The sequence below is a fragment of the Stappia sp. TSB10GB4 genome (genome assembly GCF_900185745.1).
Taxonomy (GTDB): Bacteria; Pseudomonadota; Alphaproteobacteria; order Rhizobiales; family Stappiaceae; genus Stappia.
On sequence record NZ_FYAV01000064.1, the window covers coordinates 1 to 57,264 of the forward strand.

The window sequence follows — 57,264 nt, forward strand, 5'->3', positions numbered from 1 at the left end:
GCAGATCCGTTCCATCCTCTTCATGGCTGCCCTCAGCGCCGCACGCTGCAAAGGGCCGCTGCGACCCGTCTTCCACAGGCTGATCGCAAACGGAAAGAAGCCAATCGTCGCCCTCACAGCCCTCATGCGAAAGATCGTCGTCATCCTCAACGCCAGAACGAGAGACCACCTCAACGATATGAGTTGATGACGGCAGAGGGGATGCGAGGTCATGCCTCCTCCCCGGAGGTCATCCCGGCCGCAGGCGAAGCCGGAGAGCCGGGAGCCATTGGCACCCTTTGCGGGTGATTTTTTGATCCCACCTCTCCCCGCGTCTTCCCGGACGAGGCCGAAGGCCGAAGATCCGGGATCGGAGAGGCACGGCGCTTGTGGTGTCTTTCGGGAGCGCTGCCGAGAGGCTCTCCGATCCCGCATCTGGCTCACGCGGCGTGCGGGATGACGAAGGGAGAGGTGGGAGCGTTAAAAAAGGGGCGCCCGGCGGACGCCCCTTTCTTGTCTTCGGGCCGGTGCCCGCCCTCACATGATCGAGGGCAGGAAGGTGACGATCGCGGGGAACGCCACCAGGCCGCCGATGGTCAGGATGTCGGCGACGAAGAACGGTGCGCAGCCGCGGAAGACTTCCTGCACCGGAATGTCGTCGCGCACGCCCGCCACCACGAAGCAGTTCAGCCCGATCGGCGGGGTGATGAGACAGAGTTCCGCCATCTTCACCACCAGGATGCCGAACCAGATCGCGCACATTTCCCCCGACAGGCCGAAGGCGCTGTCGGCGGCCGACACCCCCTCGCCACCATTGAGCGCCATCACCGCCGGATAGACCACCGGCAGCGTCAGGATCAGCATGCCGATGGCGTCCATGAACATGCCGAGCACCGCATAGGCGCACAGGATGACGATGAGGATCAGCCAGGGCGAGAAATGCAGCGAGACGATGAACTCCTCGAACGCCTGCGGCAGGCCGGCGAAGCCGAGGAAACGGACATAGACCAGCACGCCCCAGATCAGCGTGAAGATCATCACCGTCAGCTTGGCGGTCTCGTGCAGGGCCTGCCAGAGCTGCTTGCCGCGCATGCCGTTGACGAAGGCGGAAACCAGCACCACGAAGGCGCCGAGCGCGCCGGCTTCCGTCGGCGTGGCGAAGCCGAAATAGAGCGAGCAGAAGATGATCGCCACCACCGCGACGATCGGCAGCGTGCCCGGCACGGAGGCAAGGCGCTGGCCCCAGGTGAAGCCGCGCACCGGCGGGGCATCGCCCTTCCACATCGCCATGCCGATGATGATGGCGATATAGACCACCGCCGAGAAGATGCCCGGCAGGAAGCCGGCCAGCAGCAGCTTGGCGACCGACTGTTCCACCAGGATGGCATAGATCACCAGGATCGCGGAGGGCGGGATCAGCGAGGCGAGCGTGCCGCCGGCCGCAACCACCGCCGCCGACAGGCGCTTGGAATAGCCGACCTGCAGCATTTCAGGGATGGCGACGCGGGCAAAGACCGCGGCGGTGGCCACCGAGGCGCCGGAGACGGCGGCAAAGCCGGCGGTGGCGAAGACCGTGCCGACCGCCATGCCGCCGGGCAGCCAGCCGAGCCAGCGCTTGGCCGCCTCGAACAACTGCCGGGTGAAGCCGGCATAGAAGGCAAGGAAGCCGATCAGGATGAAGGTCGGCAGCACCGAGAGCGAGTAGGTCACCGACTTGGAATGCGGGATGGTGCCGGCCATCTTGAGCGCCGCCACGAAGCCGCGCTCGAAGCCCATGCGCATGCTGAAGATGGCGATGAGGCCAAGGGTGCCGACCAGAGCGGCGGCGAAGGCGACACGCATGCCGAGGACCACGAGGACCAGCAGCAGGCCGGTCATGATCAGTCCGATTTCAAACGGGGTCATCGGTGGGTTTCCTCCCGCTCACCGGACGTTTCGGCGGCGTCGCCGAGCGCTTCCTCGATTTCATGCCTGGCGACGGTTTCGACATCGGCCAGCACCGGGACGCCGACGGGCTCGGCGGCGGGATCGCGCACCAGCCGCCAGTAGCCGTAGAGCTGCAGCGTCAGCCGCGCCAGCAGCAGCGACAGGGCAACGGGAACGACGAGCTTCGACGGCCAGGTCGGCAGGCGGATGTCGATGGTGCTGTCGCCGATCGTCCAGGCCCGCTCGAAATGGAACCAGGAGCCGTAGATCAGCGCGGCCACCACGATCCAGATGCCGAGAATGCCGATCACCTCGGCGATCCACATGGCCCGGCCGCTCAGCTTGCCGAGGAACAGTTCCATACGGATATGGCCGCCGACGCGCTGGCAATAGGCGATGCCCATGAAGGCGAACACCGCCATTGCCTGCTCGGTGATGTCGATGAAACCGGGCACGGGCCAGTTGAAGGCGCTGCGGCCGATGACCTGGGCGACGGCAAGCAGCATCAGGGCGAGGATGCTTGCCGCCGCAACGAGGTTGAAGGCGTTTTCGACCGCGCCCAGCCATCCGTCGAAACGGATGTAGCTGCCCGGCGGGTCCTTCTGGGCGGTGGACGATGTCATGGAAAGCTCCAGGCAAGCTCCGTCCGGCCGGCCTCGCGGGCGGGAAGGCACTCCCTCCCGGCGCGGACACGCGAACGGTTCCTGCGGTCAATGGGGAAAGCGGGCCCGCATCGCGAGGCGGGCGCGCGGTGGAACGGTCGCCGGCGGGCCGCCGGCCTCCCCGCAGGAAGGCCGGCGGACGTCCTGGCGACCGGTCTCAGTCGAGCTTGGACAGGGCGAGGTCCAGCAGTTCCTGCCCCGGAAGGCCCTGGCCGTTCATCTTCTGCACCCAGTCCTCCCAGATCGGCCGGCCGGCCTTGTCCTTGAAGGCCTGCAGTTCATCGCCGGGGAACTCGACCTGCTGGATGTTCATCTTCTCCAGCAGCGGGTACCACTCCTGATAGACCTTGTCGTATTCGGCGAGGTAATGCTCCATCGCCGCATCGACCGAACTGTCCAGCGCCTCGCGGAAATTCTCCGGCAGGGCATCATAGGCGGCGCGGCTGACGACGACCGGGCAACTGACCGTGCCCGGATTGAGGTTGTTGGTCCACCAGTTGGCGGCGTCGATCGTGCGGAAGGACAGGTGCGCATGCGGGGCGAAGGAGGCCGCCGCGACGGTGCCGGAATCGATGGCCTGGAAGGTCTCGGAGGCGGTCACCGTCGTCGGCACCGCGCCGATGGCGGTCATCGCCTGGCCGATGCCGCCCAGCGCGCGCACGCGCATGCCCTGGAAGTCCGTCACCTTGGTCGGCGCCGTGCCCTTGCCGATGAAATTGTACTGCGGCATCGGCGAGGACATCAGCAGCTTGGCGTCCCAGCGCATCAGGTCCTTCTCGACGGCCGGATGGGCGTAGATGGCGTTTTCCAGCTCGATCTGGGTCGGCAGGTCCGGCACGCCGAGGAAGGGCAGCTCGATGACCGTCAGGGTCGGGTTCTTGTCCTCGTGATAGCCGGCGCAGATCTGCGCCATCTCGAAGGCGCCGATGGAGATACCGTCGAGATTCTCGCGCGACTTCGACAGGGCCTCGCCATAGGCGATGTTGAAGGTGAATTCGCCGTTGGTCTTCTCGGTGACCAGCTCGGCGAGCTTCTCGATATGCTCGGTGAAGGCGCGGCGCTTGCCCCAGACGGAGACGTTCCATTCGAGTGCCATCGTCTCGGTGGCGAAGCCGAGGCCGAGGATCGTCGTCGTGCCGAGCACGGCGAGCTTGCGGGAAAGGGTCATGTCAGTCCTCCCAAGATCCGGCCGGTTGCCGGCCGGATGCCAGTTTCGGCCGGGCGCCGATCTTGCGCCGCGGCCAGTTCGCTATCCTCGCCCATCCTCCCTGACGGGCGATTGGACAAGGCTTGGCAAGCCACGTGCCAGATCGGCGATAGAGGCGGAAACCGGACAGGAACCGGGCGAGAAACAGGCGGGAAGCGTTGCACCGCGCTGCAACACGGGCCGGCCGACCGGCAAAACCTTGCCAAAAGGTTACCAATGATCGGCAAGATCTTGCCGATACCGGCGGTCAGCCCTCCGCGCTCCCCTCGCCCGCGGTGCGGCTGAGGCCGAGCCGGGCCATCTTCTCGTTGAGGGTGCGGCGGGGCAGGTCGAGCTCCTCCAGCACCGGCGCGATGCGCCCGCCATGCCGGCGCAGCGCATCGACGAGGATGCGGCGCTCATAGTCTTCCATCAACTCGCGCAGGCGGCCGCGCGGCGCCTCCTGTTCCCCTGCGCCGGCGCCGATGCCGGACCCGGTGACGAGGTCGCGCAAGGGCGGCGCGCCCATCGGCGCGTTGAGCACGAAACGCTCGGCGGCGTTGCGCAGTTCGCGGACATTGCCCGGCCAGTCGTGGACTTCGAGAAAGGCGGCATCGTCCGCCGTCAGGGCGACGCCGTCGATGCCGTAATCGACCATGAAGCGATTGACGAAACTGTCGAACAGCAGGCGGATGTCGCCGCCGCGCTCGCGCAGCGGCGGAATGCGGATCTCCACCGCGTTGAGCCGGTAGACGAGGTCCTGCCGCATCAGATTGTCCGCCACCGCCTGGCGCGGATCGACATTGGCGGCGCTGATGATGCGGATGTCGACGGGAACGGCGGCGCGGCCGCCGATACGGTCGACCTCGCGCTCCTGCAGCACGCGCAGGAGCTTGGGCTGCAAGGCCAGCGGCATCGACGGCACTTCGTCGAGGAACAGCACGCCGCGGTCGGCCTGCTCGATCCGCCCGGCGCGGGTGCGGTCGGCACCGGTGAAGGCGCCGGCCTCATGGCCGAACAGCTCCGCCTCGACCATGGTCTCGGGGAGCGCCGCGCAGTTGAGCGCGACGAAGGGGGCCTCGGCCCGCGGCGACAGCTCGTGCAGGGCGCGCGCCACCACCTCCTTGCCGGTACCGGTCTCGCCGACGATCATCACCGAGGCGTCGGTGCGGGCGAAATGGGCGATCTGCTCGCGCAGGCGGACCATGGCGGCGGCATCGCCGATGAGCCGGGCCGAAAGGCCGCTCATGTCGCTGAGCCGGCGGCTGAGCGCCCGGTTCTCCAGCACCAGCCGGCGGTGATCGGCGGCGCGGCGCACCATCGCCGCCAGCATGTCCGGGTCGAAGGGCTTTTCGATGAAATCGGCCGCGCCCTCGCGCATCGCCTCCACCGCCATCGGCACGTCGCCATGGCCGGTCATCAGGATCACCGGCAGGTCGGGATCGATCCGCCGGGCCTGCCGCAACAGGTCGAGACCGCTGGCGCCCGGCAGCAATACGTCGGAGATGACACAGCCGGGAAAGTCGGCGCCAAGCCGCGAGAGGGCGGCTTCCGCATCCACCGCCTCGACCGGCTCGAAGCCGGCAAGCCGCATCCATTGCCGCAGGCCGGCGCGCATCGACGGATCGTCGTCGACGACGAGGACCGGCGTGCGCGCGCCCTCGCCCGGCCGGGCATCGCTGTCGATGGTCATGCTGTCCTGCTCCCGCGTTGCGCTCACCCGGCCCTCCCCGCGCATTGCCTCATTGCGCATCAACCGCGTCGAGCCGGCGCGCGTCCTCCTCGCTGCCCTCATCCCCGCCCTGCGCCGCAAGCGGCAGGGACAGCACGAAGCAGGCCCCGCCCGCACGGCGCGCGCGCGTTGCAAGGGACCCGCCGAGGTCTTCCACGATCCGCGCCGAGATCGCAAGCCCGAGGCCGAGGCCGGTCGCCGCCGGCTTGGTGGTGAAGAAGGGCTCGAAGATCCGCTCGCGCAAGGTGTCGGGAATGCCCTCGCCATTGTCGAGGATCTCGATGACGGCGCGCCCCTCTTCGATCCGGGCGCGGGCCTCGACGACGGGCGCCGCCACCCCCTGGCAGGCGTCGATGGCGTTGCGCAGCAGGTTGACGAGGACCTGCTCGACGCGCAGCGGCGCGGTGTTGGCGGTCATCGGCCGCGACGGCAGGTGCAGTTGCAGGGCGACGCCGGTTTCCTCGACGCGCGGGCGCACCAGCTTGGCGCTGGTCTTCAGGCAGTCGCGCAGGTCCACCGTCTCGATGCGCGATTCGCCGGGGCGGGCGAAGCGCTTCAGCTCCTGGGTCAGCGTCGCCATGCGGTGGCGCAGGGCGTCGATCTCGTCGAGATTCTCGGTGACGGCGGCGGTCTCGCCGCGCTGCTGGTAGAGCCTTGCGCCGGAGACGAACATGCCGAGCGCGGCGAGCGGCTGGTTGAGCTCATGGGCCACGGCGGCCGACATTTCGCCGACGGCGGCAAGGCGGCTGGCGCGGGCAAGGTCGGCCTGGGTGTCGCGCAGCTCCCGCTCGACCCGGCGCCGTTCGTCGATCTCCTCGACGAGGCGGCGGTTGAGATCGCGCAGGGTCGCCGCGTCCTGGCGCAGGCCCGCGGTGACGCGGCCGAGCCTGCGGCTGCGCAGCACCAGCAGCCAGATCGCATAGAGGAGTACGAGGGCGCCGGCGCCGGCCCAGACCACGCCGCGCGGCGCGCGCACCTCGCTCATCGGCGTGAAATAATGGATGGTCCAGTCGAGGATGCCGACCTTCAGCCGGGCCTGGCGCCAGGCGGTGCCGCCGATGACCAGGCGCGTCTGGGCCAGCGGCCCCTGTTGCAGGCTGGCGAGACGGGCGTTGCCATATTGCCGGTCGGAGCGGATCGCCGCCACCACCATGTCCTGCAGCGGGGCGAGCGAGGAATAGCGCCAGTCGTCACGGGTGCCGAGGAAGACGACGCCGTGCACGTCGGTGACGATGACCGTCTCGCCGCCATGGCGCCAATTGGTCTCCAGCCGCTCCATGTCGACCTTGACCACCACGACGCCGCGCGCCGGCGCCCCGGCCGGCGTCGAACGGGCGAAGAAGAAGCCCGGCTCACCGGTGGTCGCGCCGACGGCGAAGAATCGCCCCTCCTCCCCGTCCCGCGCCTCCTGGAAATAGGGGCGGAAGGAATAGTTGCGGCCGACGAAGGAGCCGGCCGTGTCGAAATTGCTGGCGGCGACCGTGAGCCCGTCCTCGTTCATCACATAGAGCGCGGCGGCGCCGGTCGTCGCCGCGAGTTCCTTGAGGAAGCGGTTGGCCGAGGGCGCCTGTCCCGGATCGGACAGAACGCCGACCGCGCGCGGATCGCGGGCGACGATATAGGGCAGATGGCGGTACTTCTCGAGCTCGCGCAGGATGGTTTCGCGGTAAAGGGTCAGCCGCTCGCGCGCCACCGCATCGCTGCGCAGGCCCGACTGCACCTCCGCCCAGTCGGCGGCGAAGACGGCCAGTAGCAGCACGAGCAGCGGCGGCAAGAACAACAGCGACCGCCGCAGGCGCGGCGGCAAGAACAACAGCGACCGCCGCAGGCGCGGCGGCAGGCGCCGCGACAGGACGGCGCCGGCGCAGCCGCGCCAGGAGCGCGCCCGATCCCCAGTCGGCTCATCCCCGGTCGGCTCATCCCCGGCCCCCTGATCGCTGGCCCCCTGAGCCCTGGCCGTGGACAGCGCCGTCGCCGGGCCGTATGTCTTTGCACCTGTCATGGCCGGGTCTTGCGGTCCTGATCCACCCCGTCGGGGACATCATTGTTCTGGGAGGAACGCCGATGCAGTTTTCGTTGAGCGAGGAAGAGTATCTCATCCAGGACACGGCGCGAAAGCTCGCCGAGGACAAGATCGCGCCGCTGGCCGAGGAACTGGACCAGGGCGGCGGGCGTCAGGCTTTCCTCGCCAATCTGAAACTGCTCGCCGAAAACGGCTTCATGGGCCTCAACATCTCGCCCGACCACGGCGGCACCGGCGCCGGCAGCGTCGCCTTCGCCATCGCGGTGGAGGAGATCGGCAGGGCCTGCGCCTCCACCGGCGTCACCGTTTCCGTCTCCAACATGGTGGCGGAAGTGATCCAGGCGGTGGGCAACGACGAGCAGCGCGCCCGCTATCTGCCGCGGCTGACGGACGGCACCTATGCGGCCGGCGGCTTCTGCCTGACCGAAAGCGGCGCGGGCTCCGACCCGGCGGCGATGCGCACGCGCGCCGAGCGCGACGGCGACGATTATGTGCTGAACGGCTCCAAGCTCTACATCACCTCGGCCGAATATGCCGGCGTCTTCGTGGTGTGGGCCGTGACCGACAAGGACGCGCCGAAGGGCAAGGGCATCTCCTGCTTCCTGGTGGAGGCCGGCACGCCGGGCCTCGTCATCGGCAAGGCCGAGAAGAAGATGGGCCAGACCGGCTCGGCGACCAACGAGGTGCATTTCGAGAACTGCCGGGTGCCGGCAAGCGCGATGCTCGGCCGCGAGAACGACGGCTTCCGCATCGCGGTCGGCGAGCTCGCCGGCGGGCGCATCGGCATCGCCGCGCTGTCGCTGGGCATCGCCCGGGCGGCGATGGAGCGGGGCAAGGCCTATGTGAAGGAGCGCCGGCAGTTCGGCCAGGCGATCTCCGACATGCAGGGCGTGCAATGGATGATCGCCGACCGGGAGACCGAGCTGGAGGCGGCGCGGCTGCTGATCCTGCAGGCAGCGGCGCTGAAGGACGCGGGCAAGCCCTTCGCCCGCGAGGCCTCGATGGCCAAGCTCTTCGCCTCCGAGGCGGCGCAGCGCGCCACCTATACGGCGCTGCAACTGCATGGCGGGGCCGGCTATATCCGCGACTATCCGCTGGAGCGGCTGGTGCGCGATGCCCGCATCACCACGATCTACGAGGGCACCTCGGAGATCCAGCGGCTGATCATCGCCCGCGAGGCGCTGCGCGGCCAGTAAGGCCGGCGGTCGGGGCGAAGACCGTCAGCGGTCCGGGGCCGGACAGCGCCTCGACAAGGCCGGCGGCCTCGACGGCGGCGATCAGCGTGTTGAACGTGCCGGCCTGCTGGGCCGTCTCGACAATGTTCGCCGCATTCGCGGCCCCGGCCCCGGCCAGAACCGTGGCAAGGGCAGCTCCCATCAAGTACTTGCGCATGTTTGCCTCCATCCAGATTGTCATTTCTCGGGATATCACCGCGCCTGCGGCACGATGCATTCCAGACCTTCTTACGCAGCCGAGGCCGGCCGGATGAAATACTCCGCGGCCAAAATCTTCATCGATTTAAATCTGATCCGGCCTGTGCGACGATGCGTACCCGCGCATTCGCTGCGGGCCGCCCACGTGTCCGGCCGGCACCAACCGACTGATCCCGATCAAAGATTGATCCCGGTCAAGGACCGGGGCCCCCGGACACCCTAGTTTCGGCACATCTTCCGTCGCAGCCTCGGCGGCTGCCGCGGCATGGTCTCAAATGGAGGGACGCGATCCATGGCTATCAAGGACATTCTCACGCTGGTCGACCTGGCCGGCAAACAGCACGCCGCGGGCGTGGCGCTCGACCTTTCGACCCGCACCGGCGCGCATGCCACGGGCCTGACGATCGCCTTCGAGCCGGTGGTTCCCGGCTTCATCGCCGGGCCGATGCCGGCCGACTATATCGAGATCGCCCGCAACCAGGCGCTGAAGGCGGCGCAGGAAGCCGGCGACACTTTCCGCGAAATGGCCCGCAAGGCCGGCGTTGCCGCCGAAGTGCGGACCGCTGAGGTGATCACCGGCGGCTCCGCCGAGAGCGTGCTCACCCATTGCCGCCTTACCGATCTGGTGGTGATCGGCCAGGACAATCCGGACACGCCGGAGCCGATGCGCGAGCTGCTGATCGAGACGGTGCTGTTCGAGGCGGGCGTGCCCGTGCTGATCGTGCCCTATATCGGCGGCACCATGGAAATGAAGAACGTGATGGTTGCCTGGGACGGCAGCCCGACCGCCAGCCGCGCGGTGCATGCCGCGCTGCCGATGCTGCAGATGGCCAAGAAGGTCACCGTGATGATCGTCGACACCGGGCGCCGCATCACCGACGGCGAGCCGGGCTCCGACATCGCCACCTATCTGGCCCGGCACGGGCTTTCGGTCACCGTCGACGTGGTGCCCCGGCCCGGCTCCGGCGTTGCCGATGCGATCCTCAACTACGTCTCGGACCACGGCATCGACATGATCGCGATGGGCGGCTACGGCCACTCGCGCATGCGGGAGTTCCTGTTCGGCGGCGCGACGCGGGACATCCTCGCCTCGATGACGGTGCCGGTGCTGATGGCGCATTGACACCGCCGGTCGCAGACAAGGCTTCTTCCAGGCGGCGGCCCAGGCCGTTCGCCCGGAAGCGAGGCGCCGCCACATCGGGGGAGTGGCGGCGCCTTTGACTTTCCGGGCCCGGCGCCCCACTCTCCCACCCTGACGCTCGCGCCTGACAGACAGGATGAGTGCCGATGACGATCCGCAATCTCGATGCGCTCTTCCGCCCCGCCTCGCTCGCCGTGGTCGGGCCCAACCGGTTCGGCGCCGAGGCCGCCGACCTGCTGCTGGCGCGCATCGCCGGCGCCGGCTTTCGCGGGCAGATCCTCACCATTGCCTGTCCCGGCCAGGCGGACGCGGCGCCGGCACGGGCCATGCGATCCCTCGCCGATCTCGACAAGGCGCCCGACCTTGCGCTCTATCTCGGCGCCCCCAAGGATGCGCCGGCCGCCGTCGCCGCGCTCGGCGGAGCGGGCACGCGGGCCGTTGCCGCCCTGTCGCCGGGCTACGACCGCTGGGACGATGCCACCGTGACCGCGACGCTGCAGGCGGCGCGCCCCCACACCCTGCGCCTGCTCGGCCCCGGCAGCCTCGGCATCGCGGCGCCGGCCGCCGGACTCGCCGCGCATCTGGGCGTGTGCGAGGCCGGTACGGGCGACCTTGCCTTCATCGCCCGTTCCGGCACGGTGGTGAACGCGACCCTGTCCTGGGCCAAGGCCAACGGCATCGGCTTTTCCGCCATCGCCTCGCTCGGCCAGCGCACCGATGTCGACGTGTCGGACCTGCTCGACTGGTTCGCGCTCGACTACCGGACACGGGCGATCCTGGTGCATCTGGAGACCATCGCCAATCCGCGCAAGTTCCTGTCGGCCGCCCGCGTCGCCGCCCGTTCCAAGCCGGTCGTGGTGCTGCGCTCCGGCGCCAGCCGCGAGCGCATCGGCGAGCGCGTCACCCATGCCGGGCGGATCGCGGCGCAGGATGCGGTCTATGACGCGGCGCTGGCCCGTGCCGGCGTGCTGCGCGTCGAGGACATCGACGAGATGTTCGAGGCGGTGGAAACGGTGAGCCGGGTGAAGCCGGTGGCCGGACGGCGCCTTGCCATCCTGGCGACCGGCGGCAGCCTGGCCACGCTTGCCGGCGACCAGTTGGAGCGCCAGGGCGGGCAGATCGCCGAGCTGGACGCGGAGACGACCGCGCATCTGCAGCCGGTCATGCGGCAGGGCGAGACCCGCGCCAACCCGCTGACCCTGCATGAGACCTCGTCGCCCGAACGCTATGGCGAGGCGGCGCGGATCCTACTGAAGGACCGCAATGTCGACGCGGTGCTGGCGGTGGCCGCCCCGTCCGCTTTCACCCGGCTGGAGGACGTCGCCAGCGAACTGGCCAAGGCCCATGCCGCGAGCCAGTCCGGCTACGGGCGGCGCAAACCGCTGCTGGTGGCGCTGACCGCCGGCGCCCCGCTGCCGCGCCAGCCGCTCGACGCGGCGCGCATTCCTTGCCATGCCAGCGCCTCCGAGGCGGTGCGCTCGTTCATGCATCTGGTGCGCTATGCAGATGCCCGCGAGATGCTGATGGCGGCGCCGCCCAGCCTGCCGGCCGGCTTCACCACCGACAGCGAGCGGGCGCAGCACCTGGTGCGCCAGGCCCTCGACGAGGGGCGCACATGGCTGCACCCCGGCGAGATCTCCGACCTGCTTGCCTGCTACGGCATCCATCAGGTGCCCAGCCGCCTCGCCGCCACGCCGGACGAGGCCGAGATCCTGGCGCGCGAGTTGCTGATGCACCATGAGCGGCTGGCGCTGAAGCTGGTCTCGCCGCAATTGCCGTTCAAGTCGGATGTCGGCGGCGTCGTGCTGGACCTTGCTACGCCCGAAGCGGCACGGACCGCCGCCGCATCCCTGCTCCAGCGGATCGGCGCGGCGCATCCCACGGCCGAGATCACCGGCATCCTGCTGCAACCGATGGTGCGCTCGCCGAGCGGAACGGAGATTTTCATCGGCCTTGCCGACGATCCGAGCTTCGGCCCGGTGCTGCTGTTCGGCCATGGCGGCACCGGCGTCGAGGTGATGGGCGATGTGGCGCTCGCCCTGCCGCCGCTCGATCTCAACCTTGCCCAGGCCCTGATCCGCCAGACACGGGTCAGCAAGCTGCTGGCGGGCTTCCGCAACCGGCCGGCGGCCGATCTCGACGCCATCGCCCTGACGCTGGTCAAGGTGGCGCAGATCGCCGTCGACCTGCCGGAGGTGCGCGAGCTCGACCTCAATCCGCTGGTCGCCGACGCGGCCGGCGTCACCGCGCTCGATGCCCGCATCGCCCTCGGCGAGCCGCAGGTGCATCGCGGCCGCCACGCGACCTCGCGGCTGGCGATCACGCCCTATCCGAAGGAGTGGGAGCAGCAGCTTCGGCTCAAGGACGGCAGCCTGGTCGATATCCGCCCGGTGCGCCCGGAGGACGAGGACCGCTATCGCCGCTTCTTCGAGAAAGTGTCGCCGGACGACCTGCGGCTGCGCTTCTTCGCGCCGGTCAAAGAGTTCAACCACGCCTTCATGCAGCGGCTGGTGCAGCTCGACTATTCGCGCGCCATGGCCTTTGCCGCGCTGACGCCGGGAACGGACGAGATCCTCGGCGTCGTGCGCCTGCATGCCGATCCGGACCACCGCACCGGCGAATATGCGATTATCGTCCAGTCGGACCTGAAGGGCCGCGGCCTCGGCTGGGCCTTGATGCAGTTGATCATCGACTATGCCCGCTCGGACGGCATCGAGACGATCACCGGCGAGGTCCTGAAGGAAAACTCCACCATGCTGGCGATGTGCGAGGCGCTCGGCTTCACCGTGCGCCCCTCCGCCGACGACGACGCCATCGCCAAGGTGACGCTGCCGGTGGCGGCGGCGCACTTGGGCGGCAGCGAACCGCCTGAACAGACCGCCTGAAGAGCCCACCTGAAGGGCCCGCCCGAACGGCGGGCCCTGCCGGCTCAGCCGGCGCGGATCTGGCTGAGGGTGCGCACCGGGGTGATCGCCTCCGGATCGAGCTTGAGATGCAGCAGCGCCGGCCCGCCGGAGGCTGCCGCCCGCTCGAAGGCCGGGCCGAACTCGTCCGCCGTCAGCACCGTTTCCGCATGGGCGCCATAGGCGCGGGCAAGCGCTGCGAAGTCCGGATTGACGAGGCTGGTCGCCGAGACGCGGCCGGGGAACTCGCGCTCCTGATGCATGCGGATGGTGCCGTACATGCCGTTGTCGACGACGACGAGGATGAGGTTGGCCTTGTCCTGGCAGGCGGTGCCGAATTCCTGCAGGGTCATCTGCAGGCAGCCGTCGCCGGCGAAACAGACGACGCGGCGGCCGGGCGAATGCAGCGCCGCGGCAATGGCGGCGGGAAGGCCGTAGCCCATCGAGCCGCTGGTCGGGGCAAGCTGGGTGTTGTTGCGGCGGAAGCGGTGGAAGCGGTGCACCCAGGTGGCGTAGTTGCCCGCGCCGTTGGTCAGCACCGCGTCTTCCGGCAGGTTTTCCTCCAGCCAGTCCATCACCTGCGCCATCTGCAGGGCGCCCGGCACCTGGGGCCGCGCGCCCGACCAGGCGAGATAGTCGGCATGGGCCGCCTCGGCGAGGCCCGACCAGGCGATCTCGTTCGGTGGCTGCAGGCCCTCCAGCGCGGCGGCAAAGCCGATCGGGGTCGCGTGGATCGCCAGATCCGGCAGGTAGACGCGGCCGAGTTCCTCCGCGCCGGCATGAACATGCACCAGGGTCTGGCGCGGCGCGGGAATGTCGAGCAGCGTGTAGGACTGGCTCGGCATCTCCGACATGCGGCCGCCGACGAGAAGCAGCAGGTCCGCCTCCTTCACCCGCTCGGCCAGCGCCGGGTTGATGCCGATGCCGACATCGCCGGCATAGTTGGGATGCAGGTTGTCGAACAGCATCTGCCGGCGGAACGAGCAGGCGACCGGCAGGCGGAAGCGCTCGGCGAAGCGCACCAGCGCGGCGCGCGCCGCCTCGCTCCAGCGGCTGCCGCCGAGGATCACCAGCGGCCTGCGCGCCGCCCACAGGCGCTTCTGCAGCTCCGCCATCTGGGCGAGCGAGGGATGCGTCTCGACCGGGCGGAACGGCGGCAGCTCCATCACCTCGGCGGTTCGGGCGAGCGTGTCCTCGGGCAGGGCGAGGACCACCGGGCCGGGCCGGCCGGAGGTCGCCACATGATAGGCGCGCGACAGCATCTCGGGGATGCGCGCCGGGTCCTCGATCTCGGCGACCCATTTGGCGATGCCGCCGAACATCTGCCGGTAGTCGACCTCCTGGAAGGCGTCGCGGCCGCGCATGCCGGTCTCGATCTGGCCGACGAAGAGGATCATCGGCGTGGAATCCTGCTGCGCGACATGCAGGCCGGCAGCGGCATTGGTGGCGCCGGGGCCGCGGGTGACCATGCAGATGCCGGGCCGGCCGGTGAGCTTGCCGAAGGCCTCCGCCATCATCGCCGCGCCGCCTTCCTGGCGGCACACCGTCACCGGAATCGAGGCATCATGCAGGGCGTCGAGCACCGGCAGGTAGCTCTCCCCCGGCACGCAGAAGACGCGGCCCGCGCCAAGCTGCTCCAGCGCCTTGACCAGCAAAAATCCGCCCGTACCGGAGATCCGGCGCGCCTCGTTCCCGTGCATGTGGCTCCATCCCGCTCGAAAGTGTCGTTGCCTGCCGGTATAGCCGCCGGCGCCCCCCCGCGCAAAGGCACGAGTGTCGGCATCTCATTCCGAACCGGAATGACCCTCGCGCCGGCAGGGCCGTCAGAGCTCCTGCACCGTCACCACCTGGAACGTATGCAATTCGCCGTCCTCGTCGCGGATGGAGACATATTCGCCCGGCACGAAGGCATGGGCGCCGAAGCGGTAGCCGGCCTCGTCGTCCTCGTCGCCACCGATGTCGTAGTGAAACGCCCAGGAGCCGCCCGGCCGGCGCACCAGATGGCCGATGTCGTGCTCCTCGTCCGCCCAGAACCGCCGCACGCGGCACGCCTCGCGATGCTGCTTCCACAGCGCTGCATCGATATGCCCGTCCTCGCCGAGCGGGGCGACGAACTCGTAGCCATGCCGCGCCGAGCCGGCCGGAAACTCGCGGGTGCGGGCAAGGTTGAGGCGGATCTTGCGCAAGGGGGACTGGGCTGTCATCGGATCGGATACTCCCGTGTTGCCGACATTGTCCCGCCAGTGTGCGCCCGCACGGGCTGCCGACAATGAGCAAAATCAAGCCGGCAACACAATGGCAGCCGGAAACCGGCCCGCAGCCCTGGACAAAAAGGGGGCGGGGCCGGAAACCGGCCCCGCAGCCCAAGACGAAAAGGGGGCGGGGCCGGAAACCGGCCCCGCAGCCCAAGACGAAAAGGGGGCGGGGCCGGAAACCGGCCCCGCCCCGGGGGTCAAACGCTGCCGCCTGGGAGGGGGAAAGCGGGCCGCGTCGAACCCGAACCGTTGCTGTCAGACGGCAATGGCGCGCAGCGGCAGAGCCTGGATCGGCGCGGCCGCGCGCTCGGCGGCAGGACGGCGGCGGCGGACGCCCTGATAGGCGAGGCCGTGATGAAACTCGCAGTAAGAGCGGCCGTTCTCGGCCTCGTGGCTGCAGAAGTGGAAGTCGGCATCCGCCGGATCGCCGATCGGCCACTTGCAGGTGCGGCTGGTCAGCGTCATCAGCGTGACGCGGTCGCCCTGCTCCGCCTGAAAGCCGGTCTCGAGCGCAAGGCCGAGGCCGCGCTGAAACTGCTTCTCCATGATGCTCTCGCGCGGCGCCGGCCGGGCACCGACCAGGGCGAGCGACGGCTTGCCGCGCTGGACCCGCGGCTTGGGGCGGTGGCTGGTGGCCGGAGACCGCTTGGGAAGCCCCATGCGATGGGCCTTGCCGATCACCGCATTGCGCGTGATGCCCGCCATCACATAGGCGATCTGGCTGGCGCTGAGCCCCTGCAGCCACAGCTTCCTGAGCAGATCTTCGCGTTCCTGAGTCCAAGCCATGTTCAGCCCCGCTTTCCTGACCGAGAGGAAGCCTTGCCCGAGGCGAAGGTTTCCCGTTCCGCCAGAGCCCTGTCGGGCACTGGCGGTTGCCAATATTCTGTCGTGTTCGGTAGCGATCTCGATCGCCGTTTCCAGGTTCCGGGCCTTGTCGCCCGACGCCCTTGCGTTACCCGATGAACGTGCCATCGACTATGCGTATTGTATAGTTAACAAAAACTTAATTCGTCAATTGATTGGGGTTTTCAATGTGAATTCTACTTCTTTTTCTCAAGTATTATTGAGTTTATAGATTTAACGACAATGTCGACGACGTCTTTCTGGAATTTTCTTCTTATATCTTCTTGCTGCTGAGCGGGGTGCGCAAAGTCCATACGGTCAGATATAGAAAAGACAAGCTTCTGCCTCTCTTTCCTCATTTCAAGGATCCCGTCCGCGCACATTTTCTCCACCTTTCTGCGCACGGTCGAGTAGGGAATGTCGGTTTCCTCAGAGATAGTTTCAATATCCGCATCGATCTTGTTCGCATTCGCAATGGCTATCGTCGTCAGGATCATAAGCTGACCAAGGTCATTTACCTCGTATTCCTCCATGAAACGGAACATGAGACTGAAGAACATCTCATAAAGGCGGAGGATCCGATGAGCCTGAGTCGGAAGTTCGTCGTCCTGCAGCGACATCGCGATCCTCCCTCGGCTCCACCTTCGTCATTTTGACGATGTTTCACCATTTCCCGGGGCGATTCCCGACCATGCAAGCCGCAAGGCGCCCGGACGTTGCGTAATCCCCTGAGTATTTTGGGTCTCTTTTCAGATTTTCCACAAATTTTAAGGATATCGAGGTTGCGCCGGCTCAATCGTTGGCAATGTCGTAAACCATCGCCATGACCGCCTTCACCATGTCGACGCTCATGTCCGTCGCCGTCTCGCCGTTGGCGCAAGCCGGCGGGGACACCAGGTAAACTACTGACTTTCCGCGCCGTTCCTTGAGAACGCGGCCATCGTCCAGATAGGGCTTGAGACGTCGCTCGATGGTCGAGCGCGACGATCCGAGCTTTTCGGCAAGCAGTTCGGCGTCCATCGGCGCGCCGCGCAGGTCGGCAATGGCGATGAGGACGAGCAACAGCACATCGGAGATGTCGCGCGCGTCGAGGCGCTCGCCGATCTGCAGCGTCAGGTCATAATAGGTTTCGAGCAGCCGACGCGTCCGGTAGCCGGTCGCGCCGCCGGCATCGCCGGCGGATCCGTTGTCCTGCGTCATGTCCCCCACCCGCCCGTTGTTGTTGTGTGCGGCGGTCCGTCTCCAGCCTGCCCCAAGACACGGGCGCGAGGCAAGGCGAACCGGATCACAGGCCGCCGGCAAAGCGTCGCAGACGGCAAGCGGGTGCCGGAGCCCAACGGGACACGGCCATCGGAACATGGAAGGAAACGACAGGGGGAAACGACAGGGGGGGGAGAAACTGTCAGGGAGAGCGAATGGTACAGACGGTTGGAGTTGAACCAACGACCTTCGGAGCCACAATCCGACGCTCTAACCAACTGAGCTACGTCTGCACGTCAATTCGGTGGCGGAACCTAGTTTGAAACGGCGGTGATTGCAAGAGGCGCAAACCGCCTTTCGGCCCGTTCGTCCACAAGCTGGCGCCGCGCCGGACGATGCCTGGCCGCGACGCAAAGAGCCCGGACCTTGCGGCCCGGGCTCGATGTCGGTCCGGTCGTCGACCGGAGGCGGATCAGGCCGCCTTGAAGTCCTTGGACGCCTTCTCGACGGCACCCTTGAACGTCTCGTTCATCTCGCCGGCCAGCTTGGTGGTCAGCTCCTGCATGTCCTTGGCCTGGGCGCCGAGAGCGTCGAACTGGGCGCGGGCGAAGGAGGTCTGCAGCTCGATCGCCTCGGCCAGCGTCTTCACCTCGAACAGGTCCTTGACGAACTGGAACGTGGCGTCGGTGTTGGCGCGAGCCGCGTCGACAGCCTTGTGGTTGAAGTCCAGCACGCTGCGGCGGGTGGTCTCGAAACCGTCCTCGAGGAGGTCGGTCGCGTCCTCGGCAGCGGTCTTGAGCTTGGCATAGGCCTCACGGGCCTGCTCGATGCTCTTCTCGGCCAGCTCGCGGGTCACGGCGGGGATTTCCATCTTGGGCATGGTGAAAGCCTCGAATGTCGGGAAAGCGGTCACGGTCGCATCAGCGGCCTTGGCGGTCTTGGCGCGCGTCGTCTTCGGCGCGGCGGCAACGGTCTTGGTCTCGGTCTCGGTCATGGTATGCTCCTTTGGCAGAGACATCGCCCTGGAGCGGTCTGCCTTGCGGGAATGCCTGCGACCTGAACGCCGGATGCGCTGGTCGCCCTCTACAGGTCTCTATATAGCAAAAGGCATTGTGCATTGCAACATTAATATTGCATCGCACAATGCCCGGATCCGAAAAGGCCTGTTCCGGCCGGAACAGGCCGCGGCGGCTCCCGCTCAGTCCTTGACCTTGCGCGCCACGTCCTGCGCCGTCTTCGCGGCCTTGTCGCCGAGTTCGCGCACCTGCTCGCCGAGCGCTTCCATCTGCTTCTTCAGATACTCGCTCTGCAACTGCATCATCTCCTGCGGGTCCTTGGCCCGGACCATCTTCTGGGCGAGATCGAAGGCCGCAGAGACATGCTCCTCGGTGAATTCGAGCGCCGCACGGCCCATGTCGCCGGCCCCGGCCTTGACCGTCTGCGCGGTCTGCTCGGCGCTGCCCACCGCCTTGCGGGTCGCCGACATGTACTCGTCGAAGGCCTTGCGGGCCTGATCGACGCTCTGGTCGGCGAAGTCGCGCATCTGTTCGGGAATTTCGAAACCTGTCTTGCCGCTTTTCGTCACGATGGCTCTCCTTGACCCAAGTGAATGTCCCCTGCGAGATGACCCGGCGAGATGACCCGCGGGATGGCCCTGGCGGTCAGGCCCTGGCCGCCGCAACCTCCGCCGACCTTAGCGGAAAACCCGCCCGATGGGAGCCCCATGCGCGAAACCAACCGGCCGCCGTCACATCGTCGCCCCAGACCTCGATTAACCACAGTGCAAGAGAAACCGGTCATTCACGGCCCCTGGCGTGGACGACTCGAATGCGAAACGATATTTACTGTTTGTTTACCGCGTCGGACATCGCACGCCCGGCGTCTTCCCGGGTGCCTGCGGCAAAGCCTTGACCAAACAGGCCGTTGCCGACACCCACTGCCACCGGTGGCCCGGTGGCGGCCTCGAAGACGCCGACAAGGCTGAAATGGCGGAGTGAGCATGCCCATGAACAGCCAGTTGAGCACCTTCATGGCGTTGAGCGGTCTTGCGGCCGCCAGCAGCCATCTGACGGATGCGCGTCCGGCCTGGATCTGGGCCGAGGACGGCAAGACGCTGCTATGGGCGAACCCGGCGGGCGCGGCCTTCTTCGGCGTCCGCAGCCTTGCCGAACTGTCCGAACTGTCCGGCCTCGGCCGGGCGCCGGCCCGCCCGCATATCGCGCGGGTGGCGATCAGCGGCCCGACCGACCGGGACACCACCGACCGGCTGCGCTTCTATCGCGGCCTCAGGGTGATGCTGCTGACCTGCGCCTGCCGCCGGCTCGACCTGCCCGACGGCTCCAGCGGCGCACTGATCGTGGCGCTCGATGCCCCGGCCAATGCAGGCGACGGCGACGAGGGCGCCCTTGTCGACTTCCTCCAGGGCGAGGGGCATGTCGCCCTGCTCTACGGGCGCGACGGCCGCCTGCAAAGCAGCGGCGATCTGGCCTCGCCGCCCGACGGCGCCACCGTGCGCGCGGCCCTGCGCGAGGCCAAGCACGCGCCGCTGCGCCGCGCCTTCGTCTTCGGCGACCACCTGCACGAGGCTGCCGCGCTGACCCTGGACAGCGGCGCGATCCTGATGGTCGCCGCGAGCGAGGGCCGGCCGATCGCCGACAGCCCCGCCGCTGCGGCCGAGGCCGAGAGCCTTCCCGCGCCGGCAGAGGACGCGGCCGAGGCGCCGGCCACCGCCGATACGGCGGCGGCGGGCGGCACCGGCATTGCCCCCGAAAGCGAGAGCTGGAGCTGGAGCGAGAGCGAGGCTGAGGCCGAAACGCCGGTGGAGGCTGAGGCCATCGAACTGCCGGCGGCGCCCGCCGCGCCGGTTGTCCTGCGCGCGAGCCGGGGCGGTCTCTTCGCCTTCGCCAGCGGCACCCGCTTCCTGCCTGAAACACCGGCGGCGGCCGCGCCCGTGGCTGCGAGCGCCGGCGCTGATCTTGATACGGAAGCACCAGACGCCGAGGACAGCGCGCCGCGGCAGGACGAGGCTGTCGCCGAGGTCTTGGTTCCGCCGCTCGAGGCGGCCGTCCCGGTGGACGAGACGCATGACGAGCCGGTGAACCGGGACGTGGCGGAGGCGCCTGCCGGGCCACAGGGCGCGGACCCCGAGAGCGCCGAGCAGCAGATCACCGAGCCGGAGAGCCCTGAGCCGGAGAGCCCTGAGCCGGAGACGGTGGACCAGCCGCTTGCCGAGGCGCGGGAGCACGCCGAGACGACCGACGCGGCGGAGGCCGACGACGACCTGGAGACTGGCGACGATCTGGAGGCTGGCGAGCCGGCCAGCCCGGCGGAGCCGGACGAGGCAGCGGCGGCCGAGGTAGAGGTGCCCGAGGCGGAAGCATCGGAGACTGAGGCAGAGGCAGAGGCAGAGGACGAAACCGAAGCCGCAACCGAAAACGAAAATGGGGACCTGCCCGTCGCGGGTGCGACGGGCTTTGCCTTCGAGACGCGCGAGCGCCCCGTGCGCTTCGCCTGGAAGATGGATATCGACCGGCGCTTCACCTTCATCTCGCCCGAGTTCGCGGAAGCGCTCGGCCCGCAGGCCGCCGACGTGGTGGGCCTGACCTGGGAAGAGGTGGCGGAGCGCTTCGGCCTCGATCCCGACGGGCGGGTGGCGGCGGCGCTGCGCCGGCGCGACACCTGGAGCGGACGCACGGTCGACTGGCCGGTCAGCGGTGCGGCCCTGCGCGTGCCGGTCGACATGGCGGCGCTGCCGGCCTTCGACCGCCAGCGGGTGTTCGAGGGCTTCCGTGGCTTCGGCGTGTGCCGGATCGGCGAGGCGCTCGCGGATCCGGAGGCGACCGGGCTCGGGCTCGCCTTGCGGACACCTCTGCGGCCGTCCCCTGCCGACAGCGCTGCGGAGGAGGAGGCCGACCTTTCGGAGAGGCCCGGCGACGCCGCCCCGACTGAGGCCGAAACAGATGCCGGGTTGCCGGAAGCGCCGGCCGACGAGCCTGTCACTCACGCCGGCACAGAAGCCAGAACCGAGGCGGCCGAAGAGAAGGCCGAAGAGTTCGCGGAAACGCCCTCGCACGAGCCTGCGGACCTGGCGCCCGCCACGGCGGTCACCCCGGACGCGGCCACCGATCTTGCCGACCTGATCGACCTGCCCGGCGCGCGGGAGATCGACGACATCATCGCCCTGCCCGATGAGACCCTGCCTGACGAAACCCTGTCGACCGGGGAGTTGCCCGACCAGCCGGGGCAGACGCCGGCCGGGAGCGCGCCGGTCGAAACACCGCAGGCCGAGGATATCGGCGCGCCCGCCGAAGACACGCCCAAGCTCTTCGACGACGACGATGGGCTCTTCGCCGACGAGGAGGACACGGCGAAGGACGCTACGGCCGAAGATGACGCGGCCGGCCCGGCGGCCGTTGCCGAGGCCGCTCCCGCCCAGACACTTCCCGCCGAGACGCCTCCCGCCGAGACGCCTCCCGCCGGGATCCCGCTCACTGGCCTGCAGCCGCCTGAAGAACCGGCCCCGTCCCTCTTCCCCGAACGGGAAGCCCGCATCACGGCGCACGATGCCGATATCGACACCTCGCGCCTGTCGAAGCCCGAGCGCGAGGCGTTCCGCAAGATCGCCGAGGCGCTTGGCGCGCGCAGTGCGTCGGACGAGGAGACACAGGCCACCGGGCACGCCCCGCGCGAACCGGTCACCCCCGACACCGCGCCGCCCGCACAGGACCGGATGGCCGCGGCACCTGACGCCGATGCTGAGGCTCCGGGAGAGCAGGCGGCCGAGATCCCCGCAAGCTCCGCGCCGAGCGCGCCGGAGCCCTCCAATATCTCCAGCCTCGGCATCATCCCGCGTGTGCAGGCACCGGCCCCGCGCGCGGCCCGCACCAGCCTGCTCGACAAGCTGCCGGTCGGCGTCGCGATCATTGCCGAGGACGATGTCGACTATGCCAATGCGACGCTGCTCGACCTGCTCGGCTATGCGGACCTTGAGACGCTGAAGTCCGTCGGCGGGCTCGACGCGGTCTTTGCCGAACCGGAGGACTGGCCGAGCACCCTGCCCGGCGCGATGACCGAGCGGACCATGCGGATCCGGCTCGCCGACGGCGGCACCAAGCCGGTGAAGGCGCGGCTGCACACCGTGCCCTGGAAGGAGGGCACGGCGCTGATGATGTCGCTGCTCGACCGGCACGACCCGGCACAGGAGGCCGCGCTCGACCGCCTGCACGAGGCGCAGTCGTCGCTGGCGCTGGCGGAAGAGCACCTGGCCGAAATGGACGCCGTGCTGGAAACCGCGACGGACGGGGTGCTGATCCTCGACGAGACCGGCCGCATCGTGAAGGTCAACCGCTCGGCGGAGGCGCTGTTCGATGCCGCCCGCGAGGACATGGTCGGCGCGCTGCTGACCGAATTCCTCGCCCCCGAAAGCCACCGCGACGCCAACGACTATCTCGACGGGCTCGCCCGCAACGGCGTCGCCAGCGTGCTGAACGACGGGCGCGAGGTGATCGGCCAGTTGCGCTCCGGCGGGCTGATCCCGCTGTTCATGACCATCGGCCGGGTCGGCCACGGCTCGGAAGGCCCGCGCTTCTGCACGGTGCTGCGCGACATCACCCAGTGGAAGACCGCCGAGGAGGAACTGACCGACGCCAAGCGCCAGGCGGAGAACGCCAGCTCGCAGAAGTCGGACTTCCTCGCCAAGATCAGCCACGAGATCCGCACGCCGCTCAACGCCATCATCGGCTTTTCGGAAGTGATGATGGAGGAGCGCTTCGGCCCGGTCGGCAACGACCGCTACAAGGGCTACCTGCGCGACATCCACAATTCCGGCTCGCATATCATGAGCCTGATCAACGACCTGCTCGACCTGTCGAAGATCGAGGCGGGCAAGCTGGACCTGACCTTCGAGGCGGTGTCGGCCAACGACATCATCCGCGAATGCGTCGCCCTGATGCAGCCGCAGGCCAACCGCGAGCGGGTGATCATCCGCGCCAGCCTGCCGACCTCGGTGCCGAAGATCGTCGCCGACGGCCGCTCGGTGCGCCAGATCGTGCTGAACCTCCTGTCCAATGCCATCAAGTTCAACCAGCCGGGCGGCCAGGTCATCGTCTCGACGGCGCTGGAGGACACGGGCGAGGTGATCCTGCGGGTGCGCGACACGGGCATGGGCATGAGCCACCAGGACCTCGCCGCGGCGATGGAGCCGTTCCGCCAGCTCCACACCGCCCGCCATGGCGGCGGCACCGGGCTCGGCCTGCCGCTGACCAAGGCGCTGGTGGAGGCGAACCGGGCGAGCTTCCGGATCGATTCGGAGGTCAATCACGGCACCCTGGTGGAAGTCACCTTCCCGCCGCAGCGCGTGCTGGCGGAATAACGGACAGGTACGGCAGGCGCGGGCGGGGATTGACCCGCCCTGCCCCAGGCGCCACTGTACCGGCCTCGCCATCGGGCGGGTCTGCCGCGCGGGTCCGCCATCATTTTCCGGATCCGCCATGCTGACCCTTGCCACCATCGAGGATGCCGCCGAGACCGTCTACCGGTCGATGGCACCGACCCCGCAATATGCCTGGCCGCTGCTGGCCGAGGCCGTCGGCCGCCCGGTCTGGGTCAAGCACGAGAACCACACGCCGACCGGCGCCTTCAAAGTGCGCGGCGGGTTGGTGATGGCAGGCGGCATCGCCCGCCACCATCCGAGCGGCACCGGCATCATCTCCGCCACCCGCGGCAACCACGGCCAGAGCCTCGCCTTTGCGGCGGCCCGCAACGGGCTCACCTGCACCATCGTCGCGCCGCGCGGCAATTCCCGCGAGAAGAACGCCGCGATGCGGGCCTTCGGCGCCGAACTGGTGGAGGCCGGCAGCGATTTTGACGAGGCCAAGCAGCACGCGATGGAACTGGCGGACGAGCGCGGGCTGGTGATGGTGCCGAGCTTCCATTCCGACCTGGTGCGTGGCGTCGCCACCTATGCGATGGAGTTCTTCCGGGCCGTTGCCGATCTCGATGTGGTCTATGTGCCGATCGGTCTCGGCTCCGGCATCTGCGGCATGATCTCGGCGCGCGACCTGCTCGGGCGGCGGACGAAGATCGTCGGCGTCGTCTCCGACAAGGCCGATGCCTATGCGCGGTCGCTGGAAAGCGGGCAGCGGGTGGAGACGGCGAGCGCCGCGACCTTCGCCGACGGCATGGCGGTGCGCGGGCCGGACGAAACCGCCCTCGCGGTGATCCGCGCCGGGGTGGACGACATCCTGCGCGTCAGCGACGAGGCCATCGCCGATGCGGTGCGGCAGCTCTATCGCGCCACGCACAATCTGGCCGAAGGCGCCGGCGCCGCCGCCCTGGCGGCGCTGCTGCAGGACCGCAATCGCGGAGAGACCGCCGGTATCGTCTTGAGCGGGCAGAACATCGACACCGACTGGATGGCCACGATCCTGGCCGGCCACACGCCGGCGCCGTGACCGGGTCTGCCGCGGCTTTCGGGAAAAGTTACCAAAAACGCTCATGTTAACTTAGAACAATTCTAAACTATTGATTTTTCAGGCGATTATTCTTGACACACAAACTCCTGTTTTTATGATGCAGACGCCTCGCAAGAAACTGCCGTAACGGCAGGGTCGCGTGGCCAACGCAACCGACATCAGGGCCTTGTCCCCTGATCGCTGGGAGAGATTCATGTTCCACAAGGTTCCCCTTCTGCGCACCGGCGTCCTGTCCGCCGCGCTGCTCGCATCCGCCGCGATCGCAACGCCGGCCTTCGCCGAGGGTGAGGTCAACATCTATTCCTATCGCCAGCCGTTCCTGATCGAGCCGCTGCTCGAGGCCTTCACCAATGAGACCGGGATCAAGGCGAACGTGATCTTCGCCGCCGACGGCCTGGCCGAGCGCATCCAGGCGGAAGGCGCGAACTCGCCCGCCGACGTGCTGCTGACCGTGGACATCGGCCGTCTCGACGGCGCCAAGGAACTCGGCATCACCCAGCCGGTGTCGTCCGAGATCGTCAACGAGAACGTTCCGGCCATGTATCGCGATCCGGAGGGTCACTGGATCGGCCTGACCACCCGCGCCCGCATCATCTACGCCTCCAAGGAGCGCGTGGAGCAGGACAGCATCACCTATGAGGAACTGGTCGATCCGAAGTGGAAGGGCAAGATCTGCACCCGCTCCGGCCAGCACGTCTACAACGTCGCCCTGTTCGCCTCGATCATCGCCCACAAGGGCGCCGAGGAAGCCGAGGCCTGGCTCACCGGCCTGCGCGACAACCTCGCCACCAAGCCCACCGGCAACGACCGCAGCCAGGTCCAGTCGATCTTCGCTGGCGAGTGCGACCTCTCGCTCGGCAACACCTATTACATGGGTGCGATGCTGACCAACGAGAAGGAGCCGGAGCAGAAGGACTGGGCCAACTCGGTCAAGATCCTGTTCCCGAACGCCGATGACCGTGGCACCCACGTCAACATTTCCGGCGTGGTGATGGCGAAGAACGCGCCGAACCCGGAAGCCGCCGTCAAGCTCATCGAGTTCCTGTCCTCGGACGAGGCCCAGCGGATCTATGCCGAGGCCAACAACGAGTATCCGGTGAAGGCGGGCGTCGCGATCTCCGAACTGGTCGCCTCTTGGGGCGAGCTCAAGGCCGATCCCCTGTCGCTCGACGACATCGCCAAGAACCGCAAGGCCGCCAGCGAGCTGGTCGACAAGGTCGGCTTCAACGACGGCCCGCAGAGCTGAGGCCCGTCCTCGCAAACAGGTGTAAAACCGCACGGCGTCCGGTCCTGGTGACCGGGCGCCGTTCTCCGTTTCCAGAAGATCCGAATCGCCGCACGCGCCCATGAACCAGACCGCCCGCCTCGACGATCTTGCCGCCACCCCGGTCGCGCCGCGCGCCTCGCGCAGTCTTGCCGACAGGGCCTGGCTCGTCGCCGGCCTCCTGGTCGCCGCCCTGACGCTGCTGCCGGTCGGCGCGCTGGTGGTGCTGGCGGCGCAACCGACAGGCGATGTCTGGAACCATCTGATGACGACCGTCCTGCCCCGGTCGCTCCGCACCACCTTCCTGCTTCTGCTGGGCGTCGGCCTGATCACCTTCGTGATCGGCACCGGCACGGCCTGGCTCGTCACCATGTGCCGCTTCCCCGGCCGGCGCCTGTTCGACTGGGCGCTCTTGCTGCCGCTGGCGGTGCCGACCTACATCATCGCCTATACCTATGTGGAGATCCTCACCTTCACCGGGCCGGTGCAGAGCCTCGTCCGCGATCTCTTCGGCTTCCGCACCTCGCGGGAGTACTGGTTTCCGGAAATCCGCTCGCTGGGCGGGGCGATCTTCGTGATGGGCTTCGTGCTCTATCCATATGTCTACCTGACGACCCGCGCCGCCCTGCTGCTGCAATCGGCATCGACGCTCGACGTGTCACGCACGCTCGGCGCAGGTCCCATGCGCCTGTTCTTTCGCGTGGCGCTGCCGCTCGCCCGTCCGGCGATCGTCGTCGGCATCTCGCTCGCCCTGATGGAGTGCCTCAACGACATCGGCGCGGTCACCTTCTTCGGCGTCCACACGCTCAGCTTCTCGGTCTACGACACCTGGGTGCATCGCTCGAGCCTGGCCGGAGCGGCGCAGATCGCCTGTGCCATGCTGGCGCTGGTCTTCGCCCTGTTGTGGATGGAACGGCGCGCCCGCAAGGGGCAGAATTTCCACACGCCCTCAACCCATTACCGGACCCTGCCGAGCTACCGGCTGACCGGCGGGCGGGCGTGGCTGGCGACCGCCGCCTGCGCCCTGCCGATCCTGATCGGCTTCGTCTTCCCGGCCGCGCTGCTGACCGACTATGCCAGCCGGCGCCTCGACGCCCTGTCCGATCCCCGGCTGATCTCAGCGATCAAGAACACGCTGACCCTGTCCGTCTCGGCGGCGCTGCTGACCGTGGTGATCGGCGTGGTGCTCACCTACGCGCACCGGGTCCAGGCCAGCCGCCTGACGCAGCTCTCCGGCCGGATCGCCTCAATCGGCTATGCGATCCCCGGCACGGTGCTGGCGGTGGGGATCCTCATTCCCGTCGCCAATTTCGACAATTTCGTCGACGGCGTCGCCCGCTCCACCTTCGGCATCTCGACGGGGTTGCTGCTGATCGGCTCCGGCACCGCCCTGGTCTATGCCTATATGATCCGCTTCCTCGCCGTCTCCTACGGCCAGATCGAAAGCGGCTTCGGCAAGGTGACGCCGCATCTCGATATGGCGGCGCGCACGCTGGGGCGCAGTTCCGGGCGCATCCTGTTCGAGGTGCATCTGCCGATCCTGCGGCCGGTGCTGCTGACGGCGCTGCTGCTCGCCTTCGTCGACTGCATGAAGGAACTCCCCGCGACGATCCTGCTGCGCCCGTTCAATTTCGAGACGCTGGCGACGACGGTCTACAACGCCGCCTCGCGCGAGGCCTTCGGCGAAGGCGCCCTGCCGGCGCTGCTGATCGTGCTGGTGGGGCTGGTGCCGTCGATCCTGCTGGCGCGCACCTCCGCCGTCAGCTTCCGCGACAAGGCCAGCACCCGCCGCCTTTGAAGCGGCCGGCGGCCGCGGCTACCAGAGCCGGTCGCGCAGGGCGAACCAGCTCATCGCCAGCACCAGGATCGGCCAGCGGAAGGCCCGCCCGCCGGGGAATTTCGGCGGTGCGAGCTTCTCGAACACATCGAAACGGTCCGCATCGCCCAGCATGGCGCAGGCGGCCGCATGACCGCAGAAGCCGGCCATCGCGACGCCGTGGCCCGAGAACCCCGCCGCCACATAGACCCCCGGCGCGGTGCGCCGCAGGCAGGGCATGCGCGAGGCCGTGACGCCGAGCGTGCCGCCCCAGACATGGGAGACGGGGGCTGTCGCAAGCTGCGGATAGACATTGTTCAGATGCGCGCGCACGAAGCTGCGCAGGTTCGGCGGAAAGCCGCGCCGATAGGACTCGCCGCCGCCGAACAGCAGACGCAGGTCCTGGGTCAGGCGCCAGTAATAGACGACGAAGCGGCTGTCGGAGACGGCCTCGCGGCCGGGAATGAGATGATCCGCCGCCTCGCGCGACAGCGGTTCGGTGGTCAGGATGTAATTGTTGATCGGCATGACGCGGGCCTCGCTGTCGGGATCGAGCCCGGCGAGATAGCCGTTGCCGGCCAGCAGCACGGCGCCCGCGTCGATCTCGCCCTGCCCGATCTCGCCCTGGCCGGTCTCGATCCGCACGCGCCCGTCGACATGCCGCAGGGCGAGGGCATGGGTCGCCTCATGCAGGGCCGCCCCGGCCGCCTCAGCCGCATCGGCCAGCCCCTGCGCCAGCTTCAGCGGATGCAGGTGCCCCGCCCCGCCGTCGCGGCTGCCGCCGAAATAGCGATCCGTGCCGATGGCGGCGGCGAGCTGCTGGCGGTCGAGCGGGGTGACCGCGTCATAGCCATAGTCGCGGGCGAGCTTCTCGGCATAGGCCCAATCCTCGGCGACGAGACGCTCCTTGTGGGCGGCATGGATCAGGCCTTGCGTCCAGTCGCAGTCGATGCCGAAGCGCCGCACCCGCTCGTGCAGCAGGGCCTTCGCCTCCTCGGCGAAGCTCCACAGCCGGCGAGCGGTGTCGCGGCCATACTGCCGTTCCAGGTAATCCTGGTCGCGCCGCTGGCCGCTGTGGAGTTGTCCGCCATTGCGCCCGCTGGCGCCCCAGCCGATGCGGTTCTGCTCGATCAGGACGACGGAGCGGCCAGCCTCAGCCAGGGTGATCGCCGCGTTGAGCCCGGTGAAGCCGCCGCCCACAATGGCGACATCCGCCCGCACCGCGCCCGCCAGCGCCGGCCGCACGGGACGATCCTCGACGCTCGCCGCATAGTAGGACGGGGCATGGGCGCTGGCGATTTCGGTCACATCCCCTCCCTTGGGCTGGTGTCGGGCTCGTTTCCCACTCGTTTCAGGCTGGTTTCAGGCGGCCAGGCGGCCGTCCTTCTTGAGCGCCGCATAGGTGTCGTCGAGCGTGCGGGCGGCACGCGCGACGAGTTCGTCGGCCTCCTCATGGGTCAGCACCAGCGGCGGCGAGATGATCATGCTGTCGCGCACCGCACGCATGACCAGGCCGTTGCCGAAGGAGATGTCGCGGCAGAGCGTGCCGACCTCGCCGGTCGGCGCGAACTTGCGCGAGCGGTCGCCCTTGGCCGGCACCAGCTCCAGCGCGCCGACGAGCCCGACCATGCGCGCCTCGCCAACCAGCGGATGATCGCCAAGAGCCTTCCAGCGCTGCTGCAGATAGGGGCCGATGTCGTCCGCCACCCGCTCGACCAGCCGCTCGCGCTGCATGATGTCGAGATTGGCGAGCGCCGCCGCGCAGCAGGCCGGATGGCCGGAATAGGTGTAGCCGTGGAAGAACTCGCCACCCTTGTCGATGAAAGCGTCGGCGACCCGGTCGGCGATCATCACGCCGCCGATCGGCAGGTATCCGGAGGACAGGCCCTTGGCGATCGGCATCAGGTCCGGCTCGATGCCGTAGTGCTGCGAGCCGAACCAGGTGCCGAGCCGCCCGAAGCCGCAGATCACCTCGTCGGCGACCAGCAGGATCTCGCGCTCGCGGCAGATGCGGGAGACTTCCGGCCAATAGGTGTCCGGCGGAATGACGACGCCGCCGGCGCCCTGGATCGGCTCGGCGATGAAGGCGGCGACCTTGTCCTCGCCGATCGCCTCGATGGCGCGCTCCAGCTCGCGCGCCGCCCAGATGCCGAACTCGTCCGGCGACATCTCGCCGCCCTCGCCGAACCAGTAGGGCTGGGCGATGTGGTGGACGCCGGGCACCGGCAGGTCGCCCTGCGCGTGCATTGCCGCCATGCCGCCGAGGCTGGTGCCGGCCAGCGTCGAGCCGTGATAGCCGTTCCAGCGGCCGATGATCGTCTTCTTCTCCGGCTTGCCCATCAGGTCCCAATAGGTGCGGACCATGCGGAACACCGTGTCATTCGCCTCCGAGCCGGAGGAGGTGAAGAAGACCCGGTTGAACTGCGGCGGACTGAGCTGCGCCAGCCGCTCCGACAGGGCGATGACCGGCGGATGGCTGGTCTTGAAGAAGGTGTTGTAATAGTCGAGCTCACGCATCTGCTTCTCGACCGCGTCGACGATCTCGCCGCGGCCATGACCGACCTGGCTGCACCACAGGCCGGCCATGCCGTCGAGATAGCGGTTGCCGTCGCTGTCGGTCAGCCACACGCCCTCGGCCGAGGTGATGACGCGCACGCCCTCGCGGTTCAGCGCCCCGGTGTCGGTGAAGGGATGAAAATGGTGCGCGGCGTCGCGGGCGCGCAGGTCGGCGGTCGGGTAAAGGTTCGAGGCACCGGCCATGGTGGCGTCTCCCGGTCTTTTCTGGTTGTCGATCTCTTCGCCCCGCCTGAACCGCGCCTGACGCGGGTCAGACGTTGAGCAGCAGGTATTCCCGCTCCCAGGGGCTGATGACCTTCATGAAGGTCTCGAACTCTTCCTGCTTGATGGCGCGGTAGGTGGCGACGAACTTCTCGCCGAAGACGTCGATCAGCTCCTCGCATTCGTCGAACAGGGCAACGGCCTCCAGCAGTCCGCGCGGCAGGGCATGCATGTCCTCGCTGGAGTTGACGCTGCGCGGCTCGTCCGGCGTCAGGCGCTGCTTGATGCCGAGATAGCCGCAGGCGAGCGAGGCGGCGATGGCGAGATACGGATTGGCGTCCGACGAGGGCACGCGGTTCTCCAGCCGGCGGGCGGCCGGCTTGGAATTCGGCACGCGCAGGCCGACCGTCCGGTTGTCGTAGCCCCAATGGACGTTGACCGGCGCCGTGGTGCCGCGGGTGAAGCGGCGATAGGAGTTCACGTAAGGCGCCAGGATGCAGGTGACGGCCGGCAGATAGGCCTGATGGCCGGCGATGAAGGACAGGAACGCGCCGCTGGGCTCGCCGTCGTCGCGCGAGAAGATGTTGGTGCCGGTCTCCACGTCCATCACCGACTGGTGGATGTGCATGGACGAGCCGGGCTGGTTGGACATCGGCTTGGCCATGAAGGTGGCATACATGTCATGGCGCAGCGCCGCCTCGCGGATCGTCCGCTTGAACAGGAACACCTGGTCGGCAAGCTCCAGCGGATGGCCGTGCCGGAGATTGATCTCCATCTGCGCGGCGCCTTCCTCGTGGATCAGGGTGTCGATCGCCAGGCCCTGCGCCTCCGACAGGTCGTAGATGTCGTCGATCAGGTCGTCGAACTCGTTGAGCGCGGAGATCGAATAGGACTGGCGGCCCACCTCCGGCCGGCCGGAACGCCCGGTCGGCGGCTCCAGCGGATAGTCCGGGTCGGTGTTCGGGCGGACCAGGTAGAACTCCATTTCCGGGGCGACCAGCGGTGCCCAGCCCTCGTCCTCGTAAAGCTGCAGCACGCGCTTCAGGACATTGCGCGGCGCCGTCTCCACCGGAATGCCCTCGCGGGTATAGGCATCGTGGATGAGCTGCGCGGTCGGGTCGCTCTCCCAGGGCACCGTCGTCAAGGTCGAGTAGTCGGCCCGGAAGAACAGGTCGCTGTCGGTAGAATTGTGCTGGAAGCGGTCGTCGTCCGGCGGATAGTCGCCGGAGATGGTCTGGGCGAAGATCGAGGCGGGCATGGTCATCACCGGGCCGGAGAAGAACTTCTCCGCCGGCATCATCTTGCCGCGCGCCACGCCGGCAAGATCCGGGACGATGCACTCGATGTCCTCGATCCCGCGCTCGGCCAGCCACAGTTGCGCCTCCTCGAAGGAGGCGACGCCGCGGCGGCTGACGATCTTGGGTGCGGATTTCTTCTTCTTGCTCACGGGTCTCGCCTTTCGGGCGCGGGGCGCGCGGGACGGCCGGTCACGATCCGCCTTCCCTGCACACGGCCCACATTTTGTGATCACATTTTCATCAAGTCAATCATCGACAATCATCCAGGGCCGGACGGCACCGCATCGGGAAGGCCGATGTCGAGCAGATCCATGCCGCAGCGGATGTCCGCCGCCACCGCCTTGCGCAGGGCCGCGGCATCGCGGGCCCGCACCGCCTCGATCGCCTCCTTGTGGTGATCGATCAGGGCGGAGGTTCCCACCCGCCCGTAGACGGTGCGCATGAACGGGGCGAACTGCAACCAGAGACTTTCGACGAGCGGCAGCAGCACCTCGGATCCGGCCGCACGATAGATGGTGAAGTGAAAGGAATGGTTGAGACGCATATAGGTCTCGGCATCCCCGCCATCGAGGCTGGCATCGATCCGGTCGTCGATCGCCGCGAGCGCGGCAGCCTCGCGCGGGCCGAGATGCGCCGCCGCGGCCTCCGCCAGTTCCGGCTCCAGCAGCACGCGCGCCCGGACGAGTTCGGCCAGGCGCGACGGCGTCATGGTCGGCACCTGGATCCGGCCGTTGGCGCGGATTTCCAGCGCATGCCCCGCCGACAGCGCCCGCACCGCCTCGCGCACCGGCATCGGGCTGACCTTGAGTTCCTCCGCAAGACCGCGCAGCGTGACGGCGCGGCCGGGCACGAAGCGGCCGGTCAGCAGCGCCTCGCGCACGCTCGCCTCCACCCGGTCGCGCAGCGAATGGCGGACGGCGGCGGACGGCGCCTGCGCGTCCCCCGCCTGTCGCGGGCGGCTCCGGTCAGCCATGTCCTTGCCTCCCCTTGTCCGGCTTGCTTGACAGCCTTGCCGCTACGTGATCACATTTTTGCGTTAACGGCAATTCGCGCGAACGACGGGTTCGCGCCCTGGAGGACCTATGTTGCAGACCCATCGCACGGCCTGGCAGCGCCCGGCCGGCGGCGTCGACTGGCAGGAGGAAGTGGCGCGGTTCGAGGCGGACTATCCCGACCTCGACACGCTGGAGGTGATCCTGCCCGAAAGCAACGGGGTCCTGCGCGGCAAGTGGCTGCCCGGCAGCGCATTGCGCAAGGTGTTCGAAAACGGCGTCGCCCTGCCCTTCTCGCTGTTCGGCCTCGATGTCTGGGGCCGCGAGGTCGAGGAAACCGGCATGCATATCGAGACCGGCGACAAGGACGGCGTGTGCTGGCCGGTGCCCGGCTCGCTGCGCGCCGTGCCCTGGGCCGAGCGCCCGACCGCGCAGGTGCTGCTGTCGATGCATGACCGGGACGGCAGCGCCTTCATGTGCGACCCGCGCCACGTGCTGGCGCGCAAGGCCGGCCGGCTGGGCGAGCACGGGCTGACCGCGACGGCCGCCTTCGAGCTGGAATTCTACCTGTTCGAAGACAAGGACGACGGCGACTGGAGCAGCCCGCCGACGCCGGTCTTCTCCACCCATCTCGGCCCGGCACGGCAGAACATGTATGCGCTCTCGGACCTGGAGGCGTTGATGCCGCTGGTCGACGAGATCCGCCGCTCGGCCGACGCGCAGGATATTCCCGCCGATGCCGCCGTCTCCGAGGCCGCGCCCGGGCAGTTCGAGCTCAACCTGCACTACCAGCGCGATCCCCTGCGCGCCGCCGACGATGCGGTGCTGCTGCGCCGGCTGGTCGCGGGTGTCGCCCGCAAGCACAATCTCAAGGCCTCGTTCATGGCCAAACCCTTCGTCGAGTGGCCGGGCAACGGCATGCATGTGCATGTCTCGATGGAGGACGGCACCGGCAATATCTTCGCCGACCCCGAAACCGGCGAGACGCGGCTCGGCTACGCGATCCGCGGGCTGCTCGACACGATGCCGGAGGCGCATCTGCTGTTCGTCTCCACCTTCAACGGCTTCCGCCGCATGCAGCCTGGCTCCTGTGCGCCGACCTCGATCTGCTGGGGCTACGACAACCGCTCGGTCGCCTTGCGCGTGCCGGCCGGAACGCCGGCCTCGGCGCGCATCGAGCACCGCATCGCCGGCGCCGACGCCAACCCCTATCTGGTGCTGACCGGTGTGCTGGCGGGGATGATGCAGGGCGTGCTCGGCGAATTGCCGCCGCCGCCGGCCGTCGACGGCAATGCCTATGAGAAGACCGCCCCGCGCCTGACGCCGTGGATGGACGAGGCGATCGACGCCTTCGCCGCCTCGCAGCGGATGAAAGAGGCGGTCGGCGCGGAAATGCACAAGGTGCTGGTCGACATCAAGCGTCACGAACTCTTCGCATTCGGACGCGAAATTTCGTCGCTGGAACGGCAGACCTATCTGTGAGCGGCGATCGCGCCAGGCTTGGGGAAATGCCTGTCGGCAGAAGCAGATCGTTGCGATTGCCGGTCGAGGTCACTTGAGGCCGGAGGCCATCGCTTCTAGGCTGGAACAGATGCGGCCGGTCACCGGCCGGACAACAACACACCCCGGAGCGGAGAGCATCCGCAACCGGAACGACAGGGCGCCGGATCGCAAGCCGCACCGGCCAGGGCAGACGGAGGGACTGATGAACAAGCTGCTTTTCACCAGCGTCGCGATGCTAGGCGTGCTCGCCGCGAGCACGCTGTCCGCCCAGGAGCGGCAGGTCCGCGTCTATAACTGGTCGGACTATATCGACGAATCGATCCTGGCGGACTTCACCAAGGAGACCGGGATCCGCGTCGTCTATGACGTGTTCGACAGCAACGAGATGCTGGAGACCAAGCTGCTGGCCGGCGGCACCGGCTATGACGTCGTGGTGCCGACGGGCACCTTCCTCGGTCGCCAGATCCAGGCCGGCGTGTTCCAGAAGCTCGACAAGTCGAAGCTGCCGAACCTGTCCAACGTGTGGCCGGACATCGCGGCCCGCATCGAGAAATACGATCCGGGCAACGAGTATGCCGTCAACTACATGTGGGGCACCACCGGCATCGGCTACAATGTCGAGAAGATCAAGGAGCGCATGCCCGACTCTCCGGTCGACAGTTGGGACATGGTGTTCAAGCCGGAGATCATCTCGAAATTCGCCGATTGCGGCGTGCATCTGCTCGACACGGCCGAGGAGCTTTTCCCGGCGGCGCTGAACTATCTGGGTCTCGAGCCGGACAGCAGCAATCCGGACGACTTCGCCAAGGCGGGCGAATTGCTGATGTCGATCCGCCCCTATATCCAGAAATTCCACTCCTCGGAATATATCAACGCGCTCGCCAATGGCGACATCTGCATGGCGGTCGGCTGGTCGGGCGACGTGCTGCAGGCGCGCGACCGCGCCGCGGAAGCCGGCAAGGACGTCACCGTCGAATATTCGATCCCCAAGGAGGGGGCGATGATGTGGTTCGACAACATGGCGATCCCGGCCGATGCCCCGCATGTGGAGGAAGCGCATGCCTTCATCGACTACATCATGCGGCCGGAGGTGATCGCCAAGGCGACCAACTACGTCTTCTATGCAAACGGCAACATCGCCAGCAAGGAATTCGTCGATCAGGAAATCCTCGACGACACGGCGATCTATCCCAGCGAGGAGACGGTGGCCAAGCTCTTCACCACCACGACCAAGCCGCCGGCGGCGCTGCGCGCCATGACGCGCGAGTGGACCAAGGTCAAGACCGGCCGGTAACCCGGTTCGCCCCCCGGCCGCCGCTGGCGGCGGCCGGGCCCTTTCCCGCGTCGATGAGGGGGCTGCCTTGGCAAAGAAACCAATCGGACCGGTGCGCCGCGACTTTGCACCCTGGGATGACCCGCAAGCCCGGCCATATATCGAGTTTCGCAACGTTACCAAGAAGTTCGGCGATTTCACCGCCGTCGACGACCTGTCCCTGAAAATCTACGAGCGCGAGTTCTTCGCCCTGCTTGGCGGCTCCGGCTGCGGCAAGACGACGATGATGCGCATGCTCGCCGGTTTCGAGACGCCGAACGCGGGCGAGATCTATCTCGACGGGCAGAACCTGGCCGGCGTGCCGCCCTACAAGCGCCCGGTCAACATGATGTTCCAGTCCTACGCGCTGTTTCCGCATATGAGCGTGGAGGCCAACATCGCCTTCGGCCTCAAGCAGGAAGGCATGCCGAAGGACGAGATCGCCGAGCGTGTGGCGGAAATGCTGAAGCTGGTGAAGCTGCAGGACTTCGCCAAGCGCAAGCCGCATCAGCTTTCCGGCGGCCAAAGGCAGCGCGTCGCGCTCGCCCGTTCGCTCGCCAAGAAGCCGAAGGTGCTGCTGCTCGACGAGCCGCTCGGCGCGCTCGACCGCAAGCTGCGCGAGGAAACCCAGTTCGAGCTGACCGACCTGCAATACGAACTCGGCATGACATTCCTGATCGTCACCCACGACCAGGAAGAGGCGATGACCATGGCCGACCGGATCGCGGTGATGGACCGGGGGCGGATCATCCAGATCGCCTCGCCGGCCGAGATCTACGAGGTTCCGAACTCGCGGTTCGTCGCGGATTTCATCGGCGACATCAACCTGATGGAATGCAAGGTGACCGCCAGGAACGGCGACACCTGCCGGCTGCAGTCGGTCGAGTTCGGCTGCGAGATCGACACCGCCCAGGCGGTGGACGCGGCGGTCGGCGACACGGTGTGGTTCGCGATCCGCCCGGAAAAGGTGCGCATCTCCTTCGACGAGCCGGAAAGCCGCGTCAACGCGGTGACGGGCGAAGTCTGGGACATCGCCTATCTCGGCGACGTGTCGATCTATCACACCCATATCGCCAACGAGCAGACCGTGCGCGCGACCGTCGCCAACCGCTCGCGCGTGGTCGAGCGGCCGGTCGGCTGGGACGACAAGGTGTGGCTGTCCTGGGACCGGGATGCGGGCGTCATCCTGACCAGGTAACGAGCGAGGCGGGCCGCATGTCCGCGACCAACGGGGAGGCAAGGCGATGCCAGATCAGGTAAGCGCGAAACCCAGGCGCAGCATCGGCGGATGGCTGCTGATCGCCCTGCCCTATTCCTGGCTGCTGTTCTTCTTCCTCGCGCCCTTCTTCATCGTCTTCAAGATCTCCCTGTCGGAGATCGCCGTGGCGATACCGCCCTATACGCCGACCTTCGACCCGGCCACCGGCTGGAGCGGGTTGGTGAAGATGCTCGGGGACCTGTCCTTCGAGAACTATGTCTGGCTGACTCGCGACTCCCTCTACTGGAAGTCCTATCTGTCGAGCGTGTCGATCGCCGCGGTGTCGACCCTGATCACCCTGGTGGTCGGCTTTCCGATCGCCTATGGCATGGCCCGTGCGCCGACCGAGTGGCGCACCACCTTGCTGATGCTCGTCATCCTGCCGTTCTGGACCAGCTTCCTGATCCGCGTCTATGCCTGGATCGGCATCCTGAAGAACGAGGGCCTGCTCAACCAGTTTCTCATGTGGCTCGGGCTGATCGACCAGCCGATGACGATCCTCAACACCAACATCGCCGTCTATATCGGCATCGTCTACTCGTACCTGCCCTTCCTGGTGCTGCCGCTTTATGCCAACCTGGAGAAGATGGATGCCAGCCTGCTGGAGGCGGCGGCCGACCTCGGCTGCCCGCCCTGGCGCAGCTTCTGGACGATCACCGTGCCGCTGGCGATCCCCGGCGTCATCGCCGGCTGCTTCCTGGTCTTCATTCCGGCTGTCGGCGAGTTCGTCATCCCCGACCTGCTCGGCGGATCGGAGACCCTGATGATCGGCAAGACCCTGTGGACGGAGTTCTTCACCAATCGCGACTGGCCGGTCTCCTCGGCCGTTGCCGTCATTCTGCTGCTGATCTTGGTGGTGCCGATCGTGCTCTTCCAGAACCAGCAGCAGAAAGCCGCGGAGAAGGGCCTGTGAGCGCCCGACCGACAGGACCGGACGGGACCGGAAAGCGCGGGGGAGCACGATGAGACAGGGACCGAGCTGGTTCAACATCACATCGCTGGTGCTGGGATTCTCGTTCCTGTACCTGCCGATCGTGCTGCTGGTGATCTACTCCTTCAACGCCTCGCGGCTGGTCACCGTCTGGGGCGGATTCTCGACGCAGTGGTATGTGTCGCTGTTCAACAACCAGCAGCTCCTCGACGCCGCCTGGGTGACCGTGCGGGTCGCCTTCGCCTCGGCGAGCATCGCGACCGTGCTGGGGACCCTCGCCGCGTTGGTGCTGGTGCGCTCGGGACGCTTCGCCGGCAGGAGCCTGTTCTCCGGCATGGTCTATGCGCCGCTGGTGATGCCGGAGGTGATCCTGGGCCTGTCCTTGCTGCTGCTCTTCGTCGCCATCGACCAGGCCCGCGGCTTCTGGACGATCATCATCGCCCATACCACTTTCGCAATGTGCTACGTCGCCGTCGTCGTGCAGTCGCGGCTCGCCGGCTTCGACACCTCGCTCGAGGAAGCCGCGCAGGATCTCGGCTGCCCGCCGGTGCGCACCTTCTTCTCGATCACCCTGCCGATCATCCTGCCGGGCGTCGTCGCCGGCTGGATGCTGGCCTTCACCCTGTCGCTGGACGACCTCGTCATCGCCAGCTTCACCACGGGTCCGGAGGCCACCACCCTGCCGATGAAGATCTATTCGCAGGTGCGTCTCGGGGTGACGCCGGAGATCAACGCGGTCTGCACGATCCTGGTCGGCGTGGTGACGGTGGTGGTGATCTTCACCTCGCTGATCACCAAGCGGCGGGAGATGCAGCGCCAGCAGGACATGCGCCGGGCCGAAGCCCAGGGCTGAGCGCGGCCGGCCTCCGAAAACGCAAGTATCGCAACGACTTCAGCGCTGCGACGGCGAGCCGACGCCGGTGAGATCGGGCAGCAGGCTCGGCTGCGCCAGCGTGCCGCGCACCAGCACGGGCATGCCAGCCTCGGCAATCGCCGCCGCATCCGGCTGCGTGCCGGCCAGGCGCGGCGCCAGCCGGCCGCGCAGCGAAAGGGCCAGATCCGTCAAGGACATGCGGCCGCCGGCCTGGAGCACCTGCTGCCCGGTCAGCACCTCGACCTCCGCCAGCCGCAGGTCTCCCTCCTCGACCCTGGCCTTCGCCGACAGCCGCTCGACCACCAGCGGCGTGGCGCCGGAACCAGGGCCCGACCCGGAGCTGGAGCCGCTCGCCGCCTGACCGTCCGAAAGCAGCCGGCCCAGCACCTCTCCCCCGGCGGGGAAGCTCGCCTTCTCCAGTGCCAGCTCGACCTCGCCCCCGGCGGAGGCGAGGATCGCGGCCAGGGTTTCTCCCCGCCCCGAGCGATCGATACGCAGGCTCAACCGGCCCGTATCAGGCAGGGAAACCCTTGCAAAACCAGTCAGTTGTCGGGTATCGACCGCCTCCACGACGACATTTGCCGAGAAGTCGAAATCCTCGCCGCCGCCGCCGACCGGTTTCAGCCGGGCCGCGCCGTCGAGCACACCGCCGGCAACCATGGTTTCGCTGAGGTCGACCGTCAAATCCCCGTCGCGCAGCAACAGCGAGATCGCGCTCGGCCCGCCGGACAGGCCCGCCGTGACGAATTTCGCCGTCGACAGGCGAAGATCGATATCGCCGGCCCGCAGAAACCCGGCGAGCGGCCGCTGCCGCAGGCTGTTGGCCCCCTTGTCCCCGGACGCGACGGCGAGACCGGCAATGCCCTGCAGCTCGCCGAGATAGGCGGATAAATCGAAGCTCTCGAAGGCAAGAGTTCCCTCAAGGCGCGGCCGCTTCTCGCCGAGTTCGAAGCCGAGGCGCCCTTCGCCGACATTGCCGTCGAGTTCGAGCCTCGCCGTATCGAGCACGAGGCGCGACAGATCGACCGCCCCCTGGCCGCCGATCCGCAACGCGCCGAAACTCGCCTCGCCGACCAGTGCCCGGCCGAAACGGATCGACAACCCCCTGAAATCGCTGGTGCTGAATTCGAAGGTCCCCTCCAGGCGCGCCGCGTCCGGATTGCGCAGGGCGCCGTTCATCCGGAACGCGGCAAGGGGCGAGGCGATCGACACCGCCACCGGCCCGCTGGCGCGGCCGGTCAGGGTTCCGCGGTTTCCAAGGCTGGCGCTGAACTCGACCTTCTGGTCGCCGGCCATCAGCGACCCGCGGATAGAGCCGCCGTCGACAGTGGGATTAAGGCGCAGGGAGAGATCGACCAGCCGGGGCTGCCGCGTGTCGCCCCAACTGACCTCTCCCCCGGCGATCGCGACCTGCGCCTCGATCAGCCGCGTCAGGTCCTCGCCAAGCCCGGCAAGGCTTGCCGGCGCGAGGTCCAGGCCATCGAAATGAAGCCGCGCGCCTTCCAAAAGATGAGATGACAGAAGGACTTCGCCGAAGAACAGGCGTGCCGGCTCGATGTTTGACACCAGCCGATCCGCCTCCACGGTCCACCGGCCGTCCCGGCCTTCCAGGCGCAAGCCCTCGATCACCAGAGAGGGGCCCTGGAGCAAGGAAATCCTCGGCGCGGCGGCCAGATGGACCGTTCCGCCGAAATGCGAGGACAACATCGCCTCGACGCGCTCGCGCGACACCTCGCGGGCGATCAGCAGATAGGCGGACAAGCCGGCCGCCGAGACGAGGACAAATGCCGCAGTGAGGATCGCCAGCAGGCGCTTCATGACCAGATCCGACCGGCGCCCCGACTGCGCCGTGTTGCCTTCTCGCGGCGCTGCATCGCGCCGTGTTGCCTTCTCGCGGCGCTGCATCGCGCCGCCCCGACAACCGGGATAGGGGGTCGGCGCGAGCGGTTCAAGACGAAACCGGCACAAATCCCGGACAAGATGGATGATGCTTGAGATAACAGGGCAAGGACGGTATCACAGGTCGCCTGACGAACGGTTCATGTTGGCTGCCGGCCCACGGTTACCGGGCCGTCCCGCATGGCCTGTTGCGAGGAGACGCGGATGCGAGGAGACGCCCATGAATAAGGTATACCCCAGCGCGGACGCCGCGCTTGCGGGACTGACGTTTGACGGCATGACCGTGATGGCCGGCGGGTTCGGCCTCTGCGGCATCCCCGAGAACCTGATCACCGCGCTGCGCGACAGCGGCGCGAAGAACATCACGGCGATCTCCAACAATGCCGGCGTCGACGATTTCGGGCTCGGCCTGCTGCTGCAGACCCGCCAGATCAGCAAGATGATCTCCTCCTATGTCGGCGAGAACGCCACGTTCGAGCGCCAGTACCTGAACGGCGAACTCGCGCTGGAATTCAACCCGCAAGGGACTCTCGCCGAGCGCATCCGCGCCGGCGGCGCCGGCATTCCCGGCTTCTACACCAAGACCGGCGTCGGCACGCTGATCGCGGAGGGCAAGGAGCATAAGGAGTTCAACGGCGAGACGTATATCCTGGAGACCGGACTGGTCGCCGACGTGTCGCTGGTGAAGGCCTGGAAGGCGGATAAGGAAGGCAACCTGATCTACCGGAAGACCGCACGGAACTTCAATCCGATGATGGCGACCGCCGGCAAGGTCACCCTGGTCGAGGTGGAGGAAATCGTCGAGATCGGCGATCTCGATCCGGACGCTATCCACACGCCGGGCATCTTCGTCGACCGCATCATTCTCGGCCAGCACGAGAAGCGGATCGAGAAGCGCACCACCCGCGCCGCCTGAGGACAAGGGAGAACAAGATGGCCTGGACTCGCGACGAAATGGCCCAGCGGGCGGCGCAGGAACTGGAGGATGGTTTCTACGTCAATCTCGGGATCGGCATCCCGACGCTGGTCTCCAACTACATCCCCGAGGGTGTCCACGTGACGCTGCAGTCGGAAAACGGCATGCTCGGCATGGGCCCGTTCCCGACCGAGAACGAGGTCGATCCCGACCTGATCAACGCCGGCAAGCAGACCATCACCGAACTGCCGCAGACGAGCTATTTCTCGTCCGCCGACAGTTTCGGCATGATCCGCGGCGGCCATATCGACCTGTCGATCCTTGGCGCGATGGAGGTTTCCGAGAAGGGCGACCTCGCCAACTGGATGATCCCGGGCAAGATGGTCAAGGGCATGGGCGGCGCCATGGACCTGGTCGCCGGCGTCAAGCGCGTCGTGGTGATCATGGACCACACGTCCAAGGCCGGCGAACCGAAGCTGCTGCCCGAATGCACCCTGCCGCTGACCGGCGTCCACTGCGTGCACCGGATCATCACCAATCTCGGCGTCTTCGACGTGACCGGGGATGGGCTCGTTCTGGTTGAGCTGGCCAAGGACGTGACCGTGGACGAGGTCAAGGCGAGCACGACGGCCAAGCTGACCGTTCCGGCCTGACGGCCCGGCTAAACATACAACCTGACGGCGAACGGGGTGACCCGTTCGCCTTTCCCCTCCGGCACCCAGGCCGGCGCGCGGGGATATCGACGCTGCGGAAGATCGCGCGCCGCTCTCGAAAATTGCGCGGAATTTTGCAAAAAATCGCTCCAAATCGGCGAAAATTTGCGTTCGTCGCAGCAAGTCCGGTTTTCCGGTCCTGCCGCCTCGACGCGCGTCGCGACACCTGACATTTGGACGCACCATGGGCAGGCGCGCCCAAACATCGATTCGGTAAACGCTTCGTTTACCCCCGCCAATCAATGATCCGCCACCTGGAAGTGATTTGGATCAGTCGATATGGGACAAGTTCTGCTTGTAGAGGACGCCTCGTTCTTCGAACGCGTCATTCGTCGTCAACTGAGCTCCATCCACGGGCTGAAGGTCGTCTCCGCGACCAACCGCGCCGAGGCCGAGGCGCTGCTGGCCCAACCCGGTTTCAGACCGCTGGTGGCGCTGGTCGACCTGACCCTGCCGGACGCGCCGGACGGCGAAATCGTCGACGTGACGCTGAACGCCAAGCTGCCCACCATCGTCTTTTCCGGCCGCTTCGACGAGGCCCTGCGCCATACGCTGCTCAACAAGGGCGTGGTCGACTACATCCTGAAGGACAGTCCGGCGAGCCTGACCTATCTGACGGCGCTGGTGCAGCGGGTCTGCGCCAACCGCGAGATCGACGCGCTGGTCGTCGACGACAGCCGGGTCGACACCGAAGTGATCTCCCGCCGCCTGTCGCTCTATCAATTGCGCGTCCACACCGCCTCAAGTCACGAGGCCGCCATCGAGATGCTCGGCACGTTCGAGAACCTGCGGCTGGTGGTGCTCGACTATGTGATGCCGCGGGTCGACGGGTTCGAGGTGCTGCGCGCGGTGCGCGGCCGCTTCAGCATGAACGAGCTGGCGGTGATCGGCCTGTCCGGCAAGGCCGGCCCGGAAGTGATCGCCCGGTTCCTGAAGTCGGGCGCCAACGACTTCCTGTCGAAGTCCTGCACGCCGGAAGAGTTCATGCTGCGCATCTCGCAGAATCTCGACATGCTCGACCGGATCCAGACCCTGTCGAGCATGGCGCATCGCGATGCGCTGAGCGGCCTGTCCAACCGCCATCATCTGTTCTCCGAAGGCACTGCACTGTTCGACCGCGCCCGCCGCAGCGGCGAGGAAGTGGCGGTGGCGGCCATCGACATCGACACGTTCAAATCCGTCAACGACCGGTTCGGCCACGAACAGGGCGACGAGCTGATCCGCCTGTTCGGCCAGATCGTGGAGGAACACCGCCCGCCCCGCGCCTTCCCGGCGCGGCTCGGCGGCGACGAGTTCTGCGTGCTGCTGCCCGGTCTTGCGGCGCCCGCCTGCCTCGACTTCATCGACAAGGTCCGCGAAGAGCTGGCGGAGCTGACCGGAGAGGCCGGTCCGTTGCAGTCCCTCGGCCCCGTGACGATCAGCGTCGGCCTGTCGGGCGGAACGGAAGCCAACCTGCGCGCGGCCCTGCGGTTGGCCGATATGCGCCTCTACGAAGCCAAGCATGGCGGCCGCAACCGCACGGTCGCTTCCTGACCGGGTCAATCACGCTCAGCCGTGGTTGATGACAATCGTTTTCAGTGCCGAGAATTCCCGCAAGGCCTCGAAGCCCTTTTCCCGTCCGTGGCCCGATTTCTTGAACCCGCCGAACGGCAGTTCGACACCGCCACCGGCCCCGTAGCCATTCACGAAGACCTGACCCGAGCGCACCGCCCGCGCCACCCGCATCGCCCGCGCGCCGTCGCGCGTCCACACGCCGGCGACCAGCCCGTAGTCGGTGGCATTGGCGATCCTCACCGCCTCGGCTTCGTCCCGGAACGGGATCACCGCCAGCACCGGCCCGAACACCTCCTCGCGGGCAAGGCGCGCCTCCAGCGGCACCGGCCCGAAGACGCGGGCGGGAACGTAATATCCGCCGGGGGCGCTGGCCGGGGCGATGGTGCCTTGCGCGATCAGCGGCACGCCGGCCCGCTCCGCCTCCTCGGCAAAGCCGGCGACGCGACGGGCCTGGCCGGCATTGATCAGCGGACCGAGGTCGAGGTCCTGATCGTGCGGGCCGCTGACCAGCGCGCGGAACCCGTGCCGCAGCCGCTCGGTGACCTTGTCGAGATGGCTCGCCTCGACGAGCAGCCGGCTGCCGGCGGAGCAGGTCTGGCCGCAATTCTGGATGATCGCGTTGACGATGACCGGCAGCGCCGCGTCGAGATCCGCGTCGGCGAACAGGATCTGCGGCGACTTGCCGCCAAGCTCCAGCGTGCAGCCGATATGGTTGCGCGCCGCCGCCATCTGGATCAGCGTGCCGACCTCGGGCGAGCCGGTGAAGGTCAGGAAATCGAGGCCGGGATGGTTGGCCAGCGCCGCGCCCGCCTCCTCGCCATGGCCGGTGACGACATTCCAGGCACCGGCCGGCAACCCGGCCTCCAGCGCCAGTTCGGCGATCCTGAGCACCGACAGGCAGGCATCCTCCGCCGGTTTCATCACCACCGTGTTGCCCATGGCGAGCGCCGCGCCGGCCACCCGCGCCATGATCTGCGCCGGGTAGTTCCACGGCACGATCGAGCCGACCACCCCATGCGGCTCGCGGAAGGTCATCGCGGCAAAGCCGGTCTGGACCGGCAGGGTCTCGCCGGTGATCTTGTCGGCAGCCCCGCCATAGAATTCGAAATAGCGGGCGGCCGCGACGATGTCGGCGCGCCCCTGGCGCAGCGGCTTGCCGGTGTCGCGCGATTCCAGCGCGGCCAGTTCGTCCTCATGCGCGCGGATCAGCTCGGCGATGCGCGACAGGATGCGGCCGCGCTCCACCGACGGGCGCACCGCCCAGCCGCCTTCCGCGAAGGCACGGCGGGCGGCGACCACCGCGCGGCCGACATCGGCGGCATCGCAGCGCGGGATCGTCGCGAAGGCCTTGCCGTCGCTGGGACAGAGCATCTCGATGCGCCCGCCGGCGACCGCCGCCGTCAGCCTGCCGTCGATCACCGCCTCGAAGTGACGCAGGTCCATGCCGTGCCCCTTTGATTTGTCATATGAATACCGCCATCAGAGCCTAGCGGATGACACGCGAGCCGACAATCGCCCGGCTTGCGTCGCGATGCCGCCCCGCACCGGGCGGGAGGGGACGCTCAGCGCCCGCCGAGCGCCCGGTAGATGCGCTGGCCCGGACGCCCGGTGACCGGCAGGCCGAGCCGCGCCTCGGCCTGGCTGATGCCGGCGCGGGTCGCCGCGCCCACCCGCCCGTCCGCCTCGCCGATGTCGTAGCCGGCGCGCAGCAGCAGCTTCTGCAGCTCCAGCCGCTCCTTGCGCGACAGGCCGGGATCGCTGGTCGGCCAGGCCACATGGAACGGCCCTCCCCCCATCAGCCGGTCGGCGAGATGGGAGATCGCCAGCGCGTAGCTCTCGGCGACATTGTAGGTGTAGATCGCATCGAAATTGCTGAAGACCAGGAAGGCCGGGCCTTGCGCCCCGGCGGGCAGCAGCAGGCCCGCCTGCGCCGTCCCCGTCAGCTCGCCGCCGTCGAGATGGCGGATGCCGCGCTTGCCCCATTCGCTGACCGCGACCTTGGCCTTGCGGCCGGAGGGGCCGCGATAGCCGGCCGGCAGCTTGACCTCGTAGCCCCAGGGCATGCCGGTGACCCAGCCGGCATTCTTCAGGTAATTGGCGGTGGAGGCGAGCGCGTCCGGCACCGAGTTGACCAGGTCCTTGCGGCCGTCGCCATCGAAGTCGACCGCAAGGCGGCGATAGGTCGAGGGCATGAACTGGGTCTGGCCGAAGGCGCCGGCCCAGGAGCCGTGCAGGTCGGCAAGACGGACGTCGCCGCGATCGACGATCTTCAGGATCTCGATCAGCTCGGAGCGGAAGTAGTTGGCCCGCCGGCCGGTGCAGGCGACATTGGCGAGCGCGTGCGGCACATGGAAATCGCCGCGGAACTGGCCGTAATCGCTTTCGACGCCCCAGACCGCGACGACGATATGCCGGTCGATGCCGTAGGTCTTCTCCACCCGCTCCAGCACGCGGGCATGGCGCTCGAGCATCTTGCGCCCGTCGGCGATGCGCTCCTTGTCGACGAGGAAGGCGAGATAGTCCCAGATCGGCGTCTGGTATTCCGGCTGGCTGGTGGAAAAGCGCACCGCCTTCTCGTCATAGGCGACATTGGCGAGCGCGGCATCGACGGTGCGCTGGCTGACGCCGGCCTTCAGCGCCGCCGCGCGCAGTTGCGGCAGGCAGGCCTCCAGCGAGGCGGCGGCCGGCGCCGTGCCAACGGCGACCAGCGCCAGCGCGGCCGCAAGCCCCGCAAAAAACCGTTCCCCCATGCAAAACCGCCCAGCCCCAGCCTGCCGCATGCGCCGCTCCCGCCAATCCGCCATCACGGTCCATCAGGCCGCGACATCGTGTCAGCACAATGGCGGAGGATGGCGGAGAATGGCGCGCGTCAGGAGAAGAGATCGGGCGCGCGTAGCATCAGGGCCTGGACGAGGATCAGCGTCTTGGCGTCGGAGAGGCCGCCCTCCTGGACGGCTTCGCCGAGCCGGGCCAGCGGCCATTCCAGCACCTCGATCTCCTCGCCCTCCTCGGCAAGGCCGCCGCCGCCGGAGACGACATCGCCGGCGCCGTAGCGGGCGAGATAGAGGCTGAGGCGCTCGGTGAGGGAACCGGGCGAGGGAAAGACGTCGGCGACATGCACCAGTTCGCCGACCTTGACGCCGACCTCTTCCGCCGCCTCGCGGCGGGCGGCCTCGACGGCGCTCTCGCCCTCATCGATATAGCCGGCCGGCACTTCCTCCAGATAGCCGTCGTGATCGCCGCGGGCGAACAGCGGCACGCGAAGCTGGCGGGCGAGCAGCGCGACCCGGCGCACCGGATCATACGGAAGGACGGCGACGACATCGCGCCGGGCCTGGAATTCTCTTGAAATCTCGACCGTGCCGCCGGACGCCAGCGGCTGGTCGACAACCATCTCGCGATAGCTGCCGAAGCCTTCATAGAGGCTGCGCTCGGAGACGACGCGCACAGCCTCTTCCTCTTCCCGGCCCGCCGGGTCCTGCAATTTCCGCCGATCCATCAACACCCCCGATACCCCAACACGGCACCACACTCATGTCAGCCGCGAGCGATGGGCGCAAGAGGGGCGAAAGTCGTCAGCCGACGAAGGCCCGCTCGATGACGAACTCGGCCGGACGGTTGTTGGCGCCCTCGGTGAGGCCGGCGGCCTCCAGCAGCGCCTTGGTGTCCTTCAGCATCGCCATCGAGCCGCAGATCATCGCCCGGTCGGTCGCCGGATCGAGCGGCGGCACGCCGAGGGCGCGGAACAGATCGCCGGTCTCGATCAGGGTGGTGATGCGGCCGACATGCTCGTGCGGCTCGCGGGTGGTCGAGGTGAACAGACGCAACTGGCTGGCGGCGAGTTCGCCGATCAGCGGGTCCTCGCGGGTGGCGGCGACCGTCTGCTGCGAATAGGCGAGCTCGGCGACGAAGCGGCACGAGTGGGTGACGATCACCTCCTCGAACTTCTCGTAGGTCTCCGGGTCGCGAATCAGGCTGGCGAAGGGCGCAAAGCCGGTGCCGGTGGAGAACATGTAGAGCCGCTTGCCGGGGGTCAGCGCGTCGTTGACCAGCGTGCCGGTCGGCTTCTTCTTCATCAACACCTTGTCGCCGGCCTGGATCTTCTGCAGATGCTGGGTCAGCGGGCCGTCGGCAACCTTGATCGAGAAGAATTCCAGCTCCTCGTCCCAGGACGGCGAGGCGATGGAATAGGCGCGGAACACCGGCTTGCCCTCAACCATCAGGCCGATCATGACGAATTCGCCGGAGCGGAAGCGGAAGCTCGCCGGCCGGGTCATGCGGAAGCGGAACAGATCGTCCGTATAGTGCTGAACCTCGGTCACCGTCTCGGCGGTGGCGCCGGCCGGTATCGCATCGGCGAGATCGCCGGCAAGATTGACCACATTCATCCGTCTATCCCCAATCCGTCTTGAACAATGCGTATGCCTGACCACCGCGTATAGCCGAAGGATCCGCCGCGAGCAAAGCCAAGCGGCGCGCCGCCGGCATCAGGAAAGCTGCGCATCCGCCGGACGCCGGGCCCAGGACCGCGCGCCCGCCGGCACCTCTCCCGCGCGTTCGGCCGGCTGCAGGTAGAGCGGCACGTCGACATCGTGCCCCGCCTCCAGCGCCCGCAGCGTCGGCTCGTTGAGAACCGCGAAGGCATCGAACCCGACCCGCCGCATCAACGGGATCTGGTCGAGCAGGACATCGCCGCTCGCCCGGATTTCGCCGGCAAAGCCGTAGCGCTGGCGCAACAGGCGCGCGGTCGAATACCCACGCCCGTCGGAGAACTTGGCGAAATCCACCACCACCAGATCCAGAGCGGAAAGATGGCCGGCGAGTTGCGCCGGATCATCGCCTGCCTTGACCAAAGGCGCAAGCCTGACGCCCTGCGGCACATCCGACGCGGCCGCGAGGAAGCGGGCGAGCGAGACGATCACCGCCCCTTCCGCGGGCAGCGCCGCCGCGTCGTCCAGATGGGTCCATTCGTCGGCGACGAAGCCGCCGGCCCGGTAAAGTCGTGCCGCCATGGTCAGATCCCGGCTCCCTGTTCGTTCTCCATCGGCAAGGCCAGATGGATGCCGCATTCGGTCTTGTCGCGTCCGCGCCAGCGACCGGCGCGCGGATCCTCGCCCTCGGCCACCGGGCTGGTGCAGGGCATGCAGCCGATGGAAGGATAGCCCCTGGCCACCAGCGGGTGGTCCGGCAGGTCCTGCGCCTGCGCATAGGCGCGCAGGTCCGACGGGTCCCAGTCGGCCAGCGGGTTGACCTTGATGCGCTCGCCGTCGACCTCGAACACCGGAATGTTCGAGCGGCTGCTGGCCTGGAAGCGCTTGCGCCCGGAAATCCAGGCATCGAAGCCCTTCAGCGCGCGCGCCAGCGGTCGGACCTTGCGGATGGCGCAGCAGGCGTCGGTGTCGCTCATCCACAGCATGCCGGCCGGATCGTTCGCCTCAAGGTCCGCCGGATCGGGGGCAAGGGTGCGCACGTCGGTCAGGCCGAACCGCTCGACCAGGAGGTCGCGGTAGCGCAGCGTGTCCGGGAACAGCTTGCCGGTGTCGATGAACAGGACGGGAATCGTCCGGTCGACCCGCGAGACGAGGTGCAGCAGCACCGCGGCTTCCGCGCCGAAGGACGAGACCATCGCCAGCCGGTCGCCGAAGCGCCCGCGCGCCGCCGCGATCACCGCTTCCGCCGAGGCCGAGACGAACCGCTCCGCGAGCCAGGCCGCATCAAGGGCCGGAGGCGGCAGGTCGTCGCGGACCGCATAGGCCTCACGCAGTGCCATAGAGGGCCTCCTTGAACGGCTGGTCGCCGACCCGGCGATAGGCGGCGAGGAAGTCTTCCTGCGGGGTTTCGCGCAGGCCGACATAGGTGTCGACGACCTTTTCGATCGCATCGACGACCTCGTCATAGGAGAAGCCGCGACCGATGATCTCGCCGATCGAGGTGTTCTCGTCGGCCGAGCCGCCAAGGGTGATCTGGTAGTATTCCTCGCCCTTCTTCTCGACGCCGAGAATGCCGATATGGCCGACATGGTGATGGCCGCAGGCATTGATGCAGCCCGAGATCTTGATCTTCAGATCGCCGATCTCGCGCTGGCGCTCGGGCGCGGCGAAGCGCTCGGAAATGCGCTGCGCGACCGGGATCGAGCGGGCGGTGGCGAGGGCGCAATAGTCGAGCCCCGGACAGGCGATGATATCCGTCACCAGTCCGGCATTGGCCTCGGCCAAACCTGCCTCGGCGAGCGCTGCATGGATCGCCGGAATGTCGCGGCGACGCACATGCGGCAGCACCAGGTTCTGCTCGTGGCTGACGCGGATCTCGTCATGGCCGTAGCGCTCGGCAAGGTCGGCGACGACCTCCATCTGCTCGGCCGTGGCATCGCCCGGCGCCTTGCCGATCGGCTTCAGCGAGATGGTGAGGCTGGCGTAGCCGGGGGCGCGGTGCGGATGGACATTGCGCGCGGCAAAGGCGGCAAGCGCCGGATCGGCGGCAATCGCCGCCTCCAGCACCGCCTCGTCGCCGTTGGCCGCCGCGAAGGCGGGCGGGGCGAAATAGGCGGCGATGCGGTCGATCTCCGAGGACGGCAGCCTCAGGACGCCGTCGCGGATCTCGGCGAACTCGGCCTCGATATCGGCCTTCAGCTCCTCCAGCCCGGTCTCGTGGACGAGGATCTTGATGCGGGCCTTGTACTTGTTGTCGCGCCGGCCATAGCGGTTGTAGACGCGCAGGATCGCCTCGCTATAGGCGAGCAGGTCCGCCTCGGGCAGGAACTCGCGCACCAGCCGACCGACCATCGGCGTGCGGCCGAGACCGCCGCCGACAAAGACGCGGAAGCCGACATTGCCTTCGGCGTCGCGCACCGCCTGCAGGCCGATGTCATGCACCTGCACCGCCGCCCGGTCATGCGGGGCGCCGGTGACCGCGATCTTGAACTTGCGCGGCAGATACGAGAACTCCGGATGCAGCGAGGACCACTGGCGCAGGATCTCGGCATAGGGCCGGGGATCGAGGATCTCGTCGGCGGCCGCGCCCGAGAAATGGTCGGCGGTGACATTGCGGATGCAGTTGCCCGAGGTCTGGATGGCGTGCATCTCGACCTCGGCGAGTTGGGCCAGGATGTCGGGAACGTCCTTCAGCCGCGGCCAGTTGAACTGGATGTTCTGCCGCGTGGTGAAATGGCCGTAGCCGCGGTCATAGGTCCGCGCGATATGGGCGAGGCGCCGCATCTGCCGGGCATTCAGCGTGCCATAGGGAATGGCGACGCGCAGCATGTAGGCATGGAGCTGCAGATAGACGCCGTTCATCAGCCGCAGCGGCTTGAACTGGTCTTCCGTCAGGTCTCCGGCCAGACGCCGCCGCACCTGGTCGCGGAACTGATCCACGCGGGCGGAGACGAAATGGGCATCGAACTCGTCATAGCGGTACATGCTGACAACTCCTGGAACGACGGACCCCGCGCCGCGCGCGTCTCCGGGTTCTGGGTCTTCGGTTCATCGCGGCGGCGCTCAGGCCGCCGACACCTCGCGCCTAGCCTGCTTGCCGAGATCCCGGCGCACGGTCGGCCCCTTGGCGCGGATCTTCTCGCGGAAGCGGACGGGTACGATCTCGCCCTCCTCGCGGGCGAGGTCGATCAGATAGGGCTCGACGACCAGCCGGGCGGCCTCGGCCTCGGCACCGGCCGCTTCCGCCTCGGCCACCGCCTCCGGCGTTTCCAGCAGCCGGGCGCCGGCCAGGGTCTCGACCCAGGTGCCGGAGCGGCCGAGCCACACCACTTCGCCATCGATCAGTCGGTTGGCTGTCAAAGCCTTCATGCAATCGCTCCTTCAGGGGGCTATGCGGCAACGCCGGCCCGTTCGGCCGCGACCGGGCGCAAGGGCTGGCTGTTGGCGAGATCGGCATGGCCGACGGCCTCGCCGATGATGATCAGGGTCGGGCCGGCGATCTCGTGGCGGTCCTGAAGATGCGGCAAATCGGCGAGGATGCCCGCAAAGAACCGCTCGTCGCGCTGCGCCGCGTTCTCCACCACCGCGACCGGGGTGGCCGGCGACAGGCCGGCGCCCAGCAGCCGGTCGGCGACGCGGGCGGCGACCGTGCGGCCCATATAGACGGCGACGGTGGCGCCCCGCAGCGCCATCGCCCCCCAGGACGGCAGCGTCTCGCCGTCGCGGTCGTGACCGGTGGCGAAGACGAGGTCGGAGGCGACGCCGCGCAGGGTGAGCGGGATGCGGGTGCTGGCGGCGGCGGCGAGCGCGGCGGTGACGCCCGGCACCACGTCATGGGCGATGCCGGCGGCGCGCAGGGCGGCAATCTCCTCGCCGGCGCGGCCGAACACCAGCGGATCGCCCGCCTTCAGCCGCACGACGCGGCGACCATGCGAGGCCTCGCGCACCAGGATCGCGTTGATCTCTCCTTGCGAGACCGAATGGCGGCCCTTGCGTTTGCCGACGGAAATCCGCTCGGCATCGCGCCGGCCCATGGCGACGACCGCCTCGGGAACCAGCGCGTCATGGACGATGACGTCGGCTTCCTGCAGCAGGCGCTGCGCGCGCAGGGTGAGAAGATCCTCCGCACCGGGACCGGCGCCGACGAGCCAGACGAAACCGCCCTCGCCGCTGCGGGTGTTGAGCAGACGCTGTGCCTCATTGCGCGCCGCATCGGGGCGGCCGGCCTGCAGGTGGCCGGCAATCGGACCGGAGAAGAAGCGCGCCCAGAAGCGGCGGCGCTCGACGCCGCCGGCGATGACGCGGGCGACCGTGTCGCGGAAGCTCTCGGCAAGGCGGGCGAGATCGCCGGTCTCGCGCGGCAGCATCGCCTCGATGCGCGCGCGGATATGGCGGGCCAGCACGGGGCCGACACCGGTGGAGGTGATGGCGACGGCGACCGGCGCGCGGTTGACCAGGGCGCCGACATAGAAGTCGCAGATCTCCGGCCGGTCGACCGCGTTGGCCGGGATGCCGAGGCGCTTCGCCGCGCTGACCACGGCGGTGTCCTGCGCTTCCTCGCCGCTGGCGGCAAAGACCAGCACGGCACCCGCAAGATGCGCCGGAGCGAAGGGATCCGCGACGATGGCGCCGCTGGCGCGGGCGACCGCGTCCAGCAGGACCTCCTCGGCCCGCGGCGCGACGACGACGATATCGGCCAGCGTTTCGGCGAGCAGCCGGACCTTGGCGGCGGCCTCCTCGCCGCAGCCCACCACGACGACGCGCTGCCCCTCGACCTTGTGAAAGGCCGGGAAGACGGCAAGCTTGCGATCCGTAGCCCTTGCTTGGCGAGACATCCGGCGCGATCTCCCTGACGCGATCTGCCCGGCGCGATCTCTGCGCGATCTCTACGTGATCTCCGCGTGATCTCTGGGCAGCCTGAAACACCCCCTAGAGATAAAGCGTCAGGCGCGGTTCCGCCGGGCATGGGATTTCAATGGAGGGAAGCGGCAGGGAAAAATCATGCTACAGATCGGCCTTTCGGCGGTTTTGCGGCGCGGCATGCCCCCCGAAACGCAAGGCGCGCGCCCGGCAGCCTGCGACGGGGCGCAGTGTGCGGTGCCGGGTTGCAGCCTTCCGCGTGCCGTGTTGGCTCTTTACAACCGCATCACATTCATTTCAAAATGTCGCACGATTTTGTTCGGATATCGTCCGAATTATCAAGCCACCTTTCTTAACTTTACATCTTATCCATAACTGAGGTTTCTTTCACAAATCACGATCAAGGATGTTACTGTCGCGCGCGAAAGCAGACTCTTGGTTGATTCCTCGTTGCAAGCAACCAATACTGGACATACCGCACGCGTTTCAGTGAGATCAGTACCGAGTGTAAACCCGTGGTAAAAGCTATTTTTTTTGATGTATTGGGCACGGTTGTCGATTGGCACAGAGGTCTCTCCAGCGGATTCGAGCGCGCTCTGGCAAAAGCCGGCCAAGATCTTTCGCCCGAGGCGCTGGCGAGCGCCTGGTACCAGACCTATCGGGCACGCCTGCCGGCGGTGGCCGGCGGCAGCACGGCCGTGACGGTGCTTGCCGAAAGCCTCTCCGATGTGCTGGAGGAGGCGAAGCTTCACGGGCAGGTCGGCGGCAAGGACAGGGAGGCCCTACTCGCCTGCTGGCAGCGCTTTCCCGCCTGGCCGGACAGCGTGCCGGGCCTGCGCGCGCTGCGGCGCGAATATGTCATCGTGTCCTGTACCGAGGCGCCGACGGCAACGATGACCTGGCTCGCCAAACACGCCGCGCTGCCCTGGGACCTGGTGTTCGGGGCGGATCTGCTGGAGGGCCGGATCGCGGATGGCAGCCTGTTTCACAAGGCCGCCGCAACGCTGGGCCTCGGCCCCGGCGAGGTGATGTATGCCTCGGCCCACAATGCGGATCTGGCGGCCGCCCGCGCTGCCGGCCTCAAGACCGCCTTCTTCGCCCGGCCGAAGGAATTCGGCGCCGACCAGCGCAGCGACCTCGCCCCAACCGACAATTGGGACATCGTCGCCTTCGACATGCTGGACCTTGCCCGCTACATGGAGTCGGCCGTCATCTGAGGAGCGGCGCGGGTCACCCCCGCGCCTTCGTTGCATATGGTCTGGTCGCGGCCTGCCAGGTCCCGGCGGCCTCAGCGCAGCGGCTGCAGCAGCGACACGTAATTGGCGACCGCCGCCCCGCCCATATTGAAGACGCCGCCGAGTTCGGCATTCTTCACCTGGATGTCGCCGGCGGTGCCGGTGAGCTGCATCGCCGTCAGCACATGCATGGAGACGCCGGTGGCGCCGATCGGGTGGCCCTTGGCCTTGAGCCCGCCCGACGGGTTGACCGGCAGGCGGCCGTCCATCTGGGTCCAGCCCTCGAGGATGGCGCGATGCCCCTCGCCCGGCGCGGTCAGGCCCATCGCCTCGTATTCGATCAGTTCGGCGATGGTGAAGCAGTCATGGGTCTCGACGAAGGAGAGGTCGTCGAGGGAAAGACCGGCGGCCGCGAGCGCCCGGCGCCAGGCCTCGCCGCAGCCCTCGAAAGCGAGGATGTCGCGCTTCGACATCGGCAGGAAGTCCTGCGCATGGGCAAGGCCGCGGAAGGCGACGGCCTTCTTGCGGCCGAGCGCCGTCTCGATATCGGTCAGCACGAGGGCCGCCGCGCCGTCGGAGACGAGCGAGCAGTCGGTGCGCTTGAGCGGGCCGGCGACGAAGGGGTTCTTCTCGCTCTCGGCGCGGCAGAAGTCGAAGCCGAGGTCCTTGCGCATCTGGGCGTAAGGGTTGCCGACGCCGTTCTTGTGATTCTTGGCGGCGATGGCGGCGAGCGCGTCGGAGCGGTCGCCGTATTTCTGGAAATAGGCCTGCGCGATCTTGCCGAAGACACCGGCAAAGCCGGCCGGCGTGTCGCCGTCCTCAGGCAGATAGGAGGCCTTGAGCAGGTTGCGGCCGATCTCCGGCCCCGGCGTCGTCGTCATCTGCTCGACGCCGACGACCAGCACCACCCGCGCCTCGCGCGCGGCGATGGCGCGCACGCCCTGATGCACGGCCGCCGAACCGGTGGCGCAGGCATTCTCGACGCGGGTCGCGCGCTTGAAGCGCAGAGCCGGATCGGCCTGCAGCACCAGCGAGGCGGTGAAGTCCTGTGCCGAGAAGCCGGCGTTGAAATGGCCGAGAACGATCTCGTCGATATCCGCCGGTTCGAAGCCCGCATCGGCGATGGCATCGCGCGCGACGCGGACGATCAGGCTTTCCACCGTCTCGTCGGAATGCCGGCCAAAGGGGGTATGCGCCCAGCCGACGATTGCTGCAGTCATGACTACCTCCGCGATAACGCCCATAGTCGACCGGACGTGGATCGGGTGCCGCCCGCGCGGCCGCCCGCGCCGGTTCGGCGGGACCGTTCCTCCAATGCCGGCGAAGATTCCATTTCGCAGGCGGCCTTGCAAGCGCCTTGTTTACGGGAACGTCAATCACGATGATTTAAATAAATAACTTCAGTATGATAGTATTATTCTCTCGCGCCTGGCCGATCCATCGAAGGACGCTCTGCAAACGCAAAGGCCCGGCGGTTTCCCGCCGGGCCCTCAATCCGATCCTAAAGGATCAGATCAGAACGTGCGCTGGACGCGGAAGACGCCAACCAGGACATCGTCGTTCGGCGCACCCTTGACGTTGCGGTTGCGGTACTCGAGCTCGACACCGGTGCTGAGGCCGGAGACCGGACGCCACACCAGGTTGCCCTGCACGTTGACGTCGCGGATATTCGGAAGGCCGGCAGCCTGGTCGAGGCTGTTGTACGACGCGGTAATGGAGGTCGAGACAGCCGGGGTCCAGAAGTGGGTGAAGCCACCGCCGATGCCCCATGCCGTCGACAGGCGCAGGCCGCCGGCCGCCGTGTAGGCCGCATCGGAGAAGGTGTCCGCCCAAGCCGAGCTGACATAGCCGATCGCGCCCTGGGCGTAGGACGCCTGGATCGACACGCTGTCGCCCGGAGCGATCATCGGCAGGTTGAACGTGGCGCCGGCGCCGATGGCCCAGCCGAGCTTGCCCTTGCCCGAGGTCAGGCCCGGCACGTTGATGCCATAGGCATGGTGCAGGGCGCCCATGAGCTGAGCGGAGCCCCAGCCCTGGTCGATGCGGACATTGGCGACGAAGTCCGGAACCTTCACGCCGCCGTAGTAGTCGAGAATGCCCGGCCCGGTGATGACGCCGCGCTTGTTCGGAGCCTCGACCGAGAGCGAGGCCGACAGGCCGTTGCCGAACTGGGCGGTGTACGCGAACAGGTTGGTCTCGCCGTAATCGGAGAAGCCCTGGTCGAGGATCGCACCCCAGTTGTCGCCGGTGTAGAAGTCGAAATACGACGCCGTACGACCGGCAACGAAGCCGCCGAGCTGGATGAAGGCTTCATCCAGGTAGAAGTCGGAGCCGCCGGCGTTGTCCGCGGTCGACCAGGCGGCGACATAAGTGCGCAGCAGGCCGTATTCGGTGTTGGTGCGGCTGTCGAAGTTCAGATAGCCACGAGCACGGATCCGGACGGATTCGTCGGTCCGGGCATCCCAGTTGCTGCCGCCCTTGTTGAGCACGTCGTTGACGCGGAACTCGACGCGGACACCGCCGCCGATCTTCAGGCAGGTCTCGGTGCCGGGGATATAGAAGAAACCGGAACCGAAGGCATCGCAAACACGAACATAATCGACCGGCTCCGGAGCCACCGGAAGATCGGCGGCCTGAGCGCCCGTGGCCGCCATCGCGGCGGCGGAAGCGCCGAGTAGAATGCTCCTGATGTTCATTTCCTGACCTCGTCCTTTGTCCGTGCGCGGCCTAGCCGCCAACGGAACGGGTGAACAAACATTCCCCCCTAGCTCATATTTTTGTAAGCGAGGCCATCGCAGACCCGCAACCGGCAAATCATCTCGCCTTGCACGCTTCGATCCGAGTGTGTCTTTCCAGTGACACACGCGAAGCGCGCG

General features: G+C 67.8%; 46 protein-coding genes, 1 tRNA gene and 1 pseudogene. 18 read left to right on the forward strand and 30 right to left on the reverse strand.

Going from position 1 to position 57,264, the window contains the following annotated elements:
- Nucleotides 1–187: pseudogene (locus TSB10GB4_RS23690) on the forward strand (IS110 family transposase); the annotation flags it as partial.
- A gap of 329 nt (nt 188–516) precedes the next feature.
- On the opposite strand, the gene TSB10GB4_RS18700 reads toward TSB10GB4_RS23690, so the two are convergent.
- The 5 genes from TSB10GB4_RS18700 to TSB10GB4_RS18720 form a co-directional block, all read right to left on the reverse strand.
- Nucleotides 517–1,884 carry a TRAP transporter large permease gene (locus TSB10GB4_RS18700; RefSeq protein ID WP_186396996.1) on the reverse strand — a complete coding sequence of 456 codons (1,368 nt, stop codon included), beginning with the start codon at nt 1,882–1,884 and terminating at the stop codon, nt 517–519.
- The gene (locus TSB10GB4_RS18705; protein ID WP_186387046.1) at nt 1,881–2,528 is read right to left on the reverse strand and encodes a TRAP transporter small permease subunit; all 648 of its coding nucleotides are present in this window, start codon (nt 2,526–2,528) and stop codon (nt 1,881–1,883) included. Before TSB10GB4_RS18705 ends, TSB10GB4_RS18700 begins: the two co-directional genes overlap by 4 nt.
- 196 nt (nt 2,529–2,724) lie before the next feature.
- On the reverse strand, nt 2,725–3,735 hold the full coding sequence (locus tag TSB10GB4_RS18710) for a C4-dicarboxylate TRAP transporter substrate-binding protein (protein WP_186396997.1): 1,011 nt from the start codon (nt 3,733–3,735) through the stop codon (nt 2,725–2,727).
- 286 nt (nt 3,736–4,021) lie between these two features.
- Entirely contained in the window at nt 4,022–5,473 is a 1,452-nt protein-coding gene (locus TSB10GB4_RS18715; protein WP_305849862.1) for a sigma-54 dependent transcriptional regulator, read from the reverse strand.
- A gap of 22 nt (nt 5,474–5,495) precedes the next feature.
- Nucleotides 5,496–7,265, reverse strand: coding sequence for an ATP-binding protein (locus TSB10GB4_RS18720; RefSeq protein ID WP_186396998.1), 1,770 nt, complete (start codon nt 7,263–7,265; stop codon nt 5,496–5,498).
- A gap of 284 nt (nt 7,266–7,549) precedes the next feature.
- Between TSB10GB4_RS18720 and TSB10GB4_RS18725 the strand changes: the two genes are divergently transcribed.
- Nucleotides 7,550–8,704, forward strand: coding sequence for an acyl-CoA dehydrogenase family protein (locus TSB10GB4_RS18725; protein WP_186396999.1), 1,155 nt, complete (start codon nt 7,550–7,552; stop codon nt 8,702–8,704).
- Here TSB10GB4_RS18725 and TSB10GB4_RS18730 read toward each other — a convergent pair.
- Nucleotides 8,673–8,900, reverse strand: a complete 228-nt coding sequence (locus TSB10GB4_RS18730) for a fasciclin domain-containing protein (protein WP_186397000.1) — start codon at nt 8,898–8,900, stop codon at nt 8,673–8,675. The genes TSB10GB4_RS18725 and TSB10GB4_RS18730 overlap by 32 nt on opposite strands.
- A 333-nt stretch (nt 8,901–9,233) precedes the next feature.
- On the opposite strand from TSB10GB4_RS18730, the gene TSB10GB4_RS18735 reads away from it, so the two are divergent.
- Nucleotides 9,234–10,064 (forward strand): universal stress protein, encoded by an 831-nt coding sequence (locus tag TSB10GB4_RS18735; RefSeq protein WP_186387051.1) that lies wholly within the window; start codon nt 9,234–9,236, stop codon nt 10,062–10,064.
- Between the two features lie 164 nt (nt 10,065–10,228).
- Nucleotides 10,229–12,967 (forward strand): bifunctional acetate--CoA ligase family protein/GNAT family N-acetyltransferase, encoded by a 2,739-nt coding sequence (locus tag TSB10GB4_RS18740; RefSeq protein WP_186397001.1) that lies wholly within the window; start codon nt 10,229–10,231, stop codon nt 12,965–12,967.
- Between the two features lie 44 nt (nt 12,968–13,011).
- Here TSB10GB4_RS18740 and TSB10GB4_RS18745 read toward each other — a convergent pair whose 3' ends face one another.
- The 8 genes from TSB10GB4_RS18745 to TSB10GB4_RS18780 all read right to left on the reverse strand — a co-directional run bounded on the left by TSB10GB4_RS18745 (nt 13,012) and on the right by TSB10GB4_RS18780 (nt 18,868).
- Complete coding sequence (locus tag TSB10GB4_RS18745; protein WP_186397002.1) at nt 13,012–14,685, reverse strand: thiamine pyrophosphate-binding protein; 1,674 nt, start codon at nt 14,683–14,685, stop codon at nt 13,012–13,014.
- Between the two features lie 123 nt (nt 14,686–14,808).
- Nucleotides 14,809–15,189, reverse strand: coding sequence for a hypothetical protein (locus TSB10GB4_RS18750; protein WP_186397003.1), 381 nt, complete (start codon nt 15,187–15,189; stop codon nt 14,809–14,811).
- Nucleotides 15,190–15,495: 306 nt separating this feature from the next.
- Nucleotides 15,496–16,026 carry a GcrA family cell cycle regulator gene (locus tag TSB10GB4_RS18755; RefSeq protein ID WP_186397004.1) on the reverse strand — a complete coding sequence of 177 codons (531 nt, stop codon included), beginning with the start codon at nt 16,024–16,026 and terminating at the stop codon, nt 15,496–15,498.
- A 254-nt stretch (nt 16,027–16,280) separates the two neighbouring features.
- Nucleotides 16,281–16,703 carry a hypothetical protein gene (locus TSB10GB4_RS18760; RefSeq protein WP_186397005.1) on the reverse strand — a complete coding sequence of 141 codons (423 nt, stop codon included), beginning with the start codon at nt 16,701–16,703 and terminating at the stop codon, nt 16,281–16,283.
- Nucleotides 16,704–16,875: 172 nt separating this feature from the next.
- Entirely contained in the window at nt 16,876–17,283 is a 408-nt protein-coding gene (locus tag TSB10GB4_RS18765; protein ID WP_186387057.1) for a hypothetical protein, read from the reverse strand.
- 216 nt (nt 17,284–17,499) lie between these two features.
- Nucleotides 17,500–17,576 (reverse strand) — tRNA-His (locus tag TSB10GB4_RS18770).
- Between the two features lie 179 nt (nt 17,577–17,755).
- Nucleotides 17,756–18,277 (reverse strand): phasin, encoded by a 522-nt coding sequence (locus TSB10GB4_RS18775; RefSeq protein ID WP_186387058.1) that lies wholly within the window; start codon nt 18,275–18,277, stop codon nt 17,756–17,758.
- Between the two features lie 204 nt (nt 18,278–18,481).
- Nucleotides 18,482–18,868 (reverse strand): phasin, encoded by a 387-nt coding sequence (locus TSB10GB4_RS18780; RefSeq protein WP_244293004.1) that lies wholly within the window; start codon nt 18,866–18,868, stop codon nt 18,482–18,484.
- 229 nt (nt 18,869–19,097) lie between these two features.
- Here TSB10GB4_RS18780 and TSB10GB4_RS23695 point away from each other — a divergent pair, with 229 nt between their 5' ends.
- The 5 genes from TSB10GB4_RS23695 (at nt 19,098) to TSB10GB4_RS18800 (ending at nt 27,817) form a co-directional block, all read left to right on the forward strand.
- Complete coding sequence (locus TSB10GB4_RS23695; protein ID WP_208984875.1) at nt 19,098–19,280, forward strand: hypothetical protein; 183 nt, start codon at nt 19,098–19,100, stop codon at nt 19,278–19,280.
- Nucleotides 19,281–19,282: 2 nt separating this feature from the next.
- Complete coding sequence (locus TSB10GB4_RS18785; RefSeq protein WP_208984876.1) at nt 19,283–23,653, forward strand: PAS domain-containing sensor histidine kinase; 4,371 nt, start codon at nt 19,283–19,285, stop codon at nt 23,651–23,653.
- Between the two features lie 118 nt (nt 23,654–23,771).
- The gene (locus TSB10GB4_RS18790) at nt 23,772–24,734 is read left to right on the forward strand and encodes a threonine dehydratase (RefSeq protein ID WP_186397006.1); all 963 of its coding nucleotides are present in this window, start codon (nt 23,772–23,774) and stop codon (nt 24,732–24,734) included.
- A gap of 214 nt (nt 24,735–24,948) precedes the next feature.
- Complete coding sequence (locus TSB10GB4_RS18795) at nt 24,949–26,001, forward strand: Fe(3+) ABC transporter substrate-binding protein (protein WP_186397007.1); 1,053 nt, start codon at nt 24,949–24,951, stop codon at nt 25,999–26,001.
- A gap of 100 nt (nt 26,002–26,101) precedes the next feature.
- Nucleotides 26,102–27,817: an iron ABC transporter permease gene (locus TSB10GB4_RS18800; protein ID WP_186397008.1), complete on the forward strand. Its 1,716-nt coding sequence runs from the start codon at nt 26,102–26,104 to the stop codon at nt 27,815–27,817.
- A gap of 18 nt (nt 27,818–27,835) precedes the next feature.
- Here TSB10GB4_RS18800 and TSB10GB4_RS18805 read toward each other — a convergent pair whose 3' ends face one another.
- The 4 genes from TSB10GB4_RS18805 to TSB10GB4_RS18820 all read right to left on the reverse strand — a co-directional run bounded on the left by TSB10GB4_RS18805 (nt 27,836) and on the right by TSB10GB4_RS18820 (nt 32,884).
- Nucleotides 27,836–29,143, reverse strand: coding sequence for an FAD-binding oxidoreductase (locus TSB10GB4_RS18805; RefSeq protein ID WP_186397009.1), 1,308 nt, complete (start codon nt 29,141–29,143; stop codon nt 27,836–27,838).
- A 54-nt stretch (nt 29,144–29,197) separates the two neighbouring features.
- A complete protein-coding gene (locus TSB10GB4_RS18810) occupies nt 29,198–30,595 on the reverse strand; it encodes an aspartate aminotransferase family protein (protein ID WP_186397010.1) in 1,398 nt (465 codons plus the stop codon).
- A gap of 67 nt (nt 30,596–30,662) precedes the next feature.
- Nucleotides 30,663–32,060: a glutamine synthetase family protein gene (locus tag TSB10GB4_RS18815; protein WP_186387064.1), complete on the reverse strand. Its 1,398-nt coding sequence runs from the start codon at nt 32,058–32,060 to the stop codon at nt 30,663–30,665.
- Nucleotides 32,061–32,170: 110 nt separating this feature from the next.
- The gene (locus TSB10GB4_RS18820; RefSeq protein WP_186387065.1) at nt 32,171–32,884 is read right to left on the reverse strand and encodes a GntR family transcriptional regulator; all 714 of its coding nucleotides are present in this window, start codon (nt 32,882–32,884) and stop codon (nt 32,171–32,173) included.
- 109 nt (nt 32,885–32,993) lie between these two features.
- Between TSB10GB4_RS18820 and TSB10GB4_RS18825 the strand changes: the two genes are divergently transcribed.
- From TSB10GB4_RS18825 to TSB10GB4_RS18845, 5 genes are all read left to right on the forward strand, one after another.
- On the forward strand, nt 32,994–34,385 hold the full coding sequence (locus tag TSB10GB4_RS18825) for a glutamine synthetase family protein (RefSeq protein WP_186397011.1): 1,392 nt from the start codon (nt 32,994–32,996) through the stop codon (nt 34,383–34,385).
- Between the two features lie 223 nt (nt 34,386–34,608).
- On the forward strand, nt 34,609–35,700 hold the full coding sequence (locus tag TSB10GB4_RS18830; protein ID WP_186397012.1) for a polyamine ABC transporter substrate-binding protein: 1,092 nt from the start codon (nt 34,609–34,611) through the stop codon (nt 35,698–35,700).
- A gap of 67 nt (nt 35,701–35,767) precedes the next feature.
- On the forward strand, nt 35,768–36,916 hold the full coding sequence (locus TSB10GB4_RS18835; RefSeq protein ID WP_186397013.1) for an ABC transporter ATP-binding protein: 1,149 nt from the start codon (nt 35,768–35,770) through the stop codon (nt 36,914–36,916).
- 46 nt (nt 36,917–36,962) lie between these two features.
- The gene (locus TSB10GB4_RS18840) at nt 36,963–37,889 is read left to right on the forward strand and encodes an ABC transporter permease subunit (protein ID WP_186397014.1); all 927 of its coding nucleotides are present in this window, start codon (nt 36,963–36,965) and stop codon (nt 37,887–37,889) included.
- A 49-nt stretch (nt 37,890–37,938) separates the two neighbouring features.
- The gene (locus TSB10GB4_RS18845; RefSeq protein WP_186387070.1) at nt 37,939–38,760 is read left to right on the forward strand and encodes an ABC transporter permease; all 822 of its coding nucleotides are present in this window, start codon (nt 37,939–37,941) and stop codon (nt 38,758–38,760) included.
- Between the two features lie 39 nt (nt 38,761–38,799).
- On the opposite strand, the gene TSB10GB4_RS18850 is transcribed toward TSB10GB4_RS18845, so the two are convergent.
- On the reverse strand, nt 38,800–40,599 hold the full coding sequence (locus TSB10GB4_RS18850; protein WP_186397015.1) for an AsmA-like C-terminal region-containing protein: 1,800 nt from the start codon (nt 40,597–40,599) through the stop codon (nt 38,800–38,802).
- Nucleotides 40,600–40,900: 301 nt separating this feature from the next.
- On the opposite strand from TSB10GB4_RS18850, the gene TSB10GB4_RS18855 reads away from it, so the two are divergent.
- From TSB10GB4_RS18855 to TSB10GB4_RS18865, 3 genes are all read left to right on the forward strand, one after another.
- Entirely contained in the window at nt 40,901–41,596 is a 696-nt protein-coding gene (locus TSB10GB4_RS18855; RefSeq protein ID WP_186387072.1) for a CoA transferase subunit A, read from the forward strand.
- A gap of 17 nt (nt 41,597–41,613) precedes the next feature.
- The gene (locus TSB10GB4_RS18860; protein ID WP_186387073.1) at nt 41,614–42,249 is read left to right on the forward strand and encodes a CoA transferase subunit B; all 636 of its coding nucleotides are present in this window, start codon (nt 41,614–41,616) and stop codon (nt 42,247–42,249) included.
- Nucleotides 42,250–42,588: 339 nt separating this feature from the next.
- A complete protein-coding gene (locus TSB10GB4_RS18865; RefSeq protein WP_186387074.1) occupies nt 42,589–43,842 on the forward strand; it encodes a diguanylate cyclase in 1,254 nt (417 codons plus the stop codon).
- A gap of 15 nt (nt 43,843–43,857) precedes the next feature.
- Here the strand turns inward: TSB10GB4_RS18865 and TSB10GB4_RS18870 are convergent, their stop codons facing one another.
- The 9 genes from TSB10GB4_RS18870 to cysG all read right to left on the reverse strand — a co-directional run bounded on the left by TSB10GB4_RS18870 (nt 43,858) and on the right by cysG (nt 53,128).
- Nucleotides 43,858–45,306 carry an aldehyde dehydrogenase family protein gene (locus TSB10GB4_RS18870; RefSeq protein WP_186397016.1) on the reverse strand — a complete coding sequence of 483 codons (1,449 nt, stop codon included), beginning with the start codon at nt 45,304–45,306 and terminating at the stop codon, nt 43,858–43,860.
- 119 nt (nt 45,307–45,425) lie between these two features.
- Nucleotides 45,426–46,613: a lytic murein transglycosylase gene (locus tag TSB10GB4_RS18875; RefSeq protein ID WP_186397017.1), complete on the reverse strand. Its 1,188-nt coding sequence runs from the start codon at nt 46,611–46,613 to the stop codon at nt 45,426–45,428.
- Nucleotides 46,614–46,732: 119 nt separating this feature from the next.
- Nucleotides 46,733–47,362 carry an NUDIX domain-containing protein gene (locus TSB10GB4_RS18880; protein WP_186397018.1) on the reverse strand — a complete coding sequence of 210 codons (630 nt, stop codon included), beginning with the start codon at nt 47,360–47,362 and terminating at the stop codon, nt 46,733–46,735.
- Nucleotides 47,363–47,438: 76 nt separating this feature from the next.
- Nucleotides 47,439–48,251, reverse strand: coding sequence for a ferredoxin--NADP reductase (locus TSB10GB4_RS18885; RefSeq protein WP_186397019.1), 813 nt, complete (start codon nt 48,249–48,251; stop codon nt 47,439–47,441).
- A 99-nt stretch (nt 48,252–48,350) separates the two neighbouring features.
- Nucleotides 48,351–48,875, reverse strand: coding sequence for a DUF934 domain-containing protein (locus tag TSB10GB4_RS18890; RefSeq protein WP_186397020.1), 525 nt, complete (start codon nt 48,873–48,875; stop codon nt 48,351–48,353).
- 2 nt (nt 48,876–48,877) lie between these two features.
- Nucleotides 48,878–49,633 carry a phosphoadenylyl-sulfate reductase gene (locus TSB10GB4_RS18895; protein WP_186397021.1) on the reverse strand — a complete coding sequence of 252 codons (756 nt, stop codon included), beginning with the start codon at nt 49,631–49,633 and terminating at the stop codon, nt 48,878–48,880.
- Nucleotides 49,620–51,278: a nitrite/sulfite reductase gene (locus TSB10GB4_RS18900; RefSeq protein WP_186397022.1), complete on the reverse strand. Its 1,659-nt coding sequence runs from the start codon at nt 51,276–51,278 to the stop codon at nt 49,620–49,622. The genes TSB10GB4_RS18895 and TSB10GB4_RS18900 overlap by 14 nt, the downstream gene beginning before the upstream one ends.
- A gap of 78 nt (nt 51,279–51,356) precedes the next feature.
- Nucleotides 51,357–51,662: a DUF2849 domain-containing protein gene (locus TSB10GB4_RS18905; RefSeq protein ID WP_186397023.1), complete on the reverse strand. Its 306-nt coding sequence runs from the start codon at nt 51,660–51,662 to the stop codon at nt 51,357–51,359.
- Nucleotides 51,663–51,682: 20 nt separating this feature from the next.
- Nucleotides 51,683–53,128 carry a siroheme synthase CysG gene (cysG, locus tag TSB10GB4_RS18910; protein ID WP_186397024.1) on the reverse strand — a complete coding sequence of 482 codons (1,446 nt, stop codon included), beginning with the start codon at nt 53,126–53,128 and terminating at the stop codon, nt 51,683–51,685.
- 540 nt (nt 53,129–53,668) lie between these two features.
- Here cysG and TSB10GB4_RS18915 point away from each other — a divergent pair.
- The gene (locus TSB10GB4_RS18915) at nt 53,669–54,370 is read left to right on the forward strand and encodes an HAD family hydrolase (RefSeq protein ID WP_186397025.1); all 702 of its coding nucleotides are present in this window, start codon (nt 53,669–53,671) and stop codon (nt 54,368–54,370) included.
- 71 nt (nt 54,371–54,441) lie between these two features.
- On the opposite strand, the gene TSB10GB4_RS18920 is transcribed toward TSB10GB4_RS18915, so the two are convergent.
- Complete coding sequence (locus TSB10GB4_RS18920) at nt 54,442–55,608, reverse strand: acetyl-CoA acetyltransferase (protein ID WP_186397026.1); 1,167 nt, start codon at nt 55,606–55,608, stop codon at nt 54,442–54,444.
- 294 nt (nt 55,609–55,902) lie between these two features.
- The gene (locus TSB10GB4_RS18925; protein ID WP_186397027.1) at nt 55,903–57,084 is read right to left on the reverse strand and encodes a porin; all 1,182 of its coding nucleotides are present in this window, start codon (nt 57,082–57,084) and stop codon (nt 55,903–55,905) included.
- Between the last annotated feature and the right edge of the window lie 180 nt (nt 57,085–57,264).

Excerpts from the sequence above, each read along its gene's own strand:
- TSB10GB4_RS18920 (WP_186397026.1), bottom strand. The coding sequence starts at position 55,608 with ATGACTGCAGCAATCGTCGGCTGGGCGCATACCCCCTTTGGCCGGCAT.
- TSB10GB4_RS18765 (WP_186387057.1), bottom strand. The coding sequence starts at position 17,283 with ATGACGCAGGACAACGGATCCGCCGGCGATGCCGGCGGCGCGACCGGC.
- TSB10GB4_RS18865 (WP_186387074.1), top strand. The coding sequence starts at position 42,589 with ATGGGACAAGTTCTGCTTGTAGAGGACGCCTCGTTCTTCGAACGCGTC.
- TSB10GB4_RS18855 (WP_186387072.1), top strand. The coding sequence starts at position 40,901 with ATGAATAAGGTATACCCCAGCGCGGACGCCGCGCTTGCGGGACTGACG.
- TSB10GB4_RS18820 (WP_186387065.1), bottom strand. The coding sequence starts at position 32,884 with ATGGCTGACCGGAGCCGCCCGCGACAGGCGGGGGACGCGCAGGCGCCG.
- TSB10GB4_RS18875 (WP_186397017.1), bottom strand. The coding sequence starts at position 46,613 with ATGGGGGAACGGTTTTTTGCGGGGCTTGCGGCCGCGCTGGCGCTGGTC.
- TSB10GB4_RS18885 (WP_186397019.1), bottom strand. The coding sequence starts at position 48,251 with ATGAATGTGGTCAATCTTGCCGGCGATCTCGCCGATGCGATACCGGCC.
- TSB10GB4_RS18825 (WP_186397011.1), top strand. The coding sequence starts at position 32,994 with ATGTTGCAGACCCATCGCACGGCCTGGCAGCGCCCGGCCGGCGGCGTC.
- TSB10GB4_RS18795 (WP_186397007.1), top strand. The coding sequence starts at position 24,949 with ATGTTCCACAAGGTTCCCCTTCTGCGCACCGGCGTCCTGTCCGCCGCG.
- TSB10GB4_RS18895 (WP_186397021.1), bottom strand. The coding sequence starts at position 49,633 with ATGGCACTGCGTGAGGCCTATGCGGTCCGCGACGACCTGCCGCCTCCG.
- TSB10GB4_RS18745 (WP_186397002.1), bottom strand. The coding sequence starts at position 14,685 with ATGCACGGGAACGAGGCGCGCCGGATCTCCGGTACGGGCGGATTTTTG.
- TSB10GB4_RS18785 (WP_208984876.1), top strand. The coding sequence starts at position 19,283 with ATGCCCATGAACAGCCAGTTGAGCACCTTCATGGCGTTGAGCGGTCTT.
- TSB10GB4_RS18860 (WP_186387073.1), top strand. The coding sequence starts at position 41,614 with ATGGCCTGGACTCGCGACGAAATGGCCCAGCGGGCGGCGCAGGAACTG.
- TSB10GB4_RS18845 (WP_186387070.1), top strand. The coding sequence starts at position 37,939 with ATGAGACAGGGACCGAGCTGGTTCAACATCACATCGCTGGTGCTGGGA.
- TSB10GB4_RS18850 (WP_186397015.1), bottom strand. The coding sequence starts at position 40,599 with ATGAAGCGCCTGCTGGCGATCCTCACTGCGGCATTTGTCCTCGTCTCG.
- TSB10GB4_RS18710 (WP_186396997.1), bottom strand. The coding sequence starts at position 3,735 with ATGACCCTTTCCCGCAAGCTCGCCGTGCTCGGCACGACGACGATCCTC.
- TSB10GB4_RS18750 (WP_186397003.1), bottom strand. The coding sequence starts at position 15,189 with ATGACAGCCCAGTCCCCCTTGCGCAAGATCCGCCTCAACCTTGCCCGC.
- TSB10GB4_RS18735 (WP_186387051.1), top strand. The coding sequence starts at position 9,234 with ATGGCTATCAAGGACATTCTCACGCTGGTCGACCTGGCCGGCAAACAG.
- TSB10GB4_RS18740 (WP_186397001.1), top strand. The coding sequence starts at position 10,229 with ATGACGATCCGCAATCTCGATGCGCTCTTCCGCCCCGCCTCGCTCGCC.
- TSB10GB4_RS18700 (WP_186396996.1), bottom strand. The coding sequence starts at position 1,884 with ATGACCCCGTTTGAAATCGGACTGATCATGACCGGCCTGCTGCTGGTC.
- TSB10GB4_RS18905 (WP_186397023.1), bottom strand. The coding sequence starts at position 51,662 with ATGAAGGCTTTGACAGCCAACCGACTGATCGATGGCGAAGTGGTGTGG.
- cysG (WP_186397024.1), bottom strand. The coding sequence starts at position 53,128 with ATGTCTCGCCAAGCAAGGGCTACGGATCGCAAGCTTGCCGTCTTCCCG.
- TSB10GB4_RS18810 (WP_186397010.1), bottom strand. The coding sequence starts at position 30,595 with ATGGCCGGTGCCTCGAACCTTTACCCGACCGCCGACCTGCGCGCCCGC.
- TSB10GB4_RS18725 (WP_186396999.1), top strand. The coding sequence starts at position 7,550 with ATGCAGTTTTCGTTGAGCGAGGAAGAGTATCTCATCCAGGACACGGCG.
- TSB10GB4_RS18925 (WP_186397027.1), bottom strand. The coding sequence starts at position 57,084 with ATGAACATCAGGAGCATTCTACTCGGCGCTTCCGCCGCCGCGATGGCG.
- TSB10GB4_RS18760 (WP_186397005.1), bottom strand. The coding sequence starts at position 16,703 with ATGTCGCTGCAGGACGACGAACTTCCGACTCAGGCTCATCGGATCCTC.
- TSB10GB4_RS18755 (WP_186397004.1), bottom strand. The coding sequence starts at position 16,026 with ATGGCTTGGACTCAGGAACGCGAAGATCTGCTCAGGAAGCTGTGGCTG.
- TSB10GB4_RS18775 (WP_186387058.1), bottom strand. The coding sequence starts at position 18,277 with ATGACCGAGACCGAGACCAAGACCGTTGCCGCCGCGCCGAAGACGACG.
- TSB10GB4_RS18890 (WP_186397020.1), bottom strand. The coding sequence starts at position 48,875 with ATGGCGGCACGACTTTACCGGGCCGGCGGCTTCGTCGCCGACGAATGG.
- TSB10GB4_RS18870 (WP_186397016.1), bottom strand. The coding sequence starts at position 45,306 with ATGGACCTGCGTCACTTCGAGGCGGTGATCGACGGCAGGCTGACGGCG.
- TSB10GB4_RS18800 (WP_186397008.1), top strand. The coding sequence starts at position 26,102 with ATGAACCAGACCGCCCGCCTCGACGATCTTGCCGCCACCCCGGTCGCG.
- TSB10GB4_RS18790 (WP_186397006.1), top strand. The coding sequence starts at position 23,772 with ATGCTGACCCTTGCCACCATCGAGGATGCCGCCGAGACCGTCTACCGG.
- TSB10GB4_RS18880 (WP_186397018.1), bottom strand. The coding sequence starts at position 47,362 with ATGGATCGGCGGAAATTGCAGGACCCGGCGGGCCGGGAAGAGGAAGAG.
- TSB10GB4_RS18900 (WP_186397022.1), bottom strand. The coding sequence starts at position 51,278 with ATGTACCGCTATGACGAGTTCGATGCCCATTTCGTCTCCGCCCGCGTG.
- TSB10GB4_RS18730 (WP_186397000.1), bottom strand. The coding sequence starts at position 8,900 with ATGCGCAAGTACTTGATGGGAGCTGCCCTTGCCACGGTTCTGGCCGGG.
- TSB10GB4_RS18840 (WP_186397014.1), top strand. The coding sequence starts at position 36,963 with ATGCCAGATCAGGTAAGCGCGAAACCCAGGCGCAGCATCGGCGGATGG.
- TSB10GB4_RS18830 (WP_186397012.1), top strand. The coding sequence starts at position 34,609 with ATGAACAAGCTGCTTTTCACCAGCGTCGCGATGCTAGGCGTGCTCGCC.
- TSB10GB4_RS18705 (WP_186387046.1), bottom strand. The coding sequence starts at position 2,528 with ATGACATCGTCCACCGCCCAGAAGGACCCGCCGGGCAGCTACATCCGT.